The 55,425-nt window shown below is 65.2% G+C and carries 52 protein-coding genes and 2 tRNA genes (1 of these 54 running past the window's edge); 29 read left to right on the top strand and 25 right to left on the bottom strand.

Annotation, left to right across the window (positions count from 1 at the left end; genetic code table 11):
- Window positions 1-216 carry the final stretch of a transcription elongation factor GreA gene (greA, locus tag JHD77_RS10225; RefSeq protein ID WP_003095206.1) on the top strand. It extends 261 nt beyond the left edge of the window, so 216 of the gene's 477 nt are visible here — the last part of the coding sequence; its start codon lies off the left edge, out of view; its stop codon occupies window positions 214-216.
- Between the two features lie 10 nt (window positions 217-226).
- Window positions 227-634, top strand: coding sequence for a hypothetical protein (locus JHD77_RS10230; RefSeq protein ID WP_023086674.1), 408 nt, complete (start codon window positions 227-229; stop codon window positions 632-634).
- Between the two features lie 40 nt (window positions 635-674).
- Here JHD77_RS10230 and yhbY read toward each other — a convergent pair whose 3' ends face one another.
- Window positions 675-989 (bottom strand): ribosome assembly RNA-binding protein YhbY, encoded by a 315-nt coding sequence (gene yhbY, locus JHD77_RS10235; RefSeq protein WP_003095204.1) that lies wholly within the window; start codon window positions 987-989, stop codon window positions 675-677.
- 94 nt (window positions 990-1,083) lie between these two features.
- Between yhbY and rlmE the strand changes: the two genes are divergently transcribed.
- The 17 genes from rlmE (at window position 1,084) to JHD77_RS10320 (ending at window position 17,097) form a co-directional block, all read left to right on the top strand.
- Window positions 1,084-1,707, top strand: coding sequence for a 23S rRNA (uridine(2552)-2'-O)-methyltransferase RlmE (gene rlmE, locus JHD77_RS10240; protein WP_003095202.1), 624 nt, complete (start codon window positions 1,084-1,086; stop codon window positions 1,705-1,707).
- Between the two features lie 198 nt (window positions 1,708-1,905).
- Window positions 1,906-3,825 (top strand): ATP-dependent zinc metalloprotease FtsH, encoded by a 1,920-nt coding sequence (gene ftsH / locus JHD77_RS10245; protein ID WP_003095200.1) that lies wholly within the window; start codon window positions 1,906-1,908, stop codon window positions 3,823-3,825.
- A 9-nt stretch (window positions 3,826-3,834) separates the two neighbouring features.
- Window positions 3,835-4,686 carry a dihydropteroate synthase gene (gene folP / locus JHD77_RS10250; RefSeq protein WP_003121077.1) on the top strand — a complete coding sequence of 284 codons (852 nt, stop codon included), beginning with the start codon at window positions 3,835-3,837 and terminating at the stop codon, window positions 4,684-4,686.
- Window positions 4,687-4,702: 16 nt separating this feature from the next.
- A complete protein-coding gene (gene glmM, locus JHD77_RS10255; protein WP_003116076.1) occupies window positions 4,703-6,040 on the top strand; it encodes a phosphoglucosamine mutase in 1,338 nt (445 codons plus the stop codon).
- Between the two features lie 65 nt (window positions 6,041-6,105).
- A complete protein-coding gene (gene tpiA, locus JHD77_RS10260; RefSeq protein WP_003100513.1) occupies window positions 6,106-6,861 on the top strand; it encodes a triose-phosphate isomerase in 756 nt (251 codons plus the stop codon).
- A 2-nt stretch (window positions 6,862-6,863) separates the two neighbouring features.
- Entirely contained in the window at window positions 6,864-7,253 is a 390-nt protein-coding gene (secG, locus tag JHD77_RS10265) for a preprotein translocase subunit SecG (protein ID WP_003095194.1), read from the top strand.
- Window positions 7,254-7,266: 13 nt separating this feature from the next.
- Window positions 7,267-7,352, top strand: a tRNA-Leu gene (locus tag JHD77_RS10270).
- A gap of 90 nt (window positions 7,353-7,442) precedes the next feature.
- Window positions 7,443-7,519: transfer RNA gene (locus JHD77_RS10275), tRNA-Met, on the top strand.
- Window positions 7,520-7,645: 126 nt separating this feature from the next.
- The gene (gene rimP / locus JHD77_RS10280; RefSeq protein WP_003095193.1) at window positions 7,646-8,104 is read left to right on the top strand and encodes a ribosome maturation factor RimP; all 459 of its coding nucleotides are present in this window, start codon (window positions 7,646-7,648) and stop codon (window positions 8,102-8,104) included.
- Window positions 8,105-8,148: 44 nt separating this feature from the next.
- Entirely contained in the window at window positions 8,149-9,630 is a 1,482-nt protein-coding gene (gene nusA / locus JHD77_RS10285) for a transcription termination factor NusA (protein WP_003095192.1), read from the top strand.
- 27 nt (window positions 9,631-9,657) lie between these two features.
- Entirely contained in the window at window positions 9,658-12,180 is a 2,523-nt protein-coding gene (gene infB, locus JHD77_RS10290) for a translation initiation factor IF-2 (protein WP_003113908.1), read from the top strand.
- A 102-nt stretch (window positions 12,181-12,282) separates the two neighbouring features.
- A complete protein-coding gene (gene rbfA / locus JHD77_RS10295; RefSeq protein WP_003095188.1) occupies window positions 12,283-12,672 on the top strand; it encodes a 30S ribosome-binding factor RbfA in 390 nt (129 codons plus the stop codon).
- Window positions 12,673-12,674: 2 nt separating this feature from the next.
- Complete coding sequence (truB, locus tag JHD77_RS10300; RefSeq protein ID WP_003100522.1) at window positions 12,675-13,589, top strand: tRNA pseudouridine(55) synthase TruB; 915 nt, start codon at window positions 12,675-12,677, stop codon at window positions 13,587-13,589.
- A gap of 95 nt (window positions 13,590-13,684) precedes the next feature.
- The gene (gene rpsO, locus JHD77_RS10305; RefSeq protein WP_003095184.1) at window positions 13,685-13,954 is read left to right on the top strand and encodes a 30S ribosomal protein S15; all 270 of its coding nucleotides are present in this window, start codon (window positions 13,685-13,687) and stop codon (window positions 13,952-13,954) included.
- A 173-nt stretch (window positions 13,955-14,127) separates the two neighbouring features.
- Window positions 14,128-16,233, top strand: a complete 2,106-nt coding sequence (pnp, locus tag JHD77_RS10310) for a polyribonucleotide nucleotidyltransferase (protein ID WP_003095181.1) — start codon at window positions 14,128-14,130, stop codon at window positions 16,231-16,233.
- 272 nt (window positions 16,234-16,505) lie between these two features.
- On the top strand, window positions 16,506-16,850 hold the full coding sequence (locus JHD77_RS10315) for a BON domain-containing protein (RefSeq protein WP_003095177.1): 345 nt from the start codon (window positions 16,506-16,508) through the stop codon (window positions 16,848-16,850).
- 49 nt (window positions 16,851-16,899) lie between these two features.
- Window positions 16,900-17,097 (top strand): CsbD family protein, encoded by a 198-nt coding sequence (locus tag JHD77_RS10320; protein WP_003095174.1) that lies wholly within the window; start codon window positions 16,900-16,902, stop codon window positions 17,095-17,097.
- A gap of 59 nt (window positions 17,098-17,156) precedes the next feature.
- On the opposite strand, the gene JHD77_RS10325 is transcribed toward JHD77_RS10320, so the two are convergent.
- The 16 genes from JHD77_RS10325 to dksA form a co-directional block, all read right to left on the bottom strand.
- Window positions 17,157-17,471 carry a DUF2845 domain-containing protein gene (locus tag JHD77_RS10325; RefSeq protein WP_003100526.1) on the bottom strand — a complete coding sequence of 105 codons (315 nt, stop codon included), beginning with the start codon at window positions 17,469-17,471 and terminating at the stop codon, window positions 17,157-17,159.
- Window positions 17,468-17,761, bottom strand: coding sequence for a DUF2845 domain-containing protein (locus JHD77_RS10330; protein ID WP_003100541.1), 294 nt, complete (start codon window positions 17,759-17,761; stop codon window positions 17,468-17,470). The genes JHD77_RS10325 and JHD77_RS10330 overlap by 4 nt, the downstream gene beginning before the upstream one ends.
- Before the next feature lie 4 nt (window positions 17,762-17,765).
- Entirely contained in the window at window positions 17,766-21,032 is a 3,267-nt protein-coding gene (locus JHD77_RS10335) for a DUF748 domain-containing protein (protein ID WP_003123504.1), read from the bottom strand.
- A gap of 124 nt (window positions 21,033-21,156) precedes the next feature.
- Window positions 21,157-22,038 carry an oxygenase MpaB family protein gene (locus JHD77_RS10340; RefSeq protein ID WP_003113910.1) on the bottom strand — a complete coding sequence of 294 codons (882 nt, stop codon included), beginning with the start codon at window positions 22,036-22,038 and terminating at the stop codon, window positions 21,157-21,159.
- Window positions 22,039-22,135: 97 nt separating this feature from the next.
- Window positions 22,136-24,073, bottom strand: coding sequence for an acetate--CoA ligase (gene acs / locus JHD77_RS10345; RefSeq protein WP_003095161.1), 1,938 nt, complete (start codon window positions 24,071-24,073; stop codon window positions 22,136-22,138).
- 193 nt (window positions 24,074-24,266) lie between these two features.
- Window positions 24,267-25,931 carry a glucose-6-phosphate isomerase gene (pgi, locus tag JHD77_RS10350; RefSeq protein ID WP_003100194.1) on the bottom strand — a complete coding sequence of 555 codons (1,665 nt, stop codon included), beginning with the start codon at window positions 25,929-25,931 and terminating at the stop codon, window positions 24,267-24,269.
- Window positions 25,932-26,020: 89 nt separating this feature from the next.
- A complete protein-coding gene (gene panD / locus JHD77_RS10355) occupies window positions 26,021-26,401 on the bottom strand; it encodes an aspartate 1-decarboxylase (RefSeq protein ID WP_003095150.1) in 381 nt (126 codons plus the stop codon).
- A gap of 93 nt (window positions 26,402-26,494) precedes the next feature.
- Entirely contained in the window at window positions 26,495-27,346 is an 852-nt protein-coding gene (gene panC / locus JHD77_RS10360; protein WP_003123503.1) for a pantoate--beta-alanine ligase, read from the bottom strand.
- Entirely contained in the window at window positions 27,343-28,143 is an 801-nt protein-coding gene (gene panB, locus JHD77_RS10365; RefSeq protein WP_003095147.1) for a 3-methyl-2-oxobutanoate hydroxymethyltransferase, read from the bottom strand. The genes panC and panB overlap by 4 nt, the downstream gene beginning before the upstream one ends.
- Window positions 28,144-28,392: 249 nt before the next feature.
- On the bottom strand, window positions 28,393-28,881 hold the full coding sequence (folK, locus tag JHD77_RS10370) for a 2-amino-4-hydroxy-6-hydroxymethyldihydropteridine diphosphokinase (RefSeq protein ID WP_031755643.1): 489 nt from the start codon (window positions 28,879-28,881) through the stop codon (window positions 28,393-28,395).
- A complete protein-coding gene (locus JHD77_RS10375) occupies window positions 28,878-30,281 on the bottom strand; it encodes a polynucleotide adenylyltransferase PcnB (protein WP_003095142.1) in 1,404 nt (467 codons plus the stop codon). Before JHD77_RS10375 ends, folK begins: the two co-directional genes overlap by 4 nt.
- Before the next feature lie 900 nt (window positions 30,282-31,181).
- Entirely contained in the window at window positions 31,182-32,618 is a 1,437-nt protein-coding gene (gene cbrB, locus JHD77_RS10380) for a two-component system response regulator CbrB (RefSeq protein WP_003095138.1), read from the bottom strand.
- Between the two features lie 26 nt (window positions 32,619-32,644).
- The gene (cbrA, locus tag JHD77_RS10385) at window positions 32,645-35,596 is read right to left on the bottom strand and encodes a two-component system sensor histidine kinase CbrA (RefSeq protein WP_003095132.1); all 2,952 of its coding nucleotides are present in this window, start codon (window positions 35,594-35,596) and stop codon (window positions 32,645-32,647) included.
- Complete coding sequence (locus JHD77_RS10390; RefSeq protein WP_003095129.1) at window positions 35,580-35,756, bottom strand: hypothetical protein; 177 nt, start codon at window positions 35,754-35,756, stop codon at window positions 35,580-35,582. Before JHD77_RS10390 ends, cbrA begins: the two co-directional genes overlap by 17 nt.
- Window positions 35,757-35,825: 69 nt before the next feature.
- A complete protein-coding gene (gluQRS, locus tag JHD77_RS10395) occupies window positions 35,826-36,707 on the bottom strand; it encodes a tRNA glutamyl-Q(34) synthetase GluQRS (RefSeq protein WP_003146131.1) in 882 nt (293 codons plus the stop codon).
- 67 nt (window positions 36,708-36,774) lie between these two features.
- Window positions 36,775-37,221, bottom strand: a complete 447-nt coding sequence (gene dksA / locus JHD77_RS10400) for an RNA polymerase-binding protein DksA (protein ID WP_003095122.1) — start codon at window positions 37,219-37,221, stop codon at window positions 36,775-36,777.
- Between the two features lie 192 nt (window positions 37,222-37,413).
- Between dksA and JHD77_RS10405 the strand changes: the two genes are divergently transcribed.
- The gene (locus tag JHD77_RS10405) at window positions 37,414-38,586 is read left to right on the top strand and encodes a pyridoxal phosphate-dependent aminotransferase (protein ID WP_003113459.1); all 1,173 of its coding nucleotides are present in this window, start codon (window positions 37,414-37,416) and stop codon (window positions 38,584-38,586) included.
- Window positions 38,586-39,293: a DNA/RNA nuclease SfsA gene (gene sfsA / locus JHD77_RS10410; protein WP_003100180.1), complete on the top strand. Its 708-nt coding sequence runs from the start codon at window positions 38,586-38,588 to the stop codon at window positions 39,291-39,293. Before JHD77_RS10405 ends, sfsA begins: the two co-directional genes overlap by 1 nt.
- A 31-nt stretch (window positions 39,294-39,324) precedes the next feature.
- Here sfsA and trmA read toward each other — a convergent pair whose 3' ends face one another.
- Both trmA and JHD77_RS10420 read right to left on the bottom strand, forming a co-directional pair.
- Entirely contained in the window at window positions 39,325-40,416 is a 1,092-nt protein-coding gene (gene trmA, locus JHD77_RS10415) for a tRNA (uridine(54)-C5)-methyltransferase TrmA (protein WP_003116071.1), read from the bottom strand.
- Window positions 40,413-41,708 carry an NCS2 family permease gene (locus JHD77_RS10420; protein WP_003095114.1) on the bottom strand — a complete coding sequence of 432 codons (1,296 nt, stop codon included), beginning with the start codon at window positions 41,706-41,708 and terminating at the stop codon, window positions 40,413-40,415. Before JHD77_RS10420 ends, trmA begins: the two co-directional genes overlap by 4 nt.
- A 413-nt stretch (window positions 41,709-42,121) precedes the next feature.
- On the opposite strand from JHD77_RS10420, the gene JHD77_RS10425 reads away from it, so the two are divergent.
- Complete coding sequence (locus JHD77_RS10425; protein ID WP_003111176.1) at window positions 42,122-42,598, top strand: SecDF P1 head subdomain-containing protein; 477 nt, start codon at window positions 42,122-42,124, stop codon at window positions 42,596-42,598.
- Window positions 42,599-42,619: 21 nt separating this feature from the next.
- Here JHD77_RS10425 and ypfJ read toward each other — a convergent pair whose 3' ends face one another.
- Entirely contained in the window at window positions 42,620-43,513 is an 894-nt protein-coding gene (ypfJ, locus tag JHD77_RS10430; protein ID WP_191519346.1) for a KPN_02809 family neutral zinc metallopeptidase, read from the bottom strand.
- Window positions 43,514-43,580: 67 nt separating this feature from the next.
- Window positions 43,581-44,435, bottom strand: a complete 855-nt coding sequence (locus tag JHD77_RS10435; protein ID WP_031755646.1) for a PhzF family phenazine biosynthesis protein — start codon at window positions 44,433-44,435, stop codon at window positions 43,581-43,583.
- 169 nt (window positions 44,436-44,604) lie between these two features.
- On the opposite strand from JHD77_RS10435, the gene alaC reads away from it, so the two are divergent.
- Window positions 44,605-45,840, top strand: a complete 1,236-nt coding sequence (alaC, locus tag JHD77_RS10440) for an alanine transaminase (RefSeq protein ID WP_023108336.1) — start codon at window positions 44,605-44,607, stop codon at window positions 45,838-45,840.
- Between the two features lie 58 nt (window positions 45,841-45,898).
- Here alaC and JHD77_RS10445 read toward each other — a convergent pair whose 3' ends face one another.
- Window positions 45,899-46,348, bottom strand: coding sequence for a DUF411 domain-containing protein (locus JHD77_RS10445; RefSeq protein ID WP_031755648.1), 450 nt, complete (start codon window positions 46,346-46,348; stop codon window positions 45,899-45,901).
- 249 nt (window positions 46,349-46,597) lie between these two features.
- Between JHD77_RS10445 and JHD77_RS10450 the strand changes: the two genes are divergently transcribed.
- Window positions 46,598-47,047: a DUF4345 family protein gene (locus JHD77_RS10450; RefSeq protein ID WP_004365359.1), complete on the top strand. Its 450-nt coding sequence runs from the start codon at window positions 46,598-46,600 to the stop codon at window positions 47,045-47,047.
- Between the two features lie 3 nt (window positions 47,048-47,050).
- Here the strand turns inward: JHD77_RS10450 and JHD77_RS10455 are convergent, their stop codons facing one another.
- From JHD77_RS10455 to phuR, 3 genes are all read right to left on the bottom strand, one after another.
- Complete coding sequence (locus tag JHD77_RS10455; RefSeq protein ID WP_003095104.1) at window positions 47,051-47,563, bottom strand: DUF4136 domain-containing protein; 513 nt, start codon at window positions 47,561-47,563, stop codon at window positions 47,051-47,053.
- An 80-nt stretch (window positions 47,564-47,643) separates the two neighbouring features.
- Window positions 47,644-47,991, bottom strand: coding sequence for a Rieske (2Fe-2S) protein (locus JHD77_RS10460; RefSeq protein WP_073668231.1), 348 nt, complete (start codon window positions 47,989-47,991; stop codon window positions 47,644-47,646).
- Between the two features lie 102 nt (window positions 47,992-48,093).
- Complete coding sequence (gene phuR, locus JHD77_RS10465; protein ID WP_003457149.1) at window positions 48,094-50,388, bottom strand: heme/hemoglobin uptake receptor PhuR; 2,295 nt, start codon at window positions 50,386-50,388, stop codon at window positions 48,094-48,096.
- 180 nt (window positions 50,389-50,568) lie between these two features.
- Between phuR and JHD77_RS10470 the strand changes: the two genes are divergently transcribed.
- Genes JHD77_RS10470 through JHD77_RS10490 form a run of 5 tightly spaced genes read left to right on the top strand, consistent with a single transcriptional unit; the run spans window position 50,569 to window position 55,235 of the window.
- A complete protein-coding gene (locus tag JHD77_RS10470) occupies window positions 50,569-51,633 on the top strand; it encodes a hemin-degrading factor (RefSeq protein WP_003095101.1) in 1,065 nt (354 codons plus the stop codon).
- Window positions 51,634-51,642: 9 nt separating this feature from the next.
- Window positions 51,643-52,536, top strand: coding sequence for a hemin ABC transporter substrate-binding protein (locus JHD77_RS10475; protein WP_031755650.1), 894 nt, complete (start codon window positions 51,643-51,645; stop codon window positions 52,534-52,536).
- Between the two features lie 50 nt (window positions 52,537-52,586).
- Entirely contained in the window at window positions 52,587-53,570 is a 984-nt protein-coding gene (locus JHD77_RS10480) for a FecCD family ABC transporter permease (RefSeq protein ID WP_003121063.1), read from the top strand.
- Window positions 53,570-54,337, top strand: coding sequence for a heme ABC transporter ATP-binding protein (locus JHD77_RS10485; protein ID WP_017001637.1), 768 nt, complete (start codon window positions 53,570-53,572; stop codon window positions 54,335-54,337). The genes JHD77_RS10480 and JHD77_RS10485 overlap by 1 nt, the downstream gene beginning before the upstream one ends.
- Before the next feature lie 10 nt (window positions 54,338-54,347).
- Window positions 54,348-55,235 carry a ChaN family lipoprotein gene (locus tag JHD77_RS10490; protein WP_003116068.1) on the top strand — a complete coding sequence of 296 codons (888 nt, stop codon included), beginning with the start codon at window positions 54,348-54,350 and terminating at the stop codon, window positions 55,233-55,235.
- Window positions 55,236-55,425: the final 190 nt, after the last annotated feature.

Genomic DNA, 55,425 nt, shown 5'->3' on the forward strand with positions numbered 1-55,425 from the left:
TTCGGCACCACCGTCGACATCGCCAATGTCGAGACCGACGAGACCGTGACCTACCAGATCGTCGGCGACGACGAGGCGGATATCAAGGGTGGCAAGATCTCGGTGAATTCGCCGATCGCCCGTGCGCTGATCGGCAAGACCGAAGGCGATGCCGTGCTGGTGAGAACCCCGGGCGGCGACGTCGAGTACGAGATCGTCGAGGTTCGCCATATCTAAGCGCGCCCCGTTGCGCGCAGGCGCGATCAGTTGGCTGCTGGCCCAGACGTTCTGGGTCGGCGGCCTCTGGTTGCTGCAGTTCGTGGTCCTGCCTGCGTTGGCCAAGACCGGACTGGCGCCGCTGCTGGTGGAAACCGTAGCCGCGGCGTTGACGCCGCTGCTGATCGGCTTCGCCGGATTCTGTGCGGCGCTGCAGGCGCTGGTGTTGGTGTCGAGCCACGGGCCGAGGAGCCTCTGGCGAGACCTTCGCGGTCAGCTGTTGCTCGCCGTCGCGCTGCTCTGCCTGGTGTACTTCCTGGTGCGTGGGCTGGCGCCCGAGGCGGTGCGCTGGCTGCTGTTCAACTACCTGGCGGTGGCGATGTGTGGCCTGCTGCTGGTGTTGCAGCCGGTACCGGGGCGGGACGAGGAATACGTCTGAACCAGGTCGGGAAGTTTCCCGACCTTGGTTGGATGGGACATCAGATGCCGGCGAAACGGCTGATGTTCGAGAGATTCTTGTTCGGCTTCGGGTTCTTCCGATAGACCAGCGCCATCTTGCCGATGCTTTGCACCAGGTCGCTGCGCGACTGCGCGCAGAGTTCGTCGAGCAGGGCGCGGCGATCGTCGCGCTCGGCCAGCGCCAGTTTCACCTTGATCAGTTCGTGATCGTTGAGTGCGCGCTCGAGTTCGGCGAGAACGCCTTCGGTCAAGCCGTTCTCGGCTACGATCAATACCGGTTTCAGGTGGTGACCGATAGATTTGAACTGTTTCTTCTGCTCTTGAGTGAGCGCCATAATCAGACCCCTGGGAAAAAGTCGTCTATTTTACCCCAGTTTTAGTCCAAGTGATGCTGCCCCCGCCGACCGGGGGTGCCCGAAGAGGTATTCCGTGGCCCGCTCCAAAACCAGCCAGCGTTGGCTGAAAGAACATTTCGACGATCCCTACGTGAAGATGGCCCAGCGCGATGGCTATCGCTCGCGCGCCAGCTACAAGCTGCTGGAGATCCAGGAGAAGGACCGCATCCTGCGTCCGGGCATGACCGTGGTCGACCTGGGCGCCGCGCCGGGCGGGTGGTCGCAGGTCACCAGCCGGGTGATCGGCGATCGCGGCCGGCTGATCGCTTCGGACATCCTTGAGATGGACAGTATCCCCGACGTCACCTTCATCCAGGGCGACTTCACCGAGGACGCGGTGTTCGCGCGGATCCTCGAGGCGATCGGCGACCATCCGGTAGACCTTGTGATTTCCGATATGGCCCCCAATATGAGTGGAGTGCGGGCCGCCGACCAGCCGCGCGCCATGTATCTCTGCGAACTGGCGCTGGACCTGGCCGGCCGTGTGCTGCGGCCGGGCGGCGATTTCCTGATCAAGATCTTCCAGGGCGAAGGTTTCGACCAGTACCACAAGCAGGCCCGGGAAATGTTCGACAAGGTACAGATGCGCAAGCCCCTGTCGTCGCGTGATCGTTCGCGGGAACAGTATCTGCTCGCACGCGGCTTTCGCGGGGAATAGACTGGAATGATTGACCCTATAGCCTGTCTATTGGTCGATGACCTGTTGTGCCGGGACGGGCGAGGGTTCATAAAGGGTTACAGACAACGCCTGCGTGCGCGGGCGCTTGTGTAGTACTTTTGGCCGGAAGGAGTCTGGCCGTCGTGTGAAGCGGTTTCCAGGACGGAGCCGGCTTCAGAGGGTAGTCAATTGAACGACATGGCAAAGAATCTGATTCTGTGGCTGATCATCGCGGCGGTACTGGTGACCGTGATGAACAATTTCTCGAGCCCGAGCGAGCCACAGACGCTGAACTACTCGGACTTCATCCAGCAGGTCAAGGATGGCAAGGTCGAGCGAGTGACCGTGGATGGCTATGTCATCACCGGCAAGCGTAGCGACGGCGATACCTTCAAGACCATCCGCCCGGCGATCCAGGACAACGGCCTGATCGGCGACCTGGTCAACAACAACGTCGTGGTCGAGGGCAAGCAGCCCGAACAGCAGAGCATCTGGACCCAGTTGCTGGTCGCCAGCTTCCCGATCCTGGTGATCATCGCCGTCTTCATGTTCTTCATGCGCCAGATGCAGGGTGGCGGCGGCGGTCGCGGCGGCCCGATGAGCTTCGGCAAGAGCAAGGCGCGCCTGCTGTCCGAGGACCAGGTCAAGACCACCTTCGCTGACGTCGCCGGCTGCGACGAGGCCAAGGAGGAGGTCAGCGAGCTGGTCGAGTTCCTTCGCGATCCGGGCAAGTTCCAGCGCCTGGGCGGCCGTATCCCGCGCGGCGTGCTGATGGTCGGCCCGCCCGGCACCGGCAAGACCCTGCTGGCCAAGGCCATCGCCGGCGAAGCCAAGGTGCCGTTCTTCACCATTTCCGGTTCCGACTTCGTCGAGATGTTCGTCGGCGTGGGCGCTTCCCGTGTCCGCGACATGTTCGACCAGGCCAAGAAGCATGCGCCGTGCATCATCTTCATCGACGAGATCGACGCCGTCGGCCGCCATCGCGGCGCCGGCCTGGGCGGTGGTCACGACGAGCGCGAGCAGACCCTCAACCAGTTGCTGGTGGAGATGGATGGCTTCGAGATGAACGATGGCATCATCGTCATCGCTGCCACCAACCGTCCGGACGTTCTGGACCCGGCGCTGCTGCGCCCGGGCCGCTTCGACCGCCAGGTGGTGGTCGGCTTGCCGGATATCCGCGGGCGCGAACAGATCCTCAAGGTGCACATGCGCAAGGTGCCGCTGGGCGACCATGTCGATCCTGCCGTCATCGCCCGCGGTACGCCCGGTTTCTCCGGCGCCGACCTGGCCAACCTGGTCAACGAGGCTTCGCTGTTCGCCGCGCGCTCCAACAAGCGCATCGTCGACATGCGCGAGTTCGAGCTGGCCAAGGACAAGATCATGATGGGCGCCGAGCGCAAGACCATGGTCATGTCCGAGAAGGAGAAGCGCAACACCGCCTACCACGAAGCCGGCCACGCCATCGTCGGTCGCCTGGTGCCGGAGCATGACCCGGTCTACAAGGTGTCCATCATTCCGCGCGGACGCGCCCTGGGCGTGACCATGTTCCTCCCCGAGGAAGATCGCTACAGCCTGTCCAAGCGCGCGCTGGAAAGCCAGATCTGCTCGCTGTTCGGCGGCCGTATCGCGGAAGAGATGACCCTCGGCTTCGAAGGCGTCACCACTGGCGCTTCCAACGACATCATGCGTGCTACCCAGTTGGCGCGGAACATGGTGACCAAGTGGGGGCTGTCCGAGAAGCTCGGCCCGCTGATGTACGCGGAGGAGGAGGGCGAGGTGTTCCTCGGCCGTAGCGCCGGCAGCCAGCACGCCAATGTGTCGGGCGAGACCGCCAAGATGATCGACCAGGAAGTCCGGCGCATCATCGACGACTGCTACGGTACCGCCAAGCGACTGCTCGACGAGAACCGCGACAAGCTGGAGATGATGGCCGACGCACTGATGAAGTACGAAACCATCGACTCCGACCAGATCGACGACATCATGGCCGGTCGCGTGCCGCGCGAGCCGCGTGACTGGCAGGGTGGTTCGGGTACCGGCACCCCGCCGGCCAACCTGGAAGAGTCGGGCCGCCGCGAGAACACCCCTCCCATCGGTGGGCCGGCCGGCGAGCACTGAGAGCCCTGAATGAGCAATCCGCAATACCCGACCCGACTGCCTTGCGGCAGTCGGGTTCTTGATTTGGCCCGCCCACATGTCATGGGCATCCTCAATGTCACCCCCGATTCCTTTTCCGATGGCGGCCGTTACGACCGGCTGGACGATGCCCTGCGGCATGCCGAGCGCATGGTGCGGGAAGGCGCAACGCTCATCGACGTCGGCGGCGAGTCGACCCGTCCCGGTGCGCGCAGCGTTTCTCCGACGGAGGAGCTGGAGCGGGTCGCTCCGGTAGTCGAACGCATCGCTCGCGAGCTGGACGTCGTGATTTCGGTGGATACCTCCACGCCCGCGGTCATGCGCGAAACTGCGCGTCTCGGAGCGGGTCTGATCAACGACGTCCGTTCGCTGCAGCGCGACGGTGCGCTGGATGCTGCGGTGGATAGCGGCCTGGCGGTCTGCCTCATGCACATGCGTGGAGAACCGCAGACCATGCAGGATGCGCCTGCCTACCAGGATGTGGTGGCGGAAGTCGGCGCGTTCCTGCAGGAGCGTGTGAATGCCTGCGTGGCGGCCGGAATCGACCGCGAGCGGCTGTTGCTGGATCCGGGTTTCGGTTTTGCCAAGACACTGGAGCACAACCTGGTGCTGTTCAGGCATCTGCAGGCACTCCATGGCCTGGGCTTGCCGTTGTTGGTCGGCGTTTCGCGCAAGAGCATGATCGGCAAGGTACTGGGGCGGGAGGTGGACGAACGCCTCTACGGCAGCCTAGCTCTGGCGGCCCTGGCGCTGGCCAAGGGCGCACGGATAATTCGAGTGCATGACGTGGCGGCGACCGTCGACGTGATGCGAATGATCTCCGCCGTTGAAATGGCGGATTGAGCACGGAAGACAAAAGATGAGCAGAAAATACTTCGGGACTGACGGTATCCGTGGTCGTGTTGGCGAGTTTCCGATTACTCCGGACTTCGTTCTCAAGCTGGGCTGGGCGGTGGGCATGGCCTTCCGCCGGCAGGGCAACTGCCGGGTCCTGATCGGCAAGGACACGCGCAGCTCGGGTTACATGTTCGAGTCGGCCTTCGAGGCGGGGCTCTCCGCTTCCGGCGCCGATACCCTGTTGCTGGGACCGATGCCTACCCCCGGCATCGCCTACCTGACGCGGACTTTCCACGCCGAGGCCGGGGTGGTGATCAGCGCTTCGCACAATCCCCACGACGACAACGGCATCAAGTTCTTCTCCGGGCAGGGGACCAAGCTGCCGGACGACGTCGAGCTGATGATCGAGGAACTGCTCGATGCGCCGATGACCGTGGTGGAGTCCGCCCGTCTCGGCAAGGTTTCGCGGATCAATGACGCGGCGGGGCGCTACATCGAATTCTGTAAGAGCAGCGTGCCGACCAGCACCGACTTCAACGGTCTCAAGGTCGTGCTCGACTGCGCCAACGGCGCTACCTACAAGATCGCTCCCAGCGTCTTCCGGGAACTGGGCGCGGAAGTGACGGTGCTGGCGGCCAGCCCGAATGGCCTGAACATCAACGACAAGTGCGGTTCCACTCACCTGGATGGCCTGCAGGCTGCGGTGGTCGAGCACCATGCCGACCTCGGCATCGCCTTCGACGGCGACGGCGACCGGGTGATGATGGTCGACCATACCGGTGCGGTCGTGGATGGCGACGAACTGCTTTTCCTCATCGCGCGCGACCTGCAGGAAAGCGGGCGCCTGCAAGGCGGTGTGGTCGGCACCCTGATGAGCAACCTCGGCCTGGAGCTGGCTTTGCAGGAACTGCATATCCCGTTCGTGCGGGCGAAGGTCGGCGATCGCTATGTGATGGCCGAACTGCTGGCTCGGAACTGGATGCTGGGAGGGGAGAATTCGGGACATATCGTCTGCTGCCAGAACACCACGACGGGCGATGCCATCATCGCGGCGCTACAGGTGCTGATGGCGCTCAAGCATCGCGGCCAGACCCTGGCCGAGGCGCGCCAGGGGATTCGCAAGTGCCCCCAGGTGCTGATCAATGTGCGCTTCAAGGGCGAAAGCGATCCGCTCGAGCACCCCTCGGTGAAGGAGGCCAGCGTCCGCGTCACCGAGCAAATGGGCGGGCGCGGTCGTGTCCTGCTGCGCAAATCCGGCACAGAGCCGTTGGTCCGGGTGATGGTCGAGGGCGACGAGGAAGCTAGCGTTCGTGCCCACGCCGAACAGCTGGCAAAAATTGTTTCTGAGGTATGTGCTTGATTTTGCTTGCCAGTCTGGAAACTGTTGAGTAACATCTGCGCCCACTTTGCCCCGCGAGGTACAGCATGCGTCGACCCTTGGTGGCCGGTAACTGGAAAATGCACGGTACGCATTCCAGTGTGGCCGAGTTGATCAAAGGCTTGCGTCAGCTGGCGTTGCCGAGCGGAGTCGATGTAGCTGTGATGCCACCTTGCTTGTTCATCAGCCAGGTCATCCAGGGCCTGGCCGGCAAGGCGATCGATGTAGGTGCGCAGAACAGCGCCGTCGAGCCGATGCAAGGCGCGCTGACCGGTGAGACTGCTCCCAGTCAGTTGGCGGATGTCGGTTGTAGCATGGTCCTCGTGGGCCACTCGGAGCGTCGCCTGATTCTCGGCGAGAGTGACGAGGTTGTGAGTCGCAAGTTTGCCGCGGCTCAGTCGTGCGGCCTGGTGCCGGTGCTGTGTGTCGGGGAGACCCGGGCGGAGCGCGAGGCGGGCAAGACGCTGGAGGTTGTCGCAAGGCAGCTGGGAAGCGTGATCGACGAGTTGGGTGTTGGAGCTTTTGCTCGCGCAGTCGTGGCTTACGAGCCGGTCTGGGCGATCGGGACCGGGTTGACCGCGTCCCCCGCGCAAGCCCAGGAAGTGCACGCGGCGATCCGCGCGCAACTGGCAGCGGAAAATGCCGAGGTCGCAAAAGGTGTGCGACTCCTTTACGGCGGCAGTGTAAAGGCGGCAAGTGCAGCCGAGTTGTTCGGCATGCCGGATATCGATGGGGGGCTGGTAGGTGGAGCCTCCCTCAATGCGGATGAGTTCGGCGCGATCTGTCGTGCCGCGGGAAGCTGAAGATGCTGGAAAAGGTCGTAATTGTCGTGCACCTGCTGATGGCATTGGGTCTTGTTGGCCTGATCCTCGTTCAGCATGGCAAGGGTGCGGATGCAGGGGCTTCTTTCGGTGCAGGTGCTTCGGCAACTGTTTTCGGAAGCCAAGGTTCCGCTACCTTTTTGAGTCGGATTACTGGTATACTGGCAGCGGTTTTTTTCTTGACCAGCCTTGGCTTAGCGTACTTCGCTAAAGAAAAGTCTGATGCTCTGCAACACATCGGGCTGCCGGATCCGGCAGTTCTGGAGCAGAAGCAAGAGAAAGCACCGGCCGCTGACGATGTGCCGGTTCTTCAGGAGCAGTCCAAGCCTGCGGAAAGTGCAGGCGATGTACCGGCGGCTCCTGAACAGAAGTAAGAGAAAGGTTTCTGCCGAGGTGGTGGAATTGGTAGACACGCTACCTTGAGGTGGTAGTGGCCATAGGCTGTAGGGGTTCGAGTCCCCTCCTCGGTACCATATAAGCAAGCCCCGTCCTGCGGGGTTTGTCTCTGCAAGGTTCGGTTGACCCATCAAGGTGTCGGTCGTATAATCTTGCACCAGCTTTGACGCGGGGTGGAGCAGTCTGGTAGCTCGTCGGGCTCATAACCCGAAGGTCGTTGGTTCAAATCCAGCCCCCGCAACCAGTTTTTCAGGGCCCCTTTTTAGGGGCTTTTTGTTAGCTGGACAGTCCATGCCACGGTTCCGAGTGGCAATTTAGGGATGGGCGTTTCGCCCATTTTTTGTTTCTACGACATACGCGAGGCGATCAGGTGTCGAGCAAGCTAGAACAGTTGCAGGCCTTGCTGGCCCCTGTGGTCGAGGCGCTCGGCTATGAGTGCTGGGGCGTCGAGTTCATTTCCCAGGGTCGTCATTCGGTGTTGCGCGTCTATATCGACCGCCCCGAAGGCATCCTCATCGATGACTGTGAAGCCGTCAGTCGGCAGGTCAGCGGTATTCTCGACGTCGAAGACCCGATCAGCGGCGAGTACACCCTGGAGGTGTCCTCTCCGGGCATGGATCGGCCGCTGTTCACCCTCGAACAGTTCGCCAAGCATGCCGGCGAGCAAGTGAAGATCAGGCTGCGTTCGCCCTATGAGGGGCGGCGTAACTACCAAGGCATTCTCCGTGGTGTGGAGGAGCAGGATGTGGTGGTCCTGGTGGACGATCACGAGTACCTGCTGCCGATCGATTCGATCGACAAGGCCAACATCATTCCCCGTTTTGATTGAGACGCGAATCCGCGGATCCAATGGATTGAAAGGCGAGGCGTACAATGAGCAAAGAAGTACTGCTGGTTGTTGAGTCGGTATCCAACGAAAAGGGCGTACCGGCCGGCGTGATTTTCGAGGCGCTGGAGCTGGCTCTGGCGACCGCCACCAAGAAACGTTTCGAGGACGAGGTCGACCTGCGCGTCGAGATCAATCGTCATAACGGCAGCTACGAGACTTTCCGTCGTTGGCACGTCGTCGCCGACGAGGACTACCAGGACCCCGCCACCGAGATCACCGTCGAGGACGTCCAGGAGCAGAAGCCGGGCGCGAAGGTCGGCGAGGTCATCGAAGAAAAGATCGAATCCATCGAGTTCGGCCGCATCGCTGCGCAGACTGCCAAGCAGGTCATCGTGCAGAAGGTCCGCGAGGCCGAGCGCGCCCAGGTGGTCGATGCCTACCGCGAGAAGGTCGGCGAGATCATTTCCGGTACCGTGAAGAAGGTCACCCGCGACAACGTCATCGTCGATCTCGGCAACAACGCCGAGGCGCTGCTGGCCCGCGACCAGATCATTCCGCGCGAGACCTTCCGCGTTGGCACCCGCGTGCGTGCCCTGCTGAAGGAGATCCGTACCGAGAACCGCGGTCCTCAGCTGGTCCTGTCGCGTACCGCGCCGGAAATGCTGATCGAGCTGTTCCGCATCGAAGTACCGGAAATCGCCGAGCAGTTGATCGACGTGATGGCCGCCGCCCGTGACCCGGGCTCGCGCGCCAAGATCGCCGTTCGTTCCAAGGACAAGCGCATCGACCCGCAGGGCGCCTGCATCGGTATGCGCGGTTCGCGCGTCCAGGCGGTATCCGGCGAGATCGGTGGAGAGCGGGTGGACATCGTCCTGTGGGACGACAACCCGGCGCAATTCGTGATCAACGCCATGGCTCCGGCCGAGGTGGCGGCGATCATCGTCGACGAGGATACCCATACCATGGATATCGCCGTCGCCGAGGACAATCTGGCGCAGGCTATCGGCCGCAGTGGCCAGAACGTCCGTCTGGCCAGCCAGTTGACCGGCTGGACCCTGAATGTGATGACCGAGGCGGATATCCAGGCCAAGCAACAGGCCGAGACCGGGGATATCCTGCAGCGCTTCGTCGACGAGCTGGATGTCGACGAGGAACTGGCCCAGGTACTGGTGGAAGAGGGCTTCACGACTCTTGAGGAAATCGCCTACGTACCGATGGAAGAGATGCTCAGCATCGATGGCTTCGACGAAGACATCGTCAACGAGCTGCGCTCCCGTGCCAAGGATCGCCTGCTGACCAAGGCCATTGCGACCGAAGAGAAGCTCGCCGACGCACAACCGGCAGAAGACCTGCTCAGCCTCGATGGCATGAGCAAGGAGCTGGCCCTGGACCTGGCGCTGCGTGGCGTAACCACCCGTGAAGATCTGGCCGAGCAATCGATCGACGATCTGCTCGACATCGACGGCATGGACGAAGAGCGTGCCGGCAAGTTGATCATGGCCGCCCGGGCCCATTGGTTCGAGTAAGCAGTCGCGGCCTGAGGAGAGAAGTGCATGACGCAAGTCACGGTGAAAGAACTGGCCCAGGTGGTCGACACACCGGTGGAGCGCCTGCTGCTGCAGATGCGTGACGCAGGTCTGCCGCACACCAGTGCCGAACAAGTTGTAACGGATAGCGAGAAGCAAGCCCTGCTGACCCACCTGAAAGGCAGCCATGGCGATCGCGCCAGCGAGCCGCGCAAGATCACCCTGCAACGCAAGACCACTACCACGCTGAAAGTGGGTGGCAGCAAGACGGTGAGCGTCGAAGTTCGCAAGAAGAAAACCTATGTCAAGCGCAGCCCCGACGAGATCGAGGCCGAGCGCCAGCGCGAACTCGAGGAGCAGCGCGCGGCGGAAGAGGCGGAGCGTCTGAAGGCCGAAGAGGCCGCTGCCCGCCAGCGTGCCGAAGAGGAAGCGCGCAAGGCCGAGGAAGCTGCGCGTGCCAAGGCTGCCCAGGAAGCAGCGGCTACTGCCGGTGCCGAGCCTGCCGTGGTGGCGGATGTCGCGGTTGCCGAACCAGTGGCCAAGCCTGCCGCCGTGGAAGAGCGCAAGAAGGAAGAGCCGCGCCGCGTGCCCAAGCGTGACGAGGACGATGACCGCCGCGACCGCAAGCACACCCAGCACCGTCCCTCGGTCAAGGAGAAGGAAAAGGTTCCTGCTCCGCGCGTGGCTCCACGCAGCACCGACGAGGAAAGCGATGGTTACCGTCGCGGCGGTCGTGGTGGCAAGTCGAAGCTGAAGAAGCGCAACCAGCACGGGTTCCAGAACCCGACAGGACCGATCGTGCGTGAAGTGAACATCGGTGAGACCATCACCGTAGCCGAGTTGGCCGCCCAGATGTCGGTCAAGGGTGCCGAAGTCGTCAAGTTCATGTTCAAGATGGGCTCCCCGGTGACCATCAACCAGGTCCTGGACCAGGAGACCGCCCAACTGGTCGCCGAAGAGCTGGGCCACAAGGTCAAGCTGGTCAGCGAGAACGCGCTGGAAGAACAACTGGCCGAGTCCCTGAAGTTCGAAGGCGAGGCAGTCACCCGCGCGCCGGTCGTCACCGTCATGGGCCACGTCGACCACGGCAAGACCTCGCTGCTCGACTACATCCGTCGCGCCAAGGTCGCCGCGGGCGAGGCCGGCGGCATCACCCAGCATATCGGTGCCTACCACGTCGAAACCGAGCGTGGCATGGTGACCTTCCTGGATACCCCCGGCCACGCCGCGTTCACCGCGATGCGTGCCCGTGGCGCCCAGGCGACCGACATCGTGATCCTGGTGGTCGCGGCCGACGACGGCGTCATGCCGCAGACCCAGGAAGCCGTGCAGCACGCGAAAGCGGCGGGCGTGCCGATCGTGGTCGCGGTGAACAAGATCGACAAGCCCGAGGCCAACCCGGACAACATCAAGAACGGCCTGGCCGCTCTCGACGTGATCCCGGAAGAGTGGGGCGGCGACGCTCCCTTCGTCCCGGTTTCGGCGAAGCTCGGTACTGGCGTCGATGAACTGCTCGAAGCGGTCCTGCTGCAGGCAGAAGTGCTCGAACTGAAAGCCACTCCGTCGGCCCCGGGCCGTGGCGTGGTGGTCGAGTCGCGCCTGGACAAGGGACGCGGCCCGGTGGCCACCGTGCTGGTCCAGGACGGTACCCTGCGCCAGGGCGACATGGTGCTGGTCGGCATCAACTACGGTCGTGTCCGCGCCATGCTCGACGAGAACGGCAAGCCGATCAAGGAAGCCGGCCCGTCGATCCCGGTCGAGATCCTCGGCCTGGACGGTACGCCGGATGCCGGTGACGAGATGACCGTGGTCGCCGACGAGAAGAAGGCCCGCGAAGTCGCCCTGTTCCGTCAAGGCAAGTTCCGTGAGGTGAAACTGGCGCGTGCCCATGCCGGCAAGCTGGAAAACATCTTCGAGAACATGGGCCAGGAAGAGAAGAAGACCCTGAACATCGTCCTCAAGGCCGATGTGCGCGGTTCGCTCGAGGCTCTGCAAGGCTCGCTCAGCGGCCTGGGCAACGACGAAGTGCAGGTCCGCGTGGTCGGTGGCGGCGTCGGTGGCATCACCGAGTCCGACGCCAACCTGGCGCTGGCTTCCAACGCGGTGCTGTTCGGCTTCAACGTGCGCGCCGACGCCGGCGCGCGCAAGATCGTCGAAGCCGAAGGTCTGGATATGCGTTACTACAACGTGATCTACGACATCATCGAGGACGTCAAGAAGGCCCTGACCGGCATGCTCGGCAGCGATCTGCGGGAGAACATCCTGGGCATCGCCGAGGTGCGCGACGTGTTCCGCTCGCCGAAGTTCGGCGCGATCGCCGGCTGCATGGTCACCGAGGGCATGGTGCACCGCAACCGTCCGATCCGCGTGCTGCGCGACGACGTGGTCATCTTCGAAGGCGAGCTGGAGTCTCTCCGTCGCTTCAAGGACGACGTCGCCGAAGTGCGTGCCGGCATGGAGTGCGGCATCGGCGTGAAGAGCTACAACGACGTCAAGGTCGGCGACAAGATCGAAGTGTTCGAGAAGGTCGAAGTCGCACGCAGCCTTTGATGGCGAGTGCGTAACCACAGCGCCCGGGCCGGCTTCCAGCTGTCCCGGGCGTTTGTCGCTTTTTTTTCCAGTGACCGGGTGTCGCTGGAGGCAGGTTGAAAAATGGCAAAAGACTACAGCCGTACCCAGCGTATCGGCGATCAGATGCAACGCGAACTGGCTCAACTGATCCAGCGCGAGATCAAGGACCCGCGCCTGGGCCTGGTCACCATCACCGGTGTCGAGGTCAGCCGCGACGTGGCGCACGCCAAGGTGTTCATCACCGTCATGGGCCAGGACGATGCCGGCAAGATCGCCCTGAACATGGAAATCCTCAACGACGCCGCCGGCTACCTGCGCATGCTGCTGGGCAAGTCGATGAAGCTGCGCAGCGTGCCGCAACTGCATTTCCACTACGACGAAAGCATCCGCCGCGGCGCCGAGCTGTCGGCGCTGATCGAGCGTGCGGTGGCCGAAGACGGCCGCCGCCACGGCGACGAGACCGAGGACTGAGCGTGGCCCAGGTGAAGCGTATCCGCCGCTCCATCAGCGGCATCCTGGTGCTCGACAAGCCGCGCGGCATGAGTTCCAACCAGGCACTGCAGAAAGTCCGCTGGCTGCTCAATGCCGAGAAGGCCGGCCACACCGGCAGCCTCGACCCGCTGGCCACCGGGGTGCTGCCGCTGTGCTTCGGCGAGGCGACCAAGTTCTCCCAGTATCTTCTCGATGCCGACAAGGGTTACGAGACGGTGATGCGCATGGGCATCACCACCACCACCGGCGACGCCGAGGGCGAACTGCTCGCCGAGCGGGACGTGACCGTCGGTCGGGACGATCTCGAACAGGCCCTGCCGCGCTTCCGTGGCGACATAGAGCAGGTGCCGCCGATGTACTCGGCGCTGAAGAAAGACGGACAGCCGCTGTACAAGCTCGCCCGTGCAGGAGAGGTAGTGGAGCGCGAGGCGCGTTCTGTTACTATTACGCGCCTGGATTTGCTCTCCTTCGAGCCGCCCTGTGCGACCCTGGCCGTTTCCTGCAGCAAAGGCACCTACGTGCGTACGCTGGTGGAAGATCTCGGCCAGGTCCTGGGCTGCGGCGCGCACGTCGCGGCACTGCGGCGGACCCAGGCCGGGCCGTTCGCCCTGGCCCAGGCGATCACCCTCGAGACGCTCGAACGCGTGCATGCCGAAGGTGGTCCGGAAGCGCTGGACCAATTCCTGATGCCGGAAGACAGCGGCCTGTTGCATTGGCCGGTGTTGCAGTTGTCCGAGCACAGTGCGTACTACTGGCTGCACGGGCAGCCGGTGCGGGCCCCGGAAGCGCCGAAGTTCGGCTGGCTGCGGGTGCAGGATCACACAGGTCGTTTCATCGGTATCGGTGAAGTGACCGACGACGGGCGTATCGCCCCGCGTCGACTGATTCGGTCATAAGACCGATACGAGGGTGGCTGTCAGCAGGCACGGTCATTCCTCCTTTTAAAACACGGGAAGCGATTCCCGGCCTGTTCACTCAGAGGAAGCCCATCATGGCACTGAGCGTTGAAGAAAAAGCGCAGATCGTTAACGAATACAAGCAAGCTGAAGGCGACACCGGTTCCCCGGAAGTGCAGGTAGCCCTGCTGTCCGCCAACATCAACAAGCTGCAGGATCACTTCAAGGCCAACGGCAAGGATCACCATTCCCGCCGTGGTCTGATCCGTATGGTTAACCAGCGCCGTAAGCTGCTGGACTACCTGAAGGGCAAAGACGTGTCTCGCTACACTGCCCTGATCGGCCGTCTGGGTCTGCGTCGCTAAGCGACGCCGGTCGGCAGCTTGAAGCAAGGAGCTGGAAGTCTGGCGTCGATACCCGCACACGAGGCGGGTATCGGCGTCGGGCTTCCAGCTTCGCGCTTTCTAGGAATCGATTCGGGTCCGACTCCCGGCATTCCACCGATTTCCCCCAAGGCAACATAGAAGGTAAAGACACCGTGAACCCGGTAACCAAGCAATTCCAGTTCGGTCAGTCGACCGTCACTCTCGAGACCGGCCGTATCGCTCGCCAGGCCACCGGCGCCGTACTGGTCACCATGGACGACGTCAGCGTGCTGGTCACCGTGGTCGGCGCCAAGTCGCCGGCCGAAGGCCGCGACTTCTTCCCGCTGTCCGTGCACTACCAGGAAAAGACCTACGCCGCAGGCCGTATCCCCGGTGGTTTCTTCAAGCGTGAAGGACGTCCTTCCGAGAAGGAAACCCTGACCTCGCGCCTGATCGACCGTCCGATCCGTCCGCTGTTCCCCGAAGGTTTCATGAATGAAGTGCAGGTCGTCTGCACCGTCGTTTCCACCAACAAGAAGTCCGATCCGGACATCGCCGCGATGATCGGCACCTCCGCCGCCCTGGCGATCTCCGGCATTCCGTTCGCCGGCCCGATCGGCGCCGCCCGCGTTGGTTTCCACCCGGAAATCGGCTACATTCTCAACCCCACCTACGAGCAACTGCAGAGTTCCAGCCTCGACATGGTCGTGGCCGGTACCGAAGACGCCGTGCTGATGGTGGAGTCCGAGGCCGACGAACTGACCGAAGACCAGATGCTCGGTGCCGTGCTGTTCGCCCACGACGAGTTCCAGGCGGTGATCCGTGCCGTCAAGGAGCTGGCCGCCGAAGCTGGCAAGCCGGCCTGGGACTGGAAAGCCCCGGCGGAAAACACCGTGCTGGTCAACGCCATCAAGGCAGAGCTGGGCGAAGCGATCTCCCAGGCCTATACCATCACCATCAAGCAGGACCGCTACAACCGTCTGGGCGAGTTGCGCGACCAGGCCGTGGCCCTGTTCGCCGGCGAGGAAGAGGGCAAGTTCCCGGCTTCCGAGGTCAAGGACGTATTCGGCCTGCTGGAATACCGCACCGTTCGCGAGAACATCGTCAACGGCAAGCCGCGTATCGACGGTCGTGACACCCGTACCGTGCGTCCGCTGCGCATCGAAGTCGGCGTGCTCGGCAAGACCCACGGTTCCGCGCTGTTCACCCGTGGCGAAACCCAGGCCCTGGTCGTCGCGACCCTCGGCACCGCGCGCGATGCCCAGCTGCTGGATACCCTGGAAGGCGAGCGCAAGGACGCCTTCATGCTGCACTACAACTTCCCGCCCTTCTCGGTAGGCGAGTGCGGCCGCATGGGCAGCCCGGGTCGTCGTGAAATCGGCCATGGCCGTCTGGCCCGTCGTGGCGTCGCTGCCATGCTGCCGACCCAGGACGAGTTCCCCTACACCATTCGCGTGGTTTCCGAGATCACCGAGTCCAACGGTTCCAGCTCGATGGCCTCCGTGTGCGGCGCCTCCCTGGCGCTGATGGATGCCGGTGTGCCGGTCAAGGCGCCGGTCGCCGGTATCGCCATGGGCCTGGTCAAGGAAGGCGAGAAGTTCGCCGTCCTGACCGACATCCTCGGTGACGAAGACCACCTGGGCGACATGGACTTCAAGGTTGCCGGTACCGACAAGGGCGTCACCGCCCTGCAGATGGACATCAAGATCAACGGTATCACCGAAGAGATCATGGAGATCGCCCTGGGTCAGGCCCTGGAAGCTCGCCTGAACATCCTCGGCCAGATGAACCAGGTCATCGCCAAGCCGCGCGCCGAGCTGTCCGAGAACGCCCCGACCATGCTGCAGATGAAGATCGACTCGGACAAGATCCGCGACGTCATCGGCAAGGGCGGCGCGACCATCCGTGGTATCTGCGAAGAGACCAAGGCCTCGATCGACATCGAGGACGATGGCAGCGTGAAGATCTACGGCGAAACCAAGGAAGCCGCCGAGGCCGCCAAGCTGCGCGTCCTGGCGATCACCGCGGAAGCCGAGATCGGCAAGATCTACGTCGGCAAGGTGGAGCGCATCGTCGACTTCGGTGCCTTCGTCAACATCCTGCCGGGCAAGGACGGCCTGGTGCACATCTCGCAGATCAGCGACAAGCGCATCGACAAGGTCACCGACGTGCTGCAGGAAGGCCAGGAAGTGAAGGTCCTGGTGCTCGACGTGGACAACCGTGGCCGCATCAAGCTGTCGATCAAGGACGTGGCTGCCGCCGAAGCTTCCGGCGTGTAAGTCGAGTCGTGATCGATGAAAACAGGGCCCTCGGGCCCTGTTTTCGTTTCCGCGACACGCTTCTCGGCGAAGGGGGCGAATCCTTGCATTTTGCAAGCCCTGTCATCGCCAATTCGGCATTCTGCAACCGTCTCGCTTCCGACCTGTTTTTTAACCTATTGTTTTTAAAGGATTTTATTTTAGAGGAAAACTGGCACAGCGCTTGCGATATCTACTATGCAACTGACGCCAGGAATGGCTGCAGTTTTTCGAAATCCATAGGAGAAACCGCAATGAAATTCAGCAAACTCGCTATTGCCGCTGCTACTGCCACTGCTCTGAGCTTCTCGATGGCCAATGCGTTCGCTGCCCAACCCATCAGCCTGGCGGCCAACGACACTATGCAGAAAACCGAAGAAGCGGTTTCCGATACCTGGATCACCAGCAAGGTGAAATCCAGCCTGATCGCCAACAAGAATGTCAGTGGCGTCGATATCAAGGTCGAGACCAACAAAGGTGTGGTTTCCCTTTCCGGCAACGTGAAGAGCGATGCCGAGCGTGACCTGGCGATCGAGACCGCCAAGGGCATCAAGGGCGTGAAAGCCGTTTCCGCCGATGGCCTGAAATCGGTCGAGTAAGCGCCCGGGCCGAACGATCCCTTTTCCCTCGTCACCAGGAGGAAGACCGATGAATTCCGATGTGATCAAAGGTAAGTGGAAGCAACTCACCGGCAAGATCAAGGAGCGTTGGGGCGATCTGACCGACGACGATCTCCAGGCTGCCGACGGACATGCCGAATACCTGGTCGGCAAGCTGCAGGAACGCTATGGCTGGTCCAAGGAAAGGGCCGAACAGGAAGTTCGCGACTTCAGCGACCGCCTGTGAACAGGTAGAAAGAAGCCCCGCCGGGATTGCCCGGCGGGGCTTTTTCATGGGCGCTGGATTCAGTCGCCGCGCCGGCTCTGGATGGCGCTGAGGCGGTTGCCCTCGAAACGGACGAAATACAGCATGCCGTTCCATGGGCCATAGACCCATTCCTGGACCTCGACCTCGTAGCGCTTGCCCCATTCCCCGACGACCTCGCGATAACCCAGGCTGTCGCGGCTGCGTGGCTCGCCGCAGCGCGCAAGGACGTCGGCGCTGCTGTCGCCGGTACTCACCAGGCGGCTGCCGCAACGCAGCGAATCGGCCTGAGCATGTGCCAACGGCAGCAGGGACAGCAACGCCACCAGCCCGGTGCGCGGAAGCGAGCGATTCAACGCTTGAACTCGATGCGTTTCAGCTTGTTGGCTTCGAAGGTCAGGATGTAGGTCACGCCGTTGCGCGGGCCGTACACCCACTCCTCGACCTTGAATTCCCGCCGATCGTAGCTGCCCAGGGTATAGCCGACGTCGTCGCGGTGATCCGGATCGCCGCACTTTTGCTGTACTTCGAAGGCCCGGTCGCCGACGCTGACCAGCGCACTGCCACAACGCATGGTGTCGGCCTGCGCGCTCGCGCAGGCAAGGTAGAGCAGGGGGGCCGCGAGGGCGGCGAATCGCTTGTGCAAGGTATCACTCGCTATCCAGGTGCAGTTGGGTGTCGACATTACCCTTGTCTTCGCCTTCGGCGAAACTGACGTCGATCAAGTAGATGCGATCGTCCGGCAACTGGCCTTTCTCCACCAGGTAATCCTTGATCCGGGTGGCCCGGGCCTGGCCGATCTGGCGCAGCAGCACCTGGCTCTTGGCCCAGGAAGCGATCACCGCTTCGCGCATCTTCGCGGTGCGTTCGTCGCTGTCCAGTTCCTTCCACTCGGCCGGTGGCTGCTGCTTCAGGCGGGTCCGGTAGATGCCTTCGAGCAGCGGTGCCTGCATGTTCTCCGGCACCTCAAGCTGCTTGGCGTCGCTCGGGACCTTGTCGCCGCGACGCTGGAGCATGCGGTAGTAGGTGTTCTGGTATTCCAGTTCGAGACGCTTGGCGCCGATCGAGGGACCGTCAGCCGCGGCGGAGGCCACGCCTTCCACTTCCAGGCGCAGCGCCGGCCGCTCCTTGAGCGCATCGGCGAGCTTGTCGAGGTTGGCCTGGGCTTCTGGCGTCAGCTCGTCGCTGCCCGCGGCGAAGGGTACCGTGCCGAGATCCTCGTTACCGCCGGCGGCGAGGCCGGCGATGAACTTGAACGGCGCCTGCACGGCGCGCAGGACCAGGTTGCGCAGGGTCTGCCAGACGATCGGCATGACGCTGAACTCCGGGTTGTTCAGATCACCGGCCACCGGCAACTGGATATCGATGTTGCCCTTGGTGTCCTTGAGCAGGGCTACCGCCAGCTTCACCGGCAGGTCCACAGCATCCGGGCTGTCGACCTTCTCGCCGAGTTGCAGGCCTTCCAGCAGGACCTTGTTTTCCGCCTTCAGTTGGCTACGTTCGATCTGGTAGTGCAGGTCCAGGTTGAGTCGCCCCTTACGGATGCGGTAGCCGGCGAACTTGCCGGAATAGGGCGTCAGGGTGGTCAGCTCGACGCGCTTGAAGCTGGTGGTGATGTCGAGCTTCTTCAGCGGGTCGAATGGGTCCAGTTCGCCGGCGATGGTCACCGGTGCGTACTTGTCGACCTTGCCCTTGATGTCCACCTTGGCCGGCTGCGAGTTGCGCGTGTCGAGGGTGCCGACTTCGCCGCTGAGCTGCTGGATGGCGGTACCGAACGGCGGCATCAGGGTCAGGTCGGCGAAGTTCGCCGAGCCGTTGTTGATCCGTACGCCGCCGATGTGGATGCCCAGCGGCTTGCTCGCCGGCGCATTCTTGCTTTCGGCGGCGGTCTTGCCGGACGAACTAGCCGGTTGCGGGATGATCAGCTCGCTGACGTTGGTGCTGCGATCTTCGTTGATGATGAAGCGGGCGTAGGGCTCCTCGAAGGACACGCTCTGGATCGACAGGCTGTCCTCGTGCCGGTAGGCGAGGCCGTTGAGGGTCAGTTTGGTCCATTTGACGAAGTCGCGGTCCTTGATGGTATCCAGGGTATGCAACTGGCTGACTTCGGCGCTGCCGTCGACGCTGAAAGCCAGCGGCTCGACGCTCTTCAGGTCGACCGCCAGCTCGCTGCCAAGGAAGCCGCTGCGCAGTTCCAGGCGGATGAACGGCGAGATGTAGGCCTGGGCCACGCGCAGGTCGATGTCGCGGGTACTGACCTTGAGCCTGGCGCTGACCGGGTCGAGCACCACCTGGCCGCTGGCCTGGACCTGGCCGCGGTTGCCGAGGCCGGTCTTGAGCTTGAGGTCGAAGGGGGTCTTGCCGAGGCTGTCGACGTTCTGCAGGTCGAGGTCCAGCGGGCCGACTTCCAGCGGGACCTCGGTGGCCGGCTGGCGATCCACCAGGTGCGCCTTGTAGCCGCGCAACTGGGCGTCGCGCAGGACGATGTGCCAGGGCTTGGCAGGCGTCTCCGCGGCGGCTTTCGTACTCTCCGGCGGAGGCGTCTTTGCAGTGTCGGCGAGCTGTTGCGGAGAGTCGCTGGCCGCCTTGTCGATTTCCGCAGTCTTGGTCGTTTCCTGCCCGGTTGCCTTGCCGGTCTTCGGAGCCTTGCTCGTCTCTTGCTTGGCTACCTTGTCGGCAGCACCTTCCGCGGCCTTGGCGGACTCTTTGTCGTCCGTTGCCCTTTCCGTCTCGGCGACGCTGGCGTCCTTCTCCGCCGGCCTGTCCTTGCTCGCTTCGCCCGAGGCTATCGCGGCTGCCTTGGCGGCACCGTCGGTTGCCGGTTCGCTGGTGGTCTTCGCCGCGTCGGTCGGGGCAGCGGCGGGATCGGTGTTTTCCGCCGGCTTGGGTGCAGGCGCCTTGCGTGGCGGCGGAGTGAAGTCGGCGAACAGTTTCTGCCAGTCGAGCTGGCCGTCCTTCTCGCGCGCGGCCCAGGCCTCCAGGCCCTGGCTACGGACTTCGCCGAGCACCACTTCCTGCTTGGCCAGGTCCAGGGTGGTAGCGGCCACGTCGAGGCTGGCGAGCTTGGCCAGCGGCTTGCCCTGGGGCGAATTGATGCTGAAGTCGGCGAGTTTCAGCGCGGCTTTGTCGAGCAGCAGTTGGGTGTCCTTGGACAGGTCCAGGCGATAGTCGCTGGAGAGGCTGACCACGCCGTTCTCCAGCACCAGCGGGGCATTGTCGCGGACATAGGGCCACCAGGCCTTGAGCTGGATATCCTTGACGCTCAGGTGGCCCCTGGACGTGATCGGCACCAGGGTCAGGTCGCCTTCCCAGTCGAGGCGGCCGCCGTTCGGGCCGGTGGCGACCAGGGTCATCTTCGCGCCGTCGTCGGGCAGGGTGCTGAGGTTGTGCAGCTCGAAGCCCAGCGGATCGAAGCTGAAGTCCACCGGCTCGCTCGGTCGCAGGTCCTGGAAGTGCAGGCTGCCCTCGGCCAGTTGGATGCGGTCGATGCGCAGCGGGAACGGGTCGCTCGGCTGTTCAGGCTCGGGCGATTCGCTCGGCGGGATCCTGAACAGGCTGGCCAGGTTGAGCTGGCCCTTCTCGTCGAACAGCAGTTCGGTATGCGGACCTTCCAGCTCGACGTCGGCCAGGTGCAGCTGGCGTTTCCACAGGCTGTCCAGCTGCAGGTTGGCGTACAGCCGGCGGAAGGCGAGCTGGGGGTTCTTCTCCTCGCCCAGGCGCAGACCCCAGAGGGTCAATTCCAGGCTGAAGGGGTTGAATTCGATACGTTCGAGACGTGCGGGGACGGTGGCGTATTGCGCCAGTTGCTGGTTGGCGACGCGCAGCCCGATGCCGGGTATGAGCAGAAAGCCCAGCAGGCAATAGACGAGGAAGGTGATCAGCAGGGCGCTGACAGCGCGTTTCAGTCCTTTGGGCATGGCTCTCTTTCGTTTTCCGTTCTAAGCGGTGCGTTGGAGTATGGCACGGCCTCAAGGTTCCGACCGTGATTCGCGCCGTTTCAGAGCCTTTGGACGGGTATTCTTGCTGTCACGGCACGAAAGTTCAGTGGCTCACCGGCGGCAGACCCATGCGCCGGCAGGCTCGATGCATCGAAGCGTTGCGCACCGCCCAGCGCAGCAAGGGTACGCTGCGCCTGACGCTGCCGCGGATCAGGCGGCGTTGCAGCGGACTGAACGGGAGGTCGAGCATCGATCCGGCCCATTCCGGCAACAGCTCGGCGCCTGCGCGCAGCATCAGCGCGCCGAACGGCCTGGCCAGGGTGCTGGGCGCTGGTGCGTTGAAGAGAATCCGCACCACTTCGCGGGTGCGTTCGTCGCAACGCAGGCGTGGACGCATCGCCTCCAGGTAGGCGGCGATCTGCTGGCGGTCGCGCGGTACCGCGCGGGCGCCGAGGCGTTCGGCGACCAGGGCGATTTCCGAGTAGTAACGGTCCTGCTCGCTGCCCGGCAGGTCGGGATTGAGATAGCGCAGGTAGGACTTGAGAAAGCTGCTGACCTCGGCGACATGCACCCAGGTCAGCAGGTCCGGGTCGCTGGCGGAGTAGGGCGTGCCGTCGGGCAACTGGCCGATGACGCTTTCGTGGATGCGCCGGACCCGCTCGATCAGTCGCTCGGCATCGGCCAGCGGGCCGTAGGTGGTGGCCGAGATGAACTGACCGGTGCGACGCAGGCGCCCGAGCAGGTCGTCGCGGAAATTGGAGTGGTCCCACACCCCCGCCAGGGCCAGCGGATGGAGCATCTGCAGGAGCAGCGCGCCGATGCCGCCGATCATCATGCTGCTGAAGTCGCCGTGGACCTTCCAGCAGGCGGCATCGGGGCCGAACAGGCCCGGATCGCCTTTCGGCGACTCGAAGTCGACACCGCCGACGGCGAGCCCGGTAAGGCTCAGCACCTGGCTTTCGATATGGCGACGGACGCTTTCCATGGGGGGCTCGCTACGACAGGGCAGGCACGAGCTTAACCCAGGCGCCGGAGAGACTGGAACCGTCCCGCGCCGCAGGGCGGCGGGACGGTTGCGCGGGTCAGCGGTTGAGGCGGTTGTCGATCAACCCCTGCACCACTCCCGGATCGGCCAGGGTCGAGGTATCGCCGAGACTGTCCAGCTCGTTGCAGGCGATCTTGCGCAGGATACGCCGCATGATCTTGCCGGAGCGGGTCTTCGGCAGGCTGGGCGCCCATTGCAGGTGATCCGGCTTGGCGAAGCTGCCGATCTCCTTGCCGACCAGGGCCAGCAATTCCTGTTGTAGCGCCTCGCTGGGCTGACTGCCGGCCATCAGGGTGACGAACGCGTAGATGGCCTGGCCCTTCACGTCATGCGGGCAGCCGACCACTGCCGCCTCGGCCACCGCATCGTGCAGGACCAGCGCGCTCTCGACCTCGGCGGTGCCGATCCGGTGTCCGGAGACATTGATCACGTCGTCGACCCGGCCGGTGATCCAGTAGTAGCCGTCTTCGTCGCGGCGCGCGCCGTCGCCGCTGAAGTAATACCCGGGGTAGGGCTTGAAGTAGGTGTCGATCATCCGCTGGTGGTCGCCGTAGACGCTGCGGATCTGACTCGGCCAACTGGCCTTGATCGCCAGTACGCCGCTGCCCGCGCCGTCGATTTCCTTGCCTTTCTCGTCGAGCAGCACGGGTTGCACGCCGAAGAACGGGCGGGTAGCCGAGCCTGGCTTTAGCGCAGTGGCGCCGGGCAACGGGGTGATCAGGATGCTGCCGGTCTCGGTCTGCCACCAGGTATCGACGATGGGGCAGCGCTTCTCGCCGACCACCTGGTAGTACCACTCCCAGGCCTCCGGGTTGATCGGCTCGCCCACCGAGCCGAGCAGGCGCAGGCTGCTGCGCGAGGTCTGGCGGACCGGGGCGTCGCCTTCGCGCATCAGCGCGCGGATCGCGGTCGGCGCGGTGTAGAAGATATTCACCTGGTGCTTGTCGATCACCTGCCAGAAGCGCGAGGCGTCCGGGTAGTTGGGCACGCCCTCGAACATGAGGGTGGTGGCGCCGTTGGCCAGCGGGCCGTAGACGATATAGCTGTGTCCGGTGACCCAGCCGACGTCGGCGGTGCACCAGTAGACGTCGCCATCGTGGTAGTCGAACACGTACTTGTGGGTCATCGCCGCGCCGAGCAGGTAGCCCCCGGTGGTGTGCAACACGCCCTTCGGCTTGCCGGTGCTGCCGGAGGTATAGAGGATGAACAGCGGGTCCTCGGCGTCCATCGCTTCCGCCGGGCAGTCGGCTGAGGCCGCGTGGAGCGCCTCGTGGTACCAGATGTCGCGGCCTTCGACCCAGGGTATGTCGCCCTGGGTGCGCTCGACCACCACCACGGTAGAGACGTCTGGGCAGTCCTTCAGTGCCTTTTCCACATTCTGCTTCAGCGGGATGTACTTGCCGCCGCGCACGCCCTCGTCGGCGGTGATCACGGTGCGGCAGTCGGCATCGAGGATGCGGTCGCGCAGCGAGTCCGGCGAGAAGCCGCCGAACACCACCGAGTGCACCGCCCCGATACGGGCGCAGGCGAGCATGGCGTAGGCGGCCTCGGGAATCATCGGCATGTAGATGCAGACCCGGTCGCCCTTTTCCACGCCGCGGCTCTTCAGCACGTTAGCCAGGCGGCAGACGTTGTGGTGCAGCTTGCGGTAGGTAATGTGCGCGGATTCGCTGGGGTTGTCGCCTTCCCAGACGATCGCGATCTGTTCTCCGCGGCGTTCCAGGTGGCGATCGATGCAGTTGTAGGCGACGTTCAACTGGCCGCCCTTGAACCAGGTGGCCTGGCCTTTCCTCAGGTCGCCGTGGTGGACGCTGTGCCAGGGCTTGAACCAATCGAGGAAGGCCTTGGCCTGCTCGCCCCAGAACTCGTCGGGGTTCTCGACGGATTGGCGGTACAGGCGCTGGTAGTCGTCGTCGTTCAGGTAGGCACGCTGGCGGACGGCGTCCGGCACCGGGTGGACGCTGATCTCGAACATGGCGGTTTCCTTTGTTTTTCTGCTCCGCAAGGTGTCGAGAGACCGCACGCGGCCCCTCTCCAGGTTCGACCAAGGGTGGGCCAGGCGAGAGCCATGTTCAAGTGCCAAAGGCGCGAGCGGGGAAGGCGCCGGGGTCAATCGCCGGACGGAATGAAAAAGCCCGGCCTAGGGCCGGGCTTTGGGGAGAGGCGGATCAGCCGCGATGGCGGCCGCGGAAGAAGTCGATCAGGCCTTGGGTCGAGGCGTCCTCGGCCGGGGTTTCCTCGCTGCCGACCAGGCGCGAATAGACACCCTTGCCGAGTTCCTTGCCAAGCTCCACGCCCCATTGGTCGAAGGCGTTGATGCCCCAGAGGATGCTCTGTACGTAGACCTTGTGCTCGTACATGGCGATCAGCGCGCCGAGGCGGCGGGCGCTGATGCGCTCGACCACCAGGGTGTTGCTCGGTCGGTTGCCCGGAATCACCTTGTGCGGCGCCAGGCGCTGCACTTCGGCTTCCGGCAGGCCCTTGGCGCGCAGTTCGGCCTCGGCCTCCTCGCGGCTCTTGCCGAGCATCAGCGCCTGGCTCTGCGACAGGCAGTTGGCGTACAGCCACTGGTGATGGTCGGCCACCGGGTTGTAGCTGCTCACCGGGACGATGAAGTCCGCCGGGATCAACTGGGTGCCTTGGTGCAGCAACTGATGGTAGGCGTGCTGGCCGTTGCAGCCGACACCACCCCAGATCACCGGCCCGGTGCCGCTGGTGACCGGCGTGCCGTCCTGGCGCACGCTCTTGCCGTTGGATTCCATGTCCAGTTGTTGCAGGTGGTCGGTGATATTCCGCAGATAGTAGTCGTAGGGCAGGATCGCGTGGCTGTTCGCGCCCCAGAAGTCGCCGTACCAGACGCCGAGCAGGCCGAGCAGCACCGGGATGTTGCGTTCGAACGGCGCGGTCTGGAAATGCTGGTCCATGTTGTAGGCGCCGGACAGCAGTTCCTTGAAGTTGGAGATGCCGATGGACATGGCGATCGGCAGGCCGATGGCCGACCACAGCGAGTAGCGGCCGCCGACCCAGTCCCACATGGGGAAGATGTTTTCCTCGCGGATGCCGAAGGCGATCGCGGCTTCCTTGTTGCTGGAGACGGCGATGAAATGGCGGTAAAGCTCTTCCTCGGTGCCGCCCTGGGCCAGGTACCAGGCGCGTGCGGCCTGGGCGTTCTTCAGGGTTTCCAGGGTCCCGAAGGACTTGGAGGAAACGATGAACAGGGTGGTCTCGGCGTTCAGGCGGCTGGCCAGTTCATGGAACTCGCTACCGTCGATGTTCGCCAGGTAGTGGCAGCGCACGCCTTTCTGGGCGAACGGCAGCAAGGCTTCGGATACCAGTTGCGGGCCGAGGAAGGAGCCGCCGATGCCGATGTTCACCACGTCGGTGATCGGCTTTTCGGTATAGCCGCGCCACAGGCCGTTGTGCACGTAGCCCACCAGCTCGGTCATCTGGTGCAGGACGCGGTGGACTTCCGGCATCACGTCGACGCCATCGACCAGCACCTTGTCGCCGATCGGTCGACGCAGCGCGGTATGCAGTACCGGCCGGCGCTCGGAGGCATTGATCGCCTCGCCGTCGAACATCGCCCGGATCGCGTCGCTCAGCCGTGCTTCCTCGGCCAGCTTCACCAGCAGGTCGATGGTGTCCTGGCGAATCAGGTTCTTCGAAAAGTCGAGGAACAGCCCACAGGCGCTGAAGGAAAACCGCTTGAAGCGTTCCGGATCGTCGATGAACGCCTGGCGCATCCTGAAGTCCTGCAGTTCCTGGCGATGGGCGGCCAGGGCGCGCCAACTGTCGAGTTGCGTGGCATCCAGCGGAGTGAGGTGGTGCTTCATGGCTGACCTTCTGGTTGGAATTCGATGGCGCACTTATTTGAACATGAAAAAGCCCGGATGAAACCGGGCTTTATCCAGAGGGGGCGAGGTCAGGCGACCTGTATCGGAATCGCCTCGCTGGTATGGCTGAGCTGGTTGCCCGGCGCCATGTACAGCATGCGCGGCTTGTGGCTGGCCAGTTCGGCTTCGCTGTAGTGTGCGTAGGCGCAGATGATCACGCGGTCGCCGACCTTGGCCTTGTGTGCCGCGGCGCCGTTCACCGAGATCATCTTCGAGCCGTTCTCGGCGCGGATCGCATAGGTGGTGAAGCGCTCGCCGTTGTCGACGTTGTAGATCTGGATCTGTTCGTACTCGCGGATTCCGGAGAGGTCCAGCCAATCGCCGTCGATGGCGCAGGAGCCTTCGTAGTCGAGGACGGCATGGGTGACTTCGGCGCGATGCAACTTGGCTTTGAGCATGATGGCGTGCATGGGGCGACTCCTATCGGGTCCGCGGGGGGCGGCAGAGTATGGCGAGTCCGTGGTGAGCGCTCAAGCCCCCGGGAACCGGGGGCTCGGCATGCGTCAATCGAGGTGGACTGAGAGGTTGTCGATCAGCCGGGTACTGCCCAGGTAGGCGGCGACCAGGATCACCAGTTGGCGGTCGCCGGGTACCCCGGGGCGCAGGCTGATCGGCTCGCGGATTTCCAGGTAGTCGGGGCGCAGCCCGGCCTGTTCCAGGGCCTGGCGGGCGTCGGCGAGCAATGCCGGGAAGTCCTCGGCGCCGGCGCGGATGCGTTCGCCGAGCTGCCGCAGGGTGCGGTAGATCGCCGGGGCGGCGGCGCGCTGCTGCTCGTTGAGGTAACCGTTGCGCGAGGACAACGCGAGGCCATCGGCGGCGCGCACCGTCGGCTCGCCGAAGATCTGCACCGGCAGGTTGAGGTCGCGGACCAGCTTGCGGATCACCGCCAACTGCTGGAAATCCTTTTCGCCGAACAGCGCGAGGTCCGGCTGGACCATGTTCAGCAGCTTGCTGACCACGGTCGCCACGCCTTCGAAATGGCCGGGACGACTGGCGCCGCAAAGACCTTCGGAGACGCCGGGAACATGGATGCGGGTCTGCCCGTCCATGCCGTCGGGGTACATTTCCTCGACGGTCGGGGTGAACAGCAGGTGGCAGCCGGCTTCGAGCAGGCGTTCCTGGTCGGCTGCGAGGGTCCGCGGGTATGTGTCGAGGTCTTCGCTGGGGCCGAATTGCAGCGGGTTGACGAAGATGCTGACGACCACGAAGTCGGCGCGTTCGCCGGCTTTCTTTACCAGCGCGGCATGGCCGGCGTGGAGGTTGCCCATGGTCGGCACGAAGCCGATGCGCTTGCCTTCGCTGCGGGCGCGCGCCACCGCGGCGCGCAGTTCACGGACGGTCTTGACGGTGTTCATGCGTTGAATCCGTGTTCGGCGGCGGGGAAGGACACGTCCTTGACGGCGCGGACATAGGCCGCGATGGCGGCCGGGATGCTCTCCTGGCCTTGCATGAAATCCTTGACGAACTTGGGCGAGCGGCCGGTCAGCGAGAGACCGAGCATGTCGTGCATGACTAGCACCTGGCCATCGGTCGCCGCACCGGCGCCAATCCCGATCACCGGGATCTTCACCGCCTGGGTGATCTCTTCGGCCAGCACGCTGGGCACGCACTCCAGCAGCAGCATGGCGGCGCCGGCCTGCTCCAGGGCGATGGCATCGGCGCGCAACTGGCGCGCCTGGGTTTCCTGGCGGCCCTGGACCTTGAAGCCGCCGAACAGGTTGACCGCCTGCGGGGTCAGGCCGAGATGCGCGCAGACCGGCACGCCCATCTGTGCCAGGCGGGCGATCGGCTCCGCCAGCCAGGCCCCACCCTCCAGCTTGACCATGTGTGCGCCGGCCTGCATCAGGCGGACCGCGTCGGCAAGGGTCTGGGCCACGGAATGGCTGGATTCGAAGGCCAGGTCGGTGACGATCAGGGAACCTTTGTTACCGCGTTTCACGCAGGCCGTGTGATAGGCCATTTCCTCGTTGCTGACCGGCAGGGTGCTGTCGTGACCCTGCAATACCATTCCGAGCGAATCTCCGACCAGAAGCACGTCCACGCCGGCCTGGCTGGCGGTGTGGGCGAAGGTGGCGTCGTAGCAGGTCAGCATGGCGATCTTCTCGCCGCTCTGCTTCAACCCTTGCAGGGTGGTCAGGGTTACATCAGGCATGGAAAGGCTCCTCGTTGGGCCGGTGATGAGCCGGCGCGGGGCAAACGGCCACTTATAGTCCGGATGGGGTGGCTCGAAGTCAATTGCAGGTGTTACCGCATTGTTACGGCGTTACTGCCACTGCCGAACGCCGCGCCGCCTGCGGTTGCGCGCGCAGTGTACGCCCATCCGCGACGTCCTTCGTCAGCTTTTCGGTAACAGTGTGAAGAGCCCGCCGCGAGGTATCCGCGCAGCGGCGGGCAGGCAGGGTCAGGCGCCCGGAAGGCGTTCGATGCCCTCGAACGGACAGGCCGCGAGCAGCTCCGGCAGGTGGCGGCCATCGGGCAGGCGCAGGTCGGGGGCGAGATCGGCGAGGGGATAGAGCACGAAAGCGCGCGCCTGCATGTGGTAGTGCGGCACCTTCAGGCGCGGCAGGTCGAGCAATTGTTCGCCGAACAGCAGGATGTCCAGGTCGAGCGTGCGCGGACCCCAGCGCAGGTCGCGGACGCGCCCCTGTTCCAGTTCGATGGCCTGCAGGGCGTCGAGCAGGTCGAGCGGCGCCAGGTTGGTGTCGAGGGCCGCCACGCCGTTGACGAAGCGCGGCTGGTCGGCGGGGCCGAGCGGGTCGCTGATGTAGAGCGGCGAGACGGCGACCAGGCGGGTCTCGGGAAGCTGCTCGAAGGCATCGAGGGCAGCCTGGATCTGCTCGCGCGGTTCGGCCAGGTTGCTGCCCAGCGCCACGTAGACGCGCTGGATCATTCGCCGCTTCCGCCGCTGCCTTCCTTGCGCGGCCCGCGGCGCCGACGGCCGCTGTTGCCGCCGCGGCGACGCTTGCGCGGGGCGCTGCCGTCTTCCTGGCTGACCAGGTCGCGGATCATGTTGCGCCGCTCGCTGTCGCTGACTTCCTGGTAATCGGTCCACCATTGGCCGAGTCCTTCGGTTTCCTCGCCGGCACTTTCGCGCAGCAGGAGGAAGTCGTAGCCGGCGCGGAAGCGCGGGTTTTCCAGGAGCAGGTCGGCGCGCTTGCCCTGGCGTCGCGGCAGACGTTCCTGCATATCCCAGATCTCGCGGATCGGCAGGGTGAAACGCTTGGGAATGGCAATCCGCTGGCACTGTTCGCTGATCAGTTCGTGGGCGGCTTCCTGCATCGCCGGGATAGCCGGCATGCCTTTCTCCTGCAACTGCGCGACGCGCGCCGGCAGGGCCGGCCAGAGCAGCGCGGCGAAGAGGAAGGCCGGGGTTACCGGCTTGCCCTGGCGAATGCGCGCATCGGTATTGGCCAGGGCCTGGCGGATCAGCTTGCCGGTGTAGTCGGGGTTGGCCTGCAGTGCCTTGGCGCTGGCCGGGAACAGCGGCGCGAACAGTTCGTACTCGACCAGCAGCTCGAAAGTGCGCTCGGCCCGGCCGGCGAGGAACAGCTTGAGCACCTCGTCGAACAGGCGCGCCGAAGGGATTTCCCGCAGCAGCGGGGCCAGCCGGCGAATCGGCGCGGCGCTGTGCTTCTCGATCTCGAAGTCGAGCTTGGCGGCGAAACGTACCGCCCGCAGCATCCGCACCGGGTCTTCCAGATAACGCTGCTCCGGATCGCCGATCAGGCGGATCAGGCGATTGCGGATGTCGTGAACGCCATTGGCGTAGTCCAGCAGCCGCTCGCTGGTGACGTCGAAGTACAGGGCATTGATGGTGAAGTCGCGGCGCTGGGCGTCGTCTTCCAGGCTGCCATAGACGTTGTCGCGCAGGATGCGGCCGCTTTCGTTGCTGGACGCGCGGCTATCGCCATCGTCCTGGCCTTCCGGATGATGGGCGCGGAAGGTGGCGACCTCGATGATCTCGCGGCCGAAGTGCACGTGTACCAGTTTGAAGCGGCGGCCGATGATCCGCGCGTTGCGGAATTCGGCGCGGACCTGCTCCGGCGTGGCGCTGGTGGCGACATCGAAGTCCTTGGGAGCGATGCCGAGCATCTGGTCGCGTACGCAGCCCCCGACCACGTAGGCCTGGTAGCCGGCCCGCTGGAGGATCTCGACGACCTTGACGGCGTTCCGGCTGAACTGGTCCCGGCGCAGGGAGTGCTGGTTGTTACCGATGACTTCCGGGGTTGTACGGACGGCGCGCGGACGGCGCAGGGGGGAACGAATGGTCTGGATCAGCTTTTTCAGCATGGATGTGTTATCGGGAGCACGATGTGGGTGATTGCACGCCTGCGTTGCTCAAACAGGACGGACGTCGGGTAATGCTGCGGCATTATCAGGACCTCTCGGGCGAGGCGTGTTCTGTACCCGTTGAATGTTTGGCCCCGCGACGCACAGGGCGTCCCGGGCGCCGGAACCGACTGCGCCATGCATCCTGACAGAAACGAACAGGGGCCGTACATCCTGTTCCCGCGAAGCGGGAGAGGGCCGGGAAGGCTGCGGTGAATCTGGCAAGGCATGCGGATGGCCGCATAGTCTGCGCGGATTCTAGCATTGGATGGGGAAATGGTGTAAGGCGAAGGAAAAACGGGGAAAACGGAGGGAGGGGGTGAAGCTACTGGGGGAGCCGAAGCTCCCCCCCAAGTAGGTGCGTGCTTTGTTTTTATTATGATTTCGGGCTTGTTGTTTTTGTTTGTCGACCCGTCCCTTGAGCCAGTCGCTTCAGGGATATCTCCCAGGCTGGGAGTTCAATAGCAAACGGATTGCTTTGGTCGCTGATGCTGCCATGATCGTCGAGCGATCCAACCAGTCTGTGCGCTGCCTCAAGGCAGTTTTATTCTTCTTCCGACTGGCTGCGGGACGGGTCCCGACAGCAACTCCTCTCCAAAAGAATCAGTTAGCTGCGCCTCCGCGATTTTGTTTTTGTTGTGCTGGAGTCGTTACGTGTTGTTTTTATTGTCTTCGTCGTTGCTTGTTATTGTTGTTGTGCCAATACATAAGCAGATGCCGTGCCAGTTTTTCGAAACCCAGTAAAATCAAGGGGTTGAGGTTTTCGGTGGGTCGGCGAAGGGCACAAAAAAACCGGGTTCCCGTTACCGATGAACCCGGTTTCTGTTACGCGGTACGTCTGCGGTAACAGGTTGCAGGGTGTTACGAGTCGGCCGAGGCCCCTGATTTGCGTCGCGGAATGCCCAGGCGCTGGCGGCGTTCCCACAGGCATTTGCGGCTGATGCCCAGCTTGCGGGCCAGCTCGGTCTCGGTCATGTGGTCCTGGTGCTCGAGGACGAAGTGCTGGAAGTAGTCTTCCAGCGAAAGGTCCTCGGTGGGCTCGTGGTTGCTGGCCGCGGCGCCCGCCGGGCCGAGGCCGAGGTCGGCGGCGAAGTCGTCCTCGAGGTCGTCCAGCTCGATATCGATACCCAGCAGGTCGGCGTGGATTTCCTGGCTCTCGCTGAGGATCACCGCCCGCTCGATGGCGTTTTCCAGTTCGCGCACGTTGCCCGGCCATGGGTAATGGCGGATCGCCTGTTCGGCGTCGTGGGCGAAGCTGAGCGGCGCGCGCCCCATCCGGGTGCACTGGCGAGCCAGAAAGGCGCGGGCGATCTCCATCACGTCGTTGCCACGCTCGCGCAGGGCGGGCAGCTTCAGCGAGATCACATGCAGGCGGTAATAGAGGTCTTCGCGGAATTGCCCGGTCTTGGCCAGGGTTTTCAGGTCGCGGTGGGTGGCGGCGATCAGGCGCACGTCGACCTTCTGCGATTGCACCGAGCCGACCCGGCGGATCTCGCCTTCCTGCAATACGCGCAGCAGGCGGGCCTGGGCCTCCAGCGGCAGTTCGCCGATCTCGTCGAGGAACAGGGTGCCGCCGTCGGCCGCTTCGACCAGCCCGGCGCGCCCGGCGCTGGCACCGGTGAAGGCGCCTTTTTCATGGCCGAACAGCTCGGATTCGATCAGGGTTTCCGGAATCGCCGCACAGTTCACCGAGATCAGCGGCGCCTTGGCGCGCTTCGACAGGTTGTGCAGGGCGCGGGCGACCAGTTCCTTGCCGGTGCCGGACTCGCCCTGGATCAGTACCGTGGAGTCGGTCGGCGCGACCTTGCGAATCTTGCTGTACAGCTCTTGCATCGGCGCACAGGAGCCGATGATGCCTATCTCGCCGTCGGCTGCCGCCGGGCTGGCGCCGCGCTCGCCGCCGGCCTTGCCGCCGTTGGCGGAGACCGGGGCCGCGCTGCGGTTCTCCTGGCGGTCCTTGAGGATGCGCGCCACGGCCTGGAGCATTTCGTCGTGGTCGAAAGGCTTGGCGATGTAGTCCACCGCGCCCATCTTCATCGAATCCACCGCCGAACGCAGGCTGGCGTAGCTGGTCATGATCAGCACCGGAATGCCTTCGGCGAGCTTGATCAGTTCGGTGCCGGGGGCGCCCGGCAGGCGCAGGTCGCTGACCACCATGTCGAAGGAGGGGATGGTGTAGCGCTCCTGGGCTTCCTGCACCGAGCCGGCTTCGCTGACCTGGTACTGGTTGCGCTCCAGCAGGCGTCGCAATGCAGATCGGATAATGGTTTCGTCTTCGACGATCAGAATATGTGCCATGTATTCAGCTCTCTCGACGTGCTCGTCTACAGCTCGGCCGTCGGGCCAGGGTGCCGCGGCAGGGTCACGCGGAAGCGGGTGCCGCCTTCTCGCTGGTGATCCGTCGGGCTCTCGATGGTTATCTGTCCATAATGCTCTTCCACGATCGAATAGACCAGTGCGAGGCCGAGCCCGGTCCCCTTGCCGGGGTCCTTGGTGGTGAAGAACGGTTCGAACAACTGGTCCATGATCGCCTTCGGAATGCCGCTGCCCTCGTCCTCGACGACCAGGTCCACGGTATGTTCCGAGGCTTCGCTGCGGACCCGGATCGCGCCGCCCGGCGGGCTGGCGTCGCGAGCATTGGAGAGCAGGTTGATCAGCACCTGGGCCAGGCGCTGCGAGTCGCCCTCGACCCAGTGCGCCGGATCGCAGAGGTTGAAGAACTCTACTTCGACGCTACGCCGGTTCAGCGACAGCAGTCCGATGGCCTCCTGGGCGACTTCGCTCAGGCACACCGGTTCCAGGGCCTGCAGGTGGCTGCCGGAGTGGGCGAAGCTCATCAACGACTGGACGATGCGCGATACGCGCTTGGTCTGGTCGAGGATCTGCTCGCTGATCTCGGTCAGCTCGCCGTCGCCTTCGCGTTCCTCGCGCAGGTTCTGCGCCAGGCAGGCGATGCCGGTGATCGGATTGCCGATCTCGTGGGCCACCCCGGCGGCAAGGCGGCCGATGGAAGCCAGGCGCTCGGAGTGGACCAGCTTGTCTTCCAACAGTTGGGTTTCGGTGAGGTCTTCCACCAGTAGCACCAGGCCGCTGTTGCCCGGCGCCAGGGGTTCCTCGATGGCCGCCTTGTGCAGGTTCAGCCAGCGGGTGTGGCCGTCGTAGACCAGGCGCTGCTTGTGCAGGTGCTCGTCGGGGGCGTCGATGAAACGTTCCAGCAGGCCCTTCCAGGGTTCGGGCAAGGCCGACAGGCGCGAACCGACGACCTTCTGCGCGCCGACCCCGGTGAGTTCCTCGATGGCGCGGTTCCACATCAGCACTTCCTGGTCCTTGGCCAGGGAGCAGACGCCCATCGGCAGGTCTTGCAGGGTCTGCCGGTGGTAGCGGCGCAAGGTGTCGAGTTCGGCAGCCAGGCCAGTCAGCCGGGAGTGATAGTCCTCCAGGCGGCTCTCGATGAAGTGGATGTCCTCGGTGACATAGCTTTCTTCGCTGGTCTTGTAGGGAAGGAAGGTCTCCACGATGTCCTGGGCGACACTGGGTCCCATCAGCCCGGAAAGGTTCGCCTCGATGCGGTCGCGCAAGCGACGCAGGGCATAGGGGCGACGTTCGTCGAAGGGCAGGTGGAGATCGCGCAGGGCCTGCTCGACCTCCTTCTGCGCGGTCTTGGCGCCCAGCGGCTTGGCCAACTGGCTGGCGAACTCCTGCGGCGAACCGGCGAACAGTTCGCGGCGTTGCGGACGGCGTACGTTGTCCACCGCGCAGGCCTCGGCGGCGCCTTTTTCCTCGTCGCTGGCCTCGGTGAACAGCGACACCAGGGTGAATACCAGCACGTTGGCCGCCAGCGAGGACAGCGCCGCCAGGTGCCAGTTCGAATCGTCCAGCACGTAGATCACGTCGAACAGCGGCAGGTACAGGCCCTGTACGTTCCCCATCAGGGGCAGCAGCATGGTGATCGCCCAGACCAGCATGCCGGCGATCAGCCCGGAGATGAAGCCACGGCGGTTGGCGGTCGGCCAGTACAGCACCGAGAGGGCGCCGGGAAGGAATTGCAGGGTGGCGACGAAGGACACTATGCCCAGGTTGGAGAGGTCCTGTTCGGCGCCCAGCAGCAGGTAGAAGGCGTAGCTGGCCATGATGATGGCGACGATCAGCAGGCGCCGGGTCCATTTCAGCCAGCGGTAGATGTTGCCCTGCGCCGGCGGCTGGTAGAGCGGCAGCACCAGGTGGTTGAGGACCATTCCCGAGAGCGCCAGGGTCATCACAATAGTCAGCCCGCTGGCGGCGGAGATGCCGCCGATGAAGGCGGCCAGGGCCAGGGCCGGGCTGTCCACCGCCAGGCCGAGGCCGATGGTGTAGTACTCCGGTGTGGTCGAGGCGCCGAGGCGCAGCCCGGCCCAGAGGATCGGCGGTACCGCCAGGCTCATCAGCAGCAGGAACAGCGGCAGGCCCCAACTGGCGGAAATCAGCGCGCGCGGGTTGAGGTTCTCGGTGAAGATCATGTGGAACATGTGCGGCATCACGATGGCCGCGGCGAAGAACACCAGCAGCAGCGTTCGCCATGGACCTTCGGCCAGCGGCGTGTGCAGGGTGGTCAGCGCGGTCTGGTTCTGCAGCAGCCAGACTTCCAGGCCTTCCGGCCCGCCGAAGACGCCGTACAGGGCGTAGAGGCCGATACTGCCGAGCATCACCAGCTTGACCAGCGACTCGAAGGCGATGGCGAACACCAGTCCCTCGTGGCGTTCGCGGGTGGCGATGTGGCGAGCGCCGAAGAGGATCGCGAACAGGGTGATCAGGGTGCAGAAGACGAACGCGACCCGCTCCTGGGCCGGGTCGCGGGTGAGAATGCTGATCGAGTCGGTGACCGCCTGGATCTGCAGGGCCAGCATCGGCAGCACGCCGATCAGCATGAACAGCGTGGTCAGGGCGCCGGCCCAGGTACTGCGGAAACGGAAGGCGAAGAGGTCGGCCAGCGAGGACAGCTGGTAGGCGCGTGTCACCCGGAGGATCGGATAGAGCAGCACCGGGGCGAGCAGGAAGGCCCCGGAAATCCCCAGGTAGATGGCGAGGAACCCGTAGCCGTACTGGTAGGCCAGGCCTACCGTGCCGTAGAACGCCCAGGCACTGGCGTAGACGCCCAGCGACAGGGTGTAGACCAGCGGGTGGCGTACCAGCCGGCGCGGCACGTAGCCGCGCTCGGTGATCCAGGCGATGCCGAAGAGGGTGGAGAGGTAGGCGACGCTGATCAGGATCAGCTGGGTCAGGCTAAAGCTCGTCAGCATCGCGCTGGCTCTGCAGGATGAAAGTGACCACGATGAGGATCAGCCACAGCAGGTACGGGCGGTACCAGGCGCCGTTGGGATCGATCCACCAGTCCATGATGGCGGGGGAAAAGAGATAGATGCCCACGACCAGGAGCAGGACCAGTCGGTAGATGTACATGCCGCTTCCCTCATGCTTGGGCCGGCAGGCTACAGGCTGCGGGTGGGTGCCGGCAAGCCGCCGGGCGGGCTACAGGCGTTCCTCGGGAAGGGTAGCGCAGCGCGGGATGCGCGTGGCGTCCCAGTGCGCGACGCCCCAGGCCAGCGCCTCGCTGGCGCTGGCCTGGGCCAGTTCGGCCGGCGGCCGCTGGCCGAGCGCGCGCAGGGCGCGGGTCAGCGGCGCGGCGGCCTGCTCGGCGGGCAGTGGCGGGGAGCGGTAGGACTTGCCGAGCTTGTGCCCGTCCGGCTGGACGATCAGCGGCACGTGCAGGTAGCGCGGCTGGCTCAACCCCAGCAATTCCTGGAGGTAAAGCTGGCGCGGGGTCGAGTCGAGCAGGTCGGCGCCGCGGACGATGTCGGTGATGCCCTGCCAGGCGTCGTCCAGCACCACCGCCAGTTGGTAGGCGTAGAAGCCATCGCGGCGCTGGATGACGAAATCGCCGACCTCGCGGCCGAGATGCTGGCGGACTTCGCCCTGCACGCGGTCGACGAAGCGATATTCCAGCTCCGGCACGCGCAGGCGGATCGCCGCATCCTCGCGGGCGTGCCCGGCATCGCGGCAGAAGCCCGGGTAGATCCCGGCGAATCCCTCAAGCTGCTTGCGCGAGCAAGTGCAGGCGTAGGCCAGTCCGCTGCGCAGCAGTTGCTCGACCACTGCGGCGTAGGCCGGGAAGCGTTCGCTCTGCCGCTCCACCGCGCCGTCCCATTCGAAGCCGTAGCGCTCCAGGGTTTCCAGGATCGCCTGCTGGGCGCCCGGGACTTCGCGGGGCGGGTCGAGGTCCTCCATGCGCACCAGCCAGCGGCCGCCGACGGCACGCGCGTCCAGGTAGGAGGCGACGGCCGCCACCAGGGAACCGAAGTGCAGGTAGCCGCTGGGCGTCGGGGCGAAGCGGCCTACATAGGAAGAGGTCATGGCGCGAGCGGTGCGGCGGGGAACGGCGGAAACGAAACGGGGCGCCTTGGCGCCCCGTCGGTCCGGCTCAGGAGCCGAGTTGCTTCTCGCGGATTTCCGCGAGGGTCTTGCAGTCGATGCAGAGGGTCGCGGTGGGGCGCGCCTCCAGGCGACGGATGCCGATCTCGACGCCGCAGGAGTCGCACCAGCCGTACTCTTCGTCTTCGATCAGTTGCAGGGTCTCGTCGATCTTCTTGATCAGCTTGCGCTCGCGGTCGCGGGCGCGCAGTTCCAGGCTGAATTCTTCTTCCTGGCTGGCGCGGTCGGCCGGATCGGGGAAGTTGGCCGCTTCGTCCTGCATGTGATGCACGGTACGGTCGACTTCTTCCATCAGCTCCTGTTTCCATTTGTTCAGGATCGCGGTGAAGTGCGCGCGCATGCGCTCGCTCATGTACTCCTCGCCCTTGGTTTCCTGATAGGGTTCGAAGCCGCGGGTCATCTGCTGGCTGCTCTGTTGTTTTGCTTTGGTGGACATGAATGGCCGCCTCTCACTTTCGCTAATCCTGTCCGCGGCAGGGTTCCCTCGCCGGCTCTCCGGCCCCGCGGTCGCAAGCGGGCGAACTTACCAGAACGATAACCTTGGCGCTACTCCCGGTTGTCGAGGCTGGTGTCGCCCGCGTAATGGCTTGGTTAGAATCGGTTTTTCCTCGCAAAGTTCGGAATATCCATGGCTACCTCCTATAGCGCGCGCAGTCGGGCCATCGAGCCTTTCCATGTCATGGCCCTGCTGGCGCGGGCCAACGAGTTGCAGGCCGCCGGCCACGATGTGATCCACCTGGAGATCGGCGAGCCGGACTTCACCACGGCCGAGCCGATCGTCGAGGCCGGGCGCGCCGCCCTGGCCGCCGGGCATACCCGCTACACCGCCGCCCGCGGCCTGCCGGCGCTGCGCGAGGCGATCGCGAAATTCTACGGCGAACGCTACGGGGTCGACCTCGACCCACAGCGCGTGCTGGTCACTCCGGGCGGTTCCGGAGCCCTGCTGCTGGCCAGCAGCTTGCTGGTCGACCCCGGCCGCCACTGGTTGCTCGCCGACCCGGGCTACCCGTGCAACAGGCATTTCCTGCGCCTGGTGGAAGGCGCCGCGCAACTGGTGCCGGTGGGGCCGGACAGCCGTTACCAACTGACACCGGATCTCATCGAGCGGCACTGGGATTCAGACAGTGTAGGCGCTCTGGTGGCGACGCCGGCGAATCCGACCGGGACCCTGCTCGATCGCGACGAACTGGCCGGCCTGTCGGGCGCCTTGAAGGCCCGCGGCGGGCACCTGGTGGTGGACGAGATCTATCACGGCCTGACCTATGGCGTGGACGCCGCGTCGGTGCTGGAAGTCGACGACGACGCTTTCGTCCTGAATAGTTTTTCCAAGTATTTCGGCATGACCGGCTGGCGCCTGGGCTGGCTGGTGGCGCCGACAGCGGCGGTGCCTGAACTGGAGAAGCTGGCGCAGAACCTCTACATCAGCGCGCCGAGCATGGCCCAGCAGGCCGCGCTGGCCTGTTTCGAGCCGACCACCATTGCCATTCTCGAAGAGCGTCGCGAAGAGTTCGCCCGCCGTCGCGACTTCCTCCTGCCGGCCCTGCGCGAGCTGGGTTTCGGAATCGCCGTGGAGCCGGAAGGCGCCTTCTATCTCTACGCCGATATCAGTGCGTTCGGCGGCGATGCCTACGCCTTCTGCAAGCACTTCATCGAGACCGAGCACGTGGCCTTCACTCCGGGGCTGGATTTCGGCCGCCACCAGGCCGGCCACCACGTGCGTTTCGCCTATACCCAGAACCTGCCGCGCCTGCAGGAAGCGGTGGAGCGGATCGCCCGCGGCCTGAAGAACTGGCGGCCCTGATGCGTTTCGAGCAGCCACTGGAAGAAGGCCGCCTGCTGCGTCGCTACAAGCGTTTCCTCGCCGATATCGAGAGCGCCGGCGGCGAGCGCCTGACTATCCACTGTCCGAATACCGGTTCGATGCTCAATTGCATGAGCGAAGGTTGCCGGGTCTGGTTCAGCCGCTCCAACGACCCCAAGCGCAAGCTGCCGGGGACCTGGGAGCTGAGCGAGACTCCGCAGGGCCGCCTGGCCTGCGTCAACACGGCGCGGGCCAACCGCCTGGTAGAGGAGGCGCTGCTGGCCGGGGACATCGCGGAGCTTGCCGGTTTCACCGCTCTGCGCCGGGAAGTGGCCTACGGCGTGGAGAACAGTCGCGCCGACTTTCGCCTGGAATACCCCACGGGCGCACTGTTCATCGAGGTGAAGAGCGTCACCCTGGGCTTCGACGAAACCGCCGTGGCGGCCTTTCCCGACGCGGTGACGCTGCGCGGCGCCAAGCACCTGCGCGAACTGGCGGCGCTGGCGCGGGAGGGGATCCGCGCGGTGCAGCTGTACTGCGTGAACCTTTCCGGGGTCGAGGCGGTGCGCCCCGCCGACGAGATCGATCCAGCCTATGGCAAGGCGTTGCGCGAGGCGGCGCAAGCGGGCGTCGAGGTGCTGGCCTATGGCGCCGAGGTGACGACGGAAGGATTGCACCTGGCGCGGCGCCTCCCGGTGCGACTCTGAGGCACGGCCGCGCCGTGGGGCGCGGCCACTCTCAGCGGCGTTCGAGCAGGACGCCGCTTTCCATGTGGTGGGTGTAGGGGAACTGGTCGAACAGCGCGCAGCGGCTGATCCGGTGCGTGTCGTGCAGTTGGGCGATGTTCTGCGCCAGGGTTTCCGGGTTGCACGAAATGTACAGGATGCGCTCGAAGCGTCGGGCCAGCTCGCAGGTGTCCGGATCCATGCCGGCTCGTGGCGGATCGACGAAGACACTGCCGAAGGCGTAGCTCTTCAGGTCGATGTCGGCCAGGCGGCGGAACGGGCGAACCTCGTTCAGCGCCTGGGTCAGCTCTTCGGCCGACAGGCGCACCAGGCTGACGTTGTCCACCGCGTTGTCGGCCAGGTTGGCCAGCGCCGCATTGACCGAGGACTTGCTGATCTCGGTGGCCAGCACCTTGCGTACCCGGGTGGCCAGGGGCAGGGTGAAGTTGCCGTTGCCGCAGTACAGTTCGAGCAGGTCGTCGTCGCGCTGGCCGAGCGCCTCGTAGGCCCAGCCGAGCATCTTCTGGTTGACCTCGCCGTTGGGCTGGGTGAAAGCCCCCTCGGGCTGGCGGTAGCGGAAGCGCCGGCCGGCGACCGACAGTTCCTCCTCCACATAGTCGCGTCCGACGACGATGCGCTTGCCGCGCGAACGCCCCACCAGGTTCACGCCCAGTTCCGCCGCGAGCTTTTCCGCTGCCTGTCGCCAAGCGTCGTCGATCGGCCGGTGGTAGCAGAGGGTGATCAGCGCGTCGCCGGCCAGGGTGGTGAGAAACTCCACCTGGAACAGCTTGAAGCCCAGCGCCGGGTCGGCCCAGGCCGCCTTCAGGCGCGGCATCAGTTCGTTGATGCGGCGGCTGGCGATGGGGAAATCCTCGATCAGGATCGGCGTGTGCTTGTCGCCCTGCTCGAACATCGCGTAGTGACGCTTCTCGTTGCCGGTTTCCCGCCACAGGCGGAATTCGGCGCGCAGCCGGTAATGCTCGCGCGGCGACTCGAAGACCTCTGGCGCGGGTGCCGCGAACGGGGCCAGCAATCCGGCGAGGCGGGACTTCTTGTCTTCCAGTTGCGCGGCGTAGGCGCTGGGGTCGAACTGTGGACGGCTCATGCGTTGAAGAAGCCCAGCTTGATCACGAACAGCACGGAGAGGATCACCAGCGCCGGGTTCAGTTCGCGCCAGCGCCCGGACAGCACCTTGATCGCGGTCCAGGAAATGAAGCCGAAGGCGATGCCGGTAGCGATCGAATAGGTGAACGGCATGGCCAGCGCGGTGACGACCACCGGCGCGGCGACGGTGATGTCTTCCCAGTCGATCTCTGCCAGGCCCGAGGCCATCAGTACGGCGACGAAGAGCAGCGCCGGGGCGGTGGCGAAGGCCGGTACGCTGCCGGCCAGCGGGGCGAAGAACAGCGCGAGGAGGAACAGGATGGCGACGACGATGGCGGTCAGGCCGGTGCGGCCGCCGGCGCTGACGCCCGCGGCGGACTCGATGTAGCTGGTGGTGGTCGAGGTGCCCAGCAGCGAGCCGCCCATGGCGGCGGTACTGTCGGCGATCAGCGCGCGGCCCATCTTCGGCATGTGGCCGTCCTTGCCCATCAGTCCGGCGCGCTTGGCGACGCCGATCAGGGTGCCGGAGTTGTCGAACAGGTCGACGAAGAGGAAGGCGAAGATCACGCTGACCAGGCCGATGTCCAGCGCGCCCTTGATGTCCAGTTGGAGGAAGGTCGGCGCCAGCGACGGCGGCATCGAGACCACGCCGCCGAACTGGGTCACGCCGAGCAGGATGGCGATGGCGGTGACCACCAGGATACCGATCAGCACCGCGCCGGTGACGCTACGCGCCTCCAGGGCGACGATCAGGATGAAGCCGAGGGTGGCGAGGATCGGCGCCGGCTTGGTCAGGTCGCCCATGCCGATCAGGGTTGCCGGGTTGTCCACCACGATGCCGGCGTTCTGCAGGGCGATCAGTGCGAGGAACAGGCCGATGCCGGCGGCGATCGCCGAGCGTAGCGGCAGGGGGATGCTGTTGATGATCCATTCGCGGATGCGAAAGATCGACAGCAGGAAGAACATGGTGGCGGAAATGAACACTGCGCCCAGCGCGACCTGCCAGCTGTGGCCCATGTGCAGCACCACGGTGTAGGTGAAGAAGGCGTTGAGGCCCATGCCGGGGGCCAGGGCGATCGGGTAGTTGGCGATCAGGCCCATGATGGTCGAGCCGATGGCCGCTGCCAGGCAGGTGGCGACGAACACCGCGCCCTTGTCCATGCCGGTCTCGCCGAGGATGCTCGGGTTGACGAAGAGGATGTAGGCCATGGTCAGGAAGGTGGTGATCCCCGCCAGGATCTCGGTGCGCACCGTGGTGTTGTGCGCCTTTAGTTGAAACAGCTTTTCCAGCATGTTGGATTCCCCTGAATGTGCTCTGCAACGATCCCCATGGCGCCAGCAGAAGTGGCCGGCCGTGGAGCCGGCCGCCGACCAGGGAAAACCGAATTTCCGCGTGGCGGGCGTTGCATCGCTGTCTCGTCGGCGCGGTACCGCGAACGATCCCGGCAGACGGCTGAGTCCCGAAAATGCGCGAGCCGCATGAAACGACCCACGCACGCCAGGGGCCTCGCGGCGGCCTGCGTGGGGTTCATACGGCTCGAAAAGGCGCGCATCATACCAGTTCGCGGGAGAGGGGTGAATTTCCGCCAGTCTAGTCGATCGTCGCCTCGCGGAAGGCCCTGCTCGCCCGCCCGGCGCGGGCGGCGTTAACATAGGCGTTGGCGTCCGGACGGACGCTCCGCCCAGGTTTTCTGCAGTACCTCATCATGAAACGCTCGAAACTCGCACTCCTTCCGCTGGGCCTGGCGCTGCTGCTGGCCGCCTGCGCCAGCGATCCGCTGCCGATCCCGCAGCACAGCTTCGGGGTCTATGCCACCGCCAGCACGCCTTCCGCGGCGTTCCGCACCCTGGCCGACCCGCAGGGCAAAGCCATGCTGGTGGCGCTGAAGCCCAGCCTGACCCAGGCTGACGTACTCCGCGCCGAGGTCCTGTACGACCAGAACGGTCGACCCGGCGTCGAAGTCACCTTCACCGAACCGGCCGCCCGCCGCCTGGCCGCGCTGACCGGCGAGGCCCGGGGGCGCACTCTCGCGGTACTGGTGGACGGGCGCCTGCGCCTGGCGCCGCGGGTGCGCGAGCCGATCCGCAACGGCAAGGTCTATCTCGACGGGTTGGCTTCGGCCTACGAGGCCAGGGAACTGGCCGATCAGTTGAATGCGCTGGGAAGCCAGCCGGGGCGCTAAGCGCCCGGCTGGCGGCGAGGCTCAGAGCGTCTGGGCCTTGAAGGTATCGCAACTGGCCGGCGAGCCGCTCTCGAAGCCGGTCTTGAACCAGCGCATGCGTTGCGCCGAGGAGCCATGGGTGAAGGAATCCGGCACCACCATGCCGCGGCCCTGGCCTTGCAGGCGATCGTCGCCGATGGCGTTGGCGGCGTTCAGGGCTTCCTCGATGTCGCCCGGCTCCAGCCAGTTCAGCCGCTGCTGTGCACGGTTGGCCCAGACCCCGGCCAAGCAGTCCGCCTGCAGTTCCTGGCGTACCGACAGGCCGTTGGCGCCCTCCATGCGCGCGCCGCGCTGGCGGGCTGCGTTGATCTTGGCCGAGATGCCCATCAGGTTCTGCACGTGGTGGCCGACCTCGTGGGCGATCACATAGGCCTGGGCGAAGTCGCCGGCGGCGGAGAAGCGCTGTTCCATCTCGCGGAAGAACTCCAAGTCGAGGTAGACCCGGCGGTCGGCCGGACAGTAGAACGGCCCGGTGGCCGACGAGGCGAAGCCGCAGGCGGAATTCACCCCATTGCTGAACAGCACCAGCTTGGGCTGTTGGTATTGTGCCTGGCCGCTGGCGAAGATCTGTTCCCAGGTGTCCTCGGTGTCGCCGAGGATCGAGCGGACGAACTCGCTCTGCTCGTCGTTGGCCGCCGGGGCCCGACCGCCGGCCTGCTGTTGGGTGGCCGGCGCCGGGCTATCCATCTGGCCGAGCAGCGACCCGAGGATCTGCATCGGGTCCTGGCCCATCAGCAGGCCTACCACCACCACGATGGCCACCCCACCCAGGCTGAGGCCCTTGCCGCCGATGCGCATGCCGCCACCGCCGCCTGCGCCTCCTTCACCCCGGGCATCAATCACGTTGTCACTGCGTCGTCCTTTGCGCCAGAGCATGGCGGTTCTCCTGTACGTTTCGCTTCTTCAGTGTTGTCGTCGTCCGCCGCCAGCGCCACCCCGACCGTCAGGCCGAGGTCAGCAGCTCGGCGCGGGCGAGCAGTTGGACGTGGCCGCCGACCCTGACGCCGCCGTCTGTCGCGACCTGGACGTCGAGCCGGCTCGGCCGCTCGAGGAAGCGTCCCTGGTGCAGGACGAAGGGTTCGCCGCGCGCGGCAAGCCCGTATTCCACCAGGTAGGCGGCGACCGGACCGGCAGCGCTGCCGGTAGCCACGTCTTCCACCAGCCCCAGGCTGTCCCAGGTCCGGCCCTCGCGCCCGTCGACGTCGAGCAGATAGACAAACGCCGCGCCGAGTTTATCCAGGGCTTCTTGCAAATCGTTGACCTGACGGGCTCGACCCAGCGCCTCGGCGGTTACCGGCAGGAGCAGGTAGGGCAGGCCGGTGCTCACCACCCGCGGTGGATGCCCGGACAGGTCGTTGGCCGATAGCGAGAAGGCTTCGGCGAACCAGCGGCAGGTCCCGGCGTCCGGGGTGGCGCCGAATTCGGCGCGGCCCTGGTCCATCTCGGCGTAGAAACCGCTGCCCGCCCGCACGCTGCGCAGGGCCACCGATTTGCTGGCCAGGTGCAGCGTCCAGTGCTGTTCGTTGTCGCCGCCGCGCAGGTGATGGAGCAGGGCGGCGGCGCCGAGCAGCGGGTGGCCGGCGAACGGCAGTTCTTCCTCCAGGGTGAAGATCCGTGCGCGGAAGGCCCGTGGGTCGTCGCCCGGCAGCAGGAAGATCGACTCGAACTGGCGCAGTTCGCGGGTCCAGGCCTGCATGGCGGCGTCATCGAGGGCGCTGGCGTCGTCGAACACGGCCAGGCCGTTGCCGGTGAGCGGACGCTCGGCGAACACATCGAGTTGCCAGTAGCGTCGGGACATGGGCCTTTTCCTGTGAAATGGAATGAAAAACGCGAGGGGGGACTCGACAAGCAGCCTATCGGCCTTTATGTTCGCCGACAAGAAAGCGCCTGGCTGGTGCTTTCCAGGCCGCCGCAGCGGCCGGCGTCGCTCGGACGGTTCCGGGCGCTTACGTTACTCCGAGGACAGCATGGCTGAATCACGCCCTGCGCGCCGTTTCGCGCGCATCGACCGCCTTCCCCCCTACGTTTTCAATATCACCGCCGAACTGAAGATGGCCGCTCGTCGCCGTGGCGAGGACATCATCGACCTGAGCATGGGCAATCCCGACGGGCCGACCCCGCCGCATATCGTCGAGAAGCTCTGCACCGTCGCCCAGCGCGAAGACACCCATGGCTACTCCACCTCGCGCGGCATCCCGCGCCTGCGCCGGGCCATCTCGCACTGGTACCGCGACCGCTACGACGTGCAGATCGACCCGGAAAGCGAAGCCATCGTCACCATCGGCTCCAAGGAAGGCCTGGCGCACCTGATGCTGGCGACCCTCGACCATGGTGACACCATCCTCGTGCCCAACCCGAGCTATCCGATCCACATCTACGGTGCGGTGATCGCCGGCGCCCAGGTGCGCTCGGTGCCGCTGGTGCCGGGCATCGATTTCTTCAACGAGCTGGAACGGGCAATCCGCGAATCGATTCCCAAGCCGCGCATGATGATTCTCGGTTTCCCCTCCAACCCTACCGCGCAGTGCGTCGAGCTGGACTTCTTCGAGCGCGTGGTGGCGCTGGCCAAGCAGTACGACGTGATGGTCGTGCACGACCTGGCCTATGCAGACATCGTCTACGACGGCTGGAAAGCGCCGTCGATCATGCAGGTACCGGGTGCCAAGGATATCGCGGTGGAGTTTTTCACCCTGTCGAAGAGCTACAACATGGCCGGCTGGCGGATCGGCTTCATGGTCGGCAATCCCGAGCTGGTCTCGGCCCTGGCGCGGATCAAGAGCTACCACGACTACGGCACCTTCACGCCCCTGCAGGTGGCGGCCATCGCCGCTCTGGAAGGCGACCAGCAGTGCGTCCGCGATATCGCCCGGCAGTACCAGCAGCGCCGCGACGTCCTGGTGAAGGGACTGCGCGAGGCCGGCTGGATGGTGGAGAACCCGAAGGCCTCGATGTACGTCTGGGCGAAGATCCCCGAGCCCTACGCGCATCTGGGCTCGCTGGAGTTCGCCAAGAAGCTGTTGCAGGACGCCAAGGTCTCGGTGTCGCCGGGGATCGGCTTCGGCGACTACGGCGACGATCATGTGCGTTTCGCCCTGATCGAGAACCGCGACCGCCTGCGCCAGGCGGTGCGCGGGATCAAGGCGATGTTCCGCGCCGACGGGCTGCTGTCGCCGCAGAAGAAGGTCGATAGCCTGGCGGAGTGATCCTCACGCCCTGCTACAAGGAAAAACGCCGTTTCCCCTGGGGGAAACGGCGTTTTCGTTAGCGTCCCGGGTACTCCGCCAGGACCGAGGCCTGGCCGCTCCTGGTCAGGCCGACGACCTGGTAGGCGTCCTGGCGGTCGCCCATTTCCATGCCCGGCGAGCCGACCGGCATGCCCGGTACGGCGGCGCCGACCAGGTCGGCACGTTCGCGCAGCTTGAGGATGTCCGCTGCCGGCACGTGACCTTCGACGAACTTGCCGTTGATCACTCCGGTATGACAGGAGCCCATGCTGTAGGGCACGCCGAGGCGGCTCTTGACTGCGCTCATGTCTGCTTCCACATGGTCGGTGACCTTGAAACCGTTGGCTTCGAGGTGCTTGATCCAGTCCTTGCAGCAGCCGCAGTTGGCGTCGCGGTGGACGTCGATGGCCAGCGGTTCGGCGGCCTGGACCAGGGAACCGTGGAGCAGGGTGGCGGCCAGGACGGCCAGGGGTGCGAAGCGGCGCATGGGATTCTCCTTGCTGCGAGCGAATGCCGGGAGCATACCGCTGGCACCCGCCGCCACCCAGCCGGTGAGCTGTATCCACTTGTGACGAAGCGATGCGCTGCCCGCCGCGCCGGGTTGCCGTTGGGCAGGGACGGATTGTCGCAGCGAACTCGTCGGCGCGGTTTGGGTCTGCTGTCCTTAGGGTTGCCGGGGCGTTCGCCGCCGGTGTCGAACTGACCGCTGGGGGCAACAGGCCCGAGGAGAAAGGGGATGCTCTTCGCCCGTTTGGTTTTGCTGGTTCAGGCGCTGGTATGGGGCGCGCTGGGAGTGCTGTACTGGGTGCGTCCCTACGAGATGGCCAATCTCAGTGGCATGCTGCTGATGGAGCCTTCGGCGGTCAGCGATGCGCGGGTGTTCTATGGCGGCCATCAGTTCGCCCTGGCGTTGTTCCTGCTGTTCGCCCTGCGCCGGGCTTCGCTGGTGCAGCCGGCATTGATCCTGGTAGTGCTGCTGCAATCGATCCTGACCCTGTCGCGGCTATTGATTGCCTGGATCGAGGGCGGGATGGAGGCCGACGGCAACCTGTTCGGCTTGCTGTTCCGCGGCGCAATGGCTGCCCTGGGTATCGCCGCCCTGTGGTGGCTGCAACGGCGGCCGCCCCGGCTGTCGACGCCCGGCGAGAACACCGAGCGCCGCGAGGACGACTTCGACGGCCTGTGACATTCAAGGTTGACTGCGACTCGGGAAGTCCTTCAGCAATTGCGCGACGCCGCGGTCGAACGCTTCCTGGGTCAGCGCCGGATCGTGCAGCTGGCGGCTCAGCACGCTTTCCAGAAGGACCCTGCCGTTGCTTTCGTCAAGGATGCGCAGCGCCAGCCTGGCCTCGGTGTCTTCGGTCAGTTGGGTCTGGGTGAAGACGCCATCCTGGGTGATCACCGGTCGCATTTCCAGGCCCGGCTGGCGTTGCAGGCCGAGGGCGTAGATCACCCGCAGGTCGCCGTGTTCCGCCTGGTAGCGATAGCCCTTGGCCTCCAGGGCGCGGCGCACGGCCGTATCGAAACGCTCCTCGAAGTCGATGCGGTGCCCCTCGGCGCGTACCGCCTGGATGAAGAAAGTCCTGTAATCCGCCGCTGTTACGCCAGGGGCGAGCCGTACGGGGCCCGGTTCATTGCGGCAGGCATAGAGCAGCAGGCCGAACAGGAGCAGCAGGACGAAGCGCAGGCTGAATCGGCGCATGGCGCGTTCCTTCCTCTTTTTTATCTTTGTGCCGCAAGCCTAGCCGTTGCCTCGCGGCTTGCCGCCCATCCCCCGTTGGGTCAGTCGTCCAGCTCCACCCAGAGGCCCTCTGCGTCTTCCCGGCAGGGCAGGGCGCGCAAGCGCTCGCCAGCGCAGGGGCCGGCGACGCACTCGCCGGACTCGATGAGGAACAGCGCGCCGTGGCTGGCGCAACGGATCAGGCTGGCGCTGTCGTCGAGGAAGGCATCGGGCTGCCACTCCAACGGGATGCCGCGATGCGGGCAGCGGTTCAGGTAGATGTAGGCGCGGCCGTCGCGACGCACCGCGAACAGCCGCCGCTCATCGACGAGGAAGCCGCGGCTGTTGCCTTCGGCGAGATAGGAAGAGGGACACAGGTGGATCATGGGCGCTCCGTTTGCCGGGATCATTATCCCTGATCCGGAGGACGGCTTTCACCTGTGGCATGGAAAGCGCCCGGCATGGCCAGGCGCTGGGTATGGGGGCACTTCCGTGTGCGAAGGGGTAACGGGTCAGATGTCCCAGACCAGGTTGACCGCGAAATTACGGCCTGGCTGGGACAGCCGGTCGATGTTGGCCGGGGCCAGCGCCGAAGCCTCGCCGACGCTGTCGTAGCCGCGCACGTCATCCCACAGCCAGTATTTCTTGTCGGTCAGGTTGTAGAGACCGGCGTTGAGGGTCAGGTCCTTGCTCAGCCTGTAGTAGGCGTTGAGGTCGAGGACGCCGAAGCCCGGGGTCTTGAACTGGCTGGCGGTGCCATCCGGGGTGTGGAAGGTGCTGTCGTCGACGCGATCCTTGCGTTTGACCAGGGTCCAGCTGAGCAGCCCGCCGTAGTTGCCGTCTGCTTCGTCGTAGCCCAGGCCGAACACTCCGGTGAGTGGGTTGACGCTGTTGATCGGCTCGCCGTTGTCCTTGTTGCGACCGTAGGCGTAGGCCACGCTGCCCTGGGTGTAGAGTCCCTGCGGCGCGCCGAAGGCGCCCAGCTCCAGGCGGCCCTTGAGCTCGACGCCCTTGATCACCGCCCGCTCGATGTTGTTGGACTGGAAGGTCTGGCCGTTGCCGCCGGTGCTATCGGTATTCAGGGCGTCTTCGTCGATGAAGTCGCGATATTTGTTGTAGAACACCGCTACGCCGAAGCTGCCTTCGTCGAACTTGCCGCGCAACCCGGTCTCGAAGCTCTGGCTCTTTTCCGGCTTGAGGTTGGGGTTAGGCTCGATGTGGTAGCCCGCCTGCAGGTTCTCGAATCGACCGTACAGCGCCTTGGCGGTGGGCGTGCGGAAGCCCTGGGCGTATTGGCCGTACCAGGTGTAGTGCTGGGCGAAGTCGTAGGTCACGCCGAACTTGGGCGAAACCCGGTGCCATTTCTTGTCCGACTCGTCGACCGCGGTGTTCTGGCTCTGCTTCATGGTGCGCAGGAACTCGTCGGTGATGTGCGGCTCCATGCGCGTGTAGTCGTAACGCAGGCCGGGAGTGAAGGTCCAGTCGTTCCAGCTGATGCTGTCCTGGGCGAACAGGGCGTAGGTCTTCACCGTCGGATCGGGAAAGTCGCTGCTGCGTTCCAGGGCATCGCGCGGGCTGTCCGCGCCGGTGTCCAGGTTGGTGCCGGTGCCGCTGCGCATGCCGGTGACCTTCTGGTGCTTGAGATTGATCCCGTAGCTCAGCAGGTGCTCGGTCTCGCCGATGGCGAAGCTCTTGTCCAACTGGCTGTCGAAGACCCACAGGCGTTCCTTGTAGGTAGTGTCGCGGGTGCGCAGGACCTTGCGGGTGATCGGGTAGTAGAACTCGCGGGTCGCCTGGTCGGTCTTCGCCAACTGGTAGTTCAGGCTCCACTGGATGCGATCGGCGACCGGGCTGTCGAGCAGGAAATGGTGCTCCAGGCCGTAGCGCTCGCGAGTCAGGGTGTCGTTGCCCTTGCGCCACTGGTACATGCCGCCCGGCAGCATGCTCGGCGGGATGGCCGGCTTGCCCTTGTCGTACGGGCCGCCATAGGCGCTCTTCTGGTCGGTATCGACGTCGCTCTTGTACTTCTCGAAGACCAGCCCGAAGCGGCTGCCCTCGGCGTAGTTCCAGCCCAGCTTGCCGAGCAGGCTGTAGCTGTCGGCGTCTTCCGGGTTGGCTTCGCTGCGCGAGAGCCCGGTGCCGCCGTGGCCGCCGTTGGATTCGGTCTCGTGGCCCTGGCGGTAGCCATAATGCAGCAGGCCGTCGAAGTCGTCGGCGCGGCCGGCGACGGTGGCCGAGGTCAACCAGGAGTGGCTGGCCGACTCGTAGCCGGCCTTCAGCCGGGCGCCGACGTCCTTGCCGTCCTTGATGATGTCCGACGGGTCGAGGGTGAAGTAGCTCACCGCGCCGCCGATGGCGTTGCTGCCGTACAGCGCCGAGGCCGGGCCGCGAAGGATTTCCACGCGCTTTACGATGTCCGGATCGACGTAGTTGCGGTGGGTCTGCGCGTAGGGGCCGCTGAAGAAGTCGTTGGGCAGTTCGACCCCGTCGATCTGCGTAAGGATGCGGTTCCCGTCGATGCCGCGGATGTTGTAGCCGGTGATCCCGGCACGCTGGCCGGCGCCGCCGACCGAGACTCCCGGTTCATAGCGCACCAGTTCCTTGATGTTGTTGACGTTCTGCCGGTCCAGTTGTTCGCGGGTCTGCACGCTGACAGTGCTTGGCACCGAATCCACTGCCTGCTCGGTACGGGTGGCGGTGATGGTGGTCGGGGTCAGCGGGACGGCGTTCCCCGCCAGGGCCAGGGAAGGGCTGAGCAACAGCAGGGCCAGGCAGGGGCGCAGGGCGAAGGGCGGGGAGAGCGGCATGTGGGACTCCTTGGGTCGGGCCGGTGGCGAATAGCCAGGGGGACGTCGGGCGCACAAGGTACTGCCAGAAAAACGCTAATGCAAATAATTATCAAATGGATTCAGATATGCGTTTTGTGGCAAAGTTCACCTGTTTTTGCGCGTAGCGCGACCGAACCGGATATGCCCGAGGAACCGTCGATGAGCAGCACTCCCAGCCTTTCCCATTCCCCTGCCGAGCTTTACCGCGCCTGGCAGGACCTGCGCGCCGAGCGACCGCAGCTACGCGCGCGCGACGCCGCCGCGCTGTTGCAGGTCAGCGAAGGCGAGCTGGTCGCCAGCCGGGTCGGCATCGATGCCGTGCGCCTGCGGCCGGACTGGGCCGCCTTGCTGCCGGCGCTCGGCGAACTGGGGCCGATCATGGCGCTGACCCGCAACGAGCATTGCGTCCACGAACGCAAGGGGCCGTATCGCGAAGTGACGGTCTCTGCCAATGGGCAGATGGGCCTGGTGGTCTCGCCGGATATCGACCTGCGCCTGTTCCTGGGGGGGTGGAACGCCGTCTTCGCCATTGCCGAGGAGACAGCGCGGGGTACCCAGCGCAGCATCCAGGTGTTCGACCAGCAGGGCGTGGCGGTGCACAAGGTGTTCCTTACCGAGGCCAGCGACGTCCGCGCCTGGGAACCGCTGGTCGAGCGCCTGCGGGCTGCCGAGCAGGATGCCGTGCTGGCGCTGCACGAACCCCGCGCACCGGCTGCGGCGCTCGTCGATGCGCAGATCGATGCCGCCGCCTTGCGCGAAGGCTGGGCCGCGTTGAAGGACACCCATCATTTCCACGCCCTGCTGAAGAAGCATGGCGCGCAGCGCACCCAGGCGCTGCGCCTGGCTGGCGGCGAATGGGCCGAGCGCCTGGACAAGGGCGACCTGGCGAAACTCTTCGAAGCGGCGGCCGAAAGCGGATTGCCGATCATGGTGTTCGTCGGCAACGCCCACTGCATCCAGATCCATACCGGGCCTGTGTGCAACCTGAAGTGGCTGGACGACTGGTTCAACGTGCTCGATCCGGAATTCAACCTGCACCTGAAGACCACCGGCATCGCCGAGCTTTGGCGGGTGCGCAAGCCGAGCACCGATGGCATCGTAACCAGCTGGGAGGCCTTCGACGCCGACGGCGAACTGATCGTGCAACTGTTCGGCGCACGCAAGCCCGGCGAGCCCGAGCGCGACGACTGGCGCGAACTGGCCGAATCCTTCAAGGCGCTCTGAGGAGAGATCATGCGTATCGATCGACTATTCAACGGGTTGGCGCTGGGCATCCTGCTCGGCACCGGCATGGCCCAGGCCGCCGAGCTGCCGCAACGCTGGGTGAGCGCGGGCGGCTCGCTGAGCGAATGGGTGGTGGCGCTGGGCGGCGAGAGCAAGCTGGTCGGGGTGGACACCACCAGCCAGCATCCGCAGGCGCTGAAACAGTTGCCGAGCGTCGGCTACCAGCGCCAACTGGCTGCCGAGGGCGTGCTGGCGTTACGCCCGGATATCCTCATCGGCACCGAGGAAATGGGGCCTCCGCCGGTACTCAAGCAGCTCGAAGGCGCCGGCGTGCGGGTCGAGACCCTCTCCGCCAAGCCGGATCTGGAGGCACTGGAAAGCAATCTGAAGAAGCTCGGCGACTGGCTCGGCGTGCCCCAGCGCGCCGAGGCCGCCGAACTTGACTATCGTCAGCGGCTGCGGCGCCAGGCGGACTGGATCGCGGCCGCGCAGAAGAGTCAGCCGGCCCCGGGCGTCCTGCTGGTGATCGGCAACGCCGGGGGTCAGTTGCTGGTAGCCGGGCGCAATACCGGCGGCGAATGGGTCCTGAACCGAGCCGGAGCACGCAACCTGGCTACCCATGAGGGTTACAAGCCGATCTCGGTGGAAGCCCTGGCAGCGCTCGATCCGGTCGCGGTGGTGATCGCCGACCGCAGCCTCGAAGGTGATGCGGCGCGTGCCGCGCTGCTCAAGCAGAACCCCGGCCTCGCCGCGACTCACGCGGCGCGTGACGGACGTCTGCTGGTGCTTGACCCGACGCTCCTGGTGGGCGGCCTCGGTCCGCGCCTGCCGGATGGCCTGGCGGCTCTCTCCGCAGCCTTTTATCCTTCCGCGAAACCGCTGAGTACGGAAGCCGCCCATTGAAATCGGTTGTTCGCCCCCGCGCACTGTTCGGTGCGCTGGGGATTTCGCTCGTGTTGGTCCTCTGGTTGTCCCTCGCCCTCGGTCCCGTCAGCCTGCCGCTGGGCGATACCCTGCGCGCCGCGCTGCGCCTGGCCGGGCTGCCGCTCGATGGAACGGGCCTGGCCCAGGCGGAAATGATCCTCGGCCAGATCCGCCTGCCGCGGACCCTGCTCGGCCTGGCCGTGGGCGCGGTGCTGGCGCTGTCCGGGGTGGCGATGCAGGGCCTGTTCCGCAACCCGCTGGCCGATCCAGGGCTGGTCGGGGTGTCCAGCGGCGCGGCCCTCGGCGCGGCGCTGGCCATCGTGTTCGGCGCCTCGCTGGGTGGCTTGCCGGCGTTCCTAGCGCCCTACCTGCTGTCGCTGTGCGCCTTCGGCGGCGGCCTGGGGGTGACCTGGCTGGTCTATCGACTTGGCCGCCGCGATGGCCAGACCAGCGTGGCCACCATGTTGTTGGCAGGGATCGCCTTGACCGCGCTGTCCGGCGCGGTGATCGGACTGTTTACCTATCTCGCCGATGACGCCACCTTGCGTACCCTGACCTTCTGGAACCTGGGCAGCCTGAACGGCGCCAGCTACCCACGACTCTGGCCGCTGCTGCTGGTGGCGCTGCTGGTGGCCTGCTGGCTACCGCGCCGGGCAGATGCGCTGAACGCACTGCTGCTCGGCGAGTCCGAGGCCCGTCACCTGGGCTTCGACGTCGAGCGATTGAAGGCCGAACTGGTGCTTTGCACTGCCCTTGGCGTCGGCGCCGCAGTGGCGGCGGCGGGGATGATCGGCTTCATCGGCCTGGTGGTGCCGCACCTGATCCGTCTGGTTGCCGGTCCGGATCATCGGACGTTGCTGCCGGCCTCGATGATGGCCGGCGCCATTCTCCTGCTGCTTGCCGACCTGCTGGCGCGCCTGGCGCTGGCTCCGGCGGAGTTGCCGATCGGCATCGTCACGGCACTGATCGGCGCGCCGTTCTTCCTTTATCTGCTATTGCGGGGGCGGGCCTGATGCTGCGCGTGGAGAACCTGTCCATCCGCCGTGGCGGAAAGACTGTACTGGAAGGCCTCGAACTGGAGCTGCGGCCTGGCGAGATGCTCGGCGTACTCGGCCCCAACGGCGCTGGCAAGAGCACCTTGCTTGGCGCTCTCTGTGGCGAACTGCAGCCGGCCGAAGGGCTGGTGCTGCTCGACGAGCGCGGCCTCGACGACTGGCCGGGCGTCGCTCGCGCGCAGCGCCTGGCGGTGCTGCCGCAGAGTTCGTCGCTGGGCTTCGCCTTTCCGGTGGAGGCGGTGGTCGGCTTCGGTCGGCTGCCCCATTCCAGCGGCCGCGAGCGCGATGTGCAGATCGTCGCCGAGGCCTTGGCGGCGGCCGACGCCAGCCATCTGGCCGGGCGCAGCTACCTGGCGCTGTCCGGCGGCGAACGCCAGCGCGTGCACCTGGCGCGGGTGCTGGCGCAGCTGTGGCCGGGCGAGCCGGGGCAGGTGCTGCTGCTCGACGAACCGACCTCGGCGCTCGACCCGCTGCACCAGCACACTACCCTGCAGGCAGTGCATGATTTCGCCCGCCGCGGTGCCTCGGTGCTGGTGATCCTCCACGATCTCAACCTGGCCGCGCGCTATTGCGACCGCCTGCTGCTGTTGCAGAATGGTCGCCCGCACCTGCTCGGTACGCCCGAGGAAGTCCTGCGCCCCGAGCCGTTGCGCGCGGTGTTCGGCCTCGAGGTCCTGGTCCAGCGTCATCCCGAGCGAGGTCATCCGCTGATCGTCGCCCGTTGAAGGAGTCGCCATGCGCATTCGCCTGTTCGCTTTCTGTCTGCTGCTGGGCGGCTGCCAGTCCCAACTGCCGCCGCTGCCTGATTGGCAGAGCGCGGAAGGGCGCGACGATCCGCAGACGGGACGAATAGTCGAATTGCGCAGCGGCGTGACGCTGAGCCCGCAGCAACTGGTCGCACGCCTGGCGGCCGCGCCGCGAGTGATCGTCGGCGAGAAGCACGACAATCCCGATCATCATGCCGTGGAACTGTGGCTGGCGCAGGCCCTGGGCGAATATCGGGCGCAGGGCAGCCTGCTGCTGGAAATGCTCGATCCCGGCCAGCAACCACGGGTGGATGCGGTCCGCGCACAACTCGGGACCGGCAAGCCGGTGGCGAACCTGGAGCAGGCCCTGGACTGGCAGAAAGGTTGGGACTGGACGCAGTACGGACCCCTGGTGTCCTGGGCGATTGCGCAACCCGCGCCGTTGCTGGCGGCGAACCTCCAGCGGAGCGAGATCATGCGCATCTACAGGGAGCGTCCGCCGCTTCCCGGAACGGCCTCCAGGCGTGACAGCGTGCGCCTGCCGCTGCTTGCGCAGATTCGCGAATCCCACTGCGGCATGCTTCCCGACGATCAATTGCCGGCGATGCTCGCCGTCCAGCAGCAACGTGACCGCCGCATGGCCGAGCGTTTTCGCGATGCGCCACTGCCGGCGATGCTCGTCGCCGGCAGCTTCCACGCCCGACGCGACCTCGGTGTACCGGTCCACCTGCGCGACCTTGGTGCGGAGAAGGGTGCGCAGGTACTGATGCTGGTCGAGGCCGGGCAGGCGGTAACGACGCGTGAGGCCGACTACGCCTGGTACACGCCGGCACAGCCGGACAAGGACTATTGCGCGGAGATGAAGAAGGCACGTTGAAGGAAGGGCGCGAGGCCTGGAGCCGCGTATCGCGCTACGTTTTCGCGGGCAAAAAAAGACCCGGCAAAGTGCCGGGTCGAAACCGTGATTAGCCTGATGAGGAGATAATCTGAAGAGTCCGACTGCTTGGTCTCTCAGCTTACCTGCTGGCCTCGCGACCAGTTGTTGTAATAATAAATATTCTCATTAT

Origin of the sequence: Pseudomonas sp. P20 (assembly GCF_016463925.1) — a bacterium.
Lineage (GTDB): Bacteria > Pseudomonadota > Gammaproteobacteria > Pseudomonadales > Pseudomonadaceae > Pseudomonas > Pseudomonas aeruginosa.

Excerpts from the sequence above, each read along its gene's own strand:
- JHD77_RS10425 (WP_003111176.1), top strand. The coding sequence starts at position 42,122 with ATGAAACGCTCGAAACTCGCACTCCTTCCGCTGGGCCTGGCGCTGCTG.
- yhbY (WP_003095204.1), bottom strand. The coding sequence starts at position 989 with ATGGCGCTCACTCAAGAGCAGAAGAAACAGTTCAAATCTATCGGTCAC.
- JHD77_RS10390 (WP_003095129.1), bottom strand. The coding sequence starts at position 35,756 with ATGTACATCTACCGACTGGTCCTGCTCCTGGTCGTGGGCATCTATCTC.
- JHD77_RS10455 (WP_003095104.1), bottom strand. The coding sequence starts at position 47,563 with ATGCGCCGATTCAGCCTGCGCTTCGTCCTGCTGCTCCTGTTCGGCCTG.
- JHD77_RS10450 (WP_004365359.1), top strand. The coding sequence starts at position 46,598 with ATGCTCTTCGCCCGTTTGGTTTTGCTGGTTCAGGCGCTGGTATGGGGC.
- rbfA (WP_003095188.1), top strand. The coding sequence starts at position 12,283 with ATGGCAAAAGACTACAGCCGTACCCAGCGTATCGGCGATCAGATGCAA.
- secG (WP_003095194.1), top strand. The coding sequence starts at position 6,864 with ATGCTGGAAAAGGTCGTAATTGTCGTGCACCTGCTGATGGCATTGGGT.
- pgi (WP_003100194.1), bottom strand. The coding sequence starts at position 25,931 with ATGAAGCACCACCTCACTCCGCTGGATGCCACGCAACTCGACAGTTGG.
- JHD77_RS10420 (WP_003095114.1), bottom strand. The coding sequence starts at position 41,708 with ATGCTGGAAAAGCTGTTTCAACTAAAGGCGCACAACACCACGGTGCGC.
- dksA (WP_003095122.1), bottom strand. The coding sequence starts at position 37,221 with ATGTCCACCAAAGCAAAACAACAGAGCAGCCAGCAGATGACCCGCGGC.
- cbrA (WP_003095132.1), bottom strand. The coding sequence starts at position 35,596 with ATGCTGACGAGCTTTAGCCTGACCCAGCTGATCCTGATCAGCGTCGCC.
- JHD77_RS10470 (WP_003095101.1), top strand. The coding sequence starts at position 50,569 with ATGAGCAGCACTCCCAGCCTTTCCCATTCCCCTGCCGAGCTTTACCGC.
- JHD77_RS10375 (WP_003095142.1), bottom strand. The coding sequence starts at position 30,281 with ATGCTGAAAAAGCTGATCCAGACCATTCGTTCCCCCCTGCGCCGTCCG.
- trmA (WP_003116071.1), bottom strand. The coding sequence starts at position 40,416 with ATGAGCCGTCCACAGTTCGACCCCAGCGCCTACGCCGCGCAACTGGAA.
- JHD77_RS10315 (WP_003095177.1), top strand. The coding sequence starts at position 16,506 with ATGAAATTCAGCAAACTCGCTATTGCCGCTGCTACTGCCACTGCTCTG.
- alaC (WP_023108336.1), top strand. The coding sequence starts at position 44,605 with ATGGCTGAATCACGCCCTGCGCGCCGTTTCGCGCGCATCGACCGCCTT.
- panD (WP_003095150.1), bottom strand. The coding sequence starts at position 26,401 with ATGCACGCCATCATGCTCAAAGCCAAGTTGCATCGCGCCGAAGTCACC.
- tpiA (WP_003100513.1), top strand. The coding sequence starts at position 6,106 with ATGCGTCGACCCTTGGTGGCCGGTAACTGGAAAATGCACGGTACGCAT.
- glmM (WP_003116076.1), top strand. The coding sequence starts at position 4,703 with ATGAGCAGAAAATACTTCGGGACTGACGGTATCCGTGGTCGTGTTGGC.
- ypfJ (WP_191519346.1), bottom strand. The coding sequence starts at position 43,513 with ATGCTCTGGCGCAAAGGACGACGCAGTGACAACGTGATTGATGCCCGG.
- JHD77_RS10445 (WP_031755648.1), bottom strand. The coding sequence starts at position 46,348 with ATGCGCCGCTTCGCACCCCTGGCCGTCCTGGCCGCCACCCTGCTCCAC.
- rpsO (WP_003095184.1), top strand. The coding sequence starts at position 13,685 with ATGGCACTGAGCGTTGAAGAAAAAGCGCAGATCGTTAACGAATACAAG.
- JHD77_RS10490 (WP_003116068.1), top strand. The coding sequence starts at position 54,348 with ATGCGCATTCGCCTGTTCGCTTTCTGTCTGCTGCTGGGCGGCTGCCAG.
- ftsH (WP_003095200.1), top strand. The coding sequence starts at position 1,906 with ATGGCAAAGAATCTGATTCTGTGGCTGATCATCGCGGCGGTACTGGTG.
- JHD77_RS10485 (WP_017001637.1), top strand. The coding sequence starts at position 53,570 with ATGCTGCGCGTGGAGAACCTGTCCATCCGCCGTGGCGGAAAGACTGTA.
- acs (WP_003095161.1), bottom strand. The coding sequence starts at position 24,073 with ATGTTCGAGATCAGCGTCCACCCGGTGCCGGACGCCGTCCGCCAGCGT.
- nusA (WP_003095192.1), top strand. The coding sequence starts at position 8,149 with ATGAGCAAAGAAGTACTGCTGGTTGTTGAGTCGGTATCCAACGAAAAG.
- panC (WP_003123503.1), bottom strand. The coding sequence starts at position 27,346 with ATGAACACCGTCAAGACCGTCCGTGAACTGCGCGCCGCGGTGGCGCGC.
- JHD77_RS10475 (WP_031755650.1), top strand. The coding sequence starts at position 51,643 with ATGCGTATCGATCGACTATTCAACGGGTTGGCGCTGGGCATCCTGCTC.
- panB (WP_003095147.1), bottom strand. The coding sequence starts at position 28,143 with ATGCCTGATGTAACCCTGACCACCCTGCAAGGGTTGAAGCAGAGCGGC.
- JHD77_RS10460 (WP_073668231.1), bottom strand. The coding sequence starts at position 47,991 with ATGATCCCGGCAAACGGAGCGCCCATGATCCACCTGTGTCCCTCTTCC.
- phuR (WP_003457149.1), bottom strand. The coding sequence starts at position 50,388 with ATGCCGCTCTCCCCGCCCTTCGCCCTGCGCCCCTGCCTGGCCCTGCTG.
- sfsA (WP_003100180.1), top strand. The coding sequence starts at position 38,586 with ATGCGTTTCGAGCAGCCACTGGAAGAAGGCCGCCTGCTGCGTCGCTAC.
- JHD77_RS10335 (WP_003123504.1), bottom strand. The coding sequence starts at position 21,032 with ATGCCCAAAGGACTGAAACGCGCTGTCAGCGCCCTGCTGATCACCTTC.
- JHD77_RS10435 (WP_031755646.1), bottom strand. The coding sequence starts at position 44,435 with ATGTCCCGACGCTACTGGCAACTCGATGTGTTCGCCGAGCGTCCGCTC.
- folP (WP_003121077.1), top strand. The coding sequence starts at position 3,835 with ATGAGCAATCCGCAATACCCGACCCGACTGCCTTGCGGCAGTCGGGTT.
- gluQRS (WP_003146131.1), bottom strand. The coding sequence starts at position 36,707 with ATGACCTCTTCCTATGTAGGCCGCTTCGCCCCGACGCCCAGCGGCTAC.
- JHD77_RS10405 (WP_003113459.1), top strand. The coding sequence starts at position 37,414 with ATGGCTACCTCCTATAGCGCGCGCAGTCGGGCCATCGAGCCTTTCCAT.
- cbrB (WP_003095138.1), bottom strand. The coding sequence starts at position 32,618 with ATGGCACATATTCTGATCGTCGAAGACGAAACCATTATCCGATCTGCA.
- JHD77_RS10340 (WP_003113910.1), bottom strand. The coding sequence starts at position 22,038 with ATGGAAAGCGTCCGTCGCCATATCGAAAGCCAGGTGCTGAGCCTTACC.
- infB (WP_003113908.1), top strand. The coding sequence starts at position 9,658 with ATGACGCAAGTCACGGTGAAAGAACTGGCCCAGGTGGTCGACACACCG.
- JHD77_RS10320 (WP_003095174.1), top strand. The coding sequence starts at position 16,900 with ATGAATTCCGATGTGATCAAAGGTAAGTGGAAGCAACTCACCGGCAAG.
- folK (WP_031755643.1), bottom strand. The coding sequence starts at position 28,881 with ATGATCCAGCGCGTCTACGTGGCGCTGGGCAGCAACCTGGCCGAACCG.